52 protein-coding genes and 1 tRNA gene (1 of these 53 running past the window's edge) are annotated in these 57,671 nt (G+C 63.8%); 9 read left to right on the top strand and 44 right to left on the bottom strand.

Annotated elements, in window-relative coordinates; translation table 11 throughout:
• From GXH28_RS00265 to GXH28_RS00210, 12 genes are all read right to left on the bottom strand, one after another.
• On the bottom strand, nt 1-464 hold the 5' end (the start) of the coding sequence (locus GXH28_RS00265) for a bifunctional aldolase/short-chain dehydrogenase (RefSeq protein ID WP_169236996.1). The gene continues 1,513 nt to the left of window position 1, outside the view; only the first 464 of its 1,977 coding nucleotides appear in the window; the start codon lies at nt 462-464; the stop codon falls past the left edge of the window.
• Nucleotides 465-467: 3 nt separating this feature from the next.
• On the bottom strand, nt 468-1,232 hold the full coding sequence (locus tag GXH28_RS00260; protein ID WP_169236995.1) for a triose-phosphate isomerase family protein: 765 nt from the start codon (nt 1,230-1,232) through the stop codon (nt 468-470).
• 33 nt (nt 1,233-1,265) lie between these two features.
• Nucleotides 1,266-1,580 carry a hypothetical protein gene (locus GXH28_RS00255; RefSeq protein WP_169236994.1) on the bottom strand — a complete coding sequence of 105 codons (315 nt, stop codon included), beginning with the start codon at nt 1,578-1,580 and terminating at the stop codon, nt 1,266-1,268.
• A gap of 9 nt (nt 1,581-1,589) precedes the next feature.
• On the bottom strand, nt 1,590-2,657 hold the full coding sequence (locus GXH28_RS00250) for an ATP-binding cassette domain-containing protein (RefSeq protein ID WP_169236993.1): 1,068 nt from the start codon (nt 2,655-2,657) through the stop codon (nt 1,590-1,592).
• Between the two features lie 18 nt (nt 2,658-2,675).
• Nucleotides 2,676-3,767, bottom strand: coding sequence for an ABC transporter ATP-binding protein (locus tag GXH28_RS00245; protein WP_169236992.1), 1,092 nt, complete (start codon nt 3,765-3,767; stop codon nt 2,676-2,678).
• 58 nt (nt 3,768-3,825) lie between these two features.
• Nucleotides 3,826-4,812, bottom strand: a complete 987-nt coding sequence (locus tag GXH28_RS00240; RefSeq protein ID WP_169236991.1) for a carbohydrate ABC transporter permease — start codon at nt 4,810-4,812, stop codon at nt 3,826-3,828.
• Nucleotides 4,813-4,876: 64 nt separating this feature from the next.
• Nucleotides 4,877-5,803: a carbohydrate ABC transporter permease gene (locus GXH28_RS00235; protein WP_169236990.1), complete on the bottom strand. Its 927-nt coding sequence runs from the start codon at nt 5,801-5,803 to the stop codon at nt 4,877-4,879.
• A 74-nt stretch (nt 5,804-5,877) separates the two neighbouring features.
• Complete coding sequence (locus tag GXH28_RS00230; RefSeq protein ID WP_169236989.1) at nt 5,878-7,257, bottom strand: ABC transporter substrate-binding protein; 1,380 nt, start codon at nt 7,255-7,257, stop codon at nt 5,878-5,880.
• Nucleotides 7,258-7,350: 93 nt separating this feature from the next.
• Nucleotides 7,351-8,883 (bottom strand): xylulokinase, encoded by a 1,533-nt coding sequence (gene xylB, locus GXH28_RS00225; RefSeq protein ID WP_169236988.1) that lies wholly within the window; start codon nt 8,881-8,883, stop codon nt 7,351-7,353.
• 158 nt (nt 8,884-9,041) lie between these two features.
• The gene (locus tag GXH28_RS00220; RefSeq protein ID WP_169236987.1) at nt 9,042-10,367 is read right to left on the bottom strand and encodes a dihydrolipoamide acetyltransferase family protein; all 1,326 of its coding nucleotides are present in this window, start codon (nt 10,365-10,367) and stop codon (nt 9,042-9,044) included.
• A gap of 18 nt (nt 10,368-10,385) precedes the next feature.
• Nucleotides 10,386-12,497 (bottom strand): alpha-ketoacid dehydrogenase subunit alpha/beta, encoded by a 2,112-nt coding sequence (locus GXH28_RS00215; protein ID WP_169236986.1) that lies wholly within the window; start codon nt 12,495-12,497, stop codon nt 10,386-10,388.
• A 37-nt stretch (nt 12,498-12,534) separates the two neighbouring features.
• Nucleotides 12,535-13,515, bottom strand: coding sequence for a sugar-binding transcriptional regulator (locus GXH28_RS00210; protein WP_169236985.1), 981 nt, complete (start codon nt 13,513-13,515; stop codon nt 12,535-12,537).
• 139 nt (nt 13,516-13,654) lie between these two features.
• Here GXH28_RS00210 and GXH28_RS00205 point away from each other — a divergent pair, with 139 nt between their 5' ends.
• From GXH28_RS00205 to GXH28_RS00190, 4 genes are all read left to right on the top strand, one after another.
• Entirely contained in the window at nt 13,655-14,821 is a 1,167-nt protein-coding gene (locus tag GXH28_RS00205; RefSeq protein WP_169236984.1) for a mandelate racemase/muconate lactonizing enzyme family protein, read from the top strand.
• A gap of 119 nt (nt 14,822-14,940) precedes the next feature.
• Entirely contained in the window at nt 14,941-15,444 is a 504-nt protein-coding gene (locus GXH28_RS00200; RefSeq protein WP_169236983.1) for a VOC family protein, read from the top strand.
• 27 nt (nt 15,445-15,471) lie between these two features.
• Nucleotides 15,472-16,407, top strand: a complete 936-nt coding sequence (locus tag GXH28_RS00195) for an NAD(P)-dependent oxidoreductase (RefSeq protein ID WP_169236982.1) — start codon at nt 15,472-15,474, stop codon at nt 16,405-16,407.
• Nucleotides 16,408-16,559: 152 nt separating this feature from the next.
• Nucleotides 16,560-17,468, top strand: a complete 909-nt coding sequence (locus GXH28_RS00190) for a sugar phosphate isomerase/epimerase family protein (RefSeq protein ID WP_169236981.1) — start codon at nt 16,560-16,562, stop codon at nt 17,466-17,468.
• 377 nt (nt 17,469-17,845) lie between these two features.
• Here the strand turns inward: GXH28_RS00190 and GXH28_RS00185 are convergent.
• From GXH28_RS00185 to GXH28_RS00135, 11 genes are all read right to left on the bottom strand, one after another.
• Nucleotides 17,846-17,919: transfer RNA gene (locus GXH28_RS00185), tRNA-Arg, on the bottom strand.
• On the bottom strand, nt 17,919-18,335 hold the full coding sequence (locus tag GXH28_RS00180) for a hypothetical protein (RefSeq protein WP_169236980.1): 417 nt from the start codon (nt 18,333-18,335) through the stop codon (nt 17,919-17,921). The genes GXH28_RS00185 and GXH28_RS00180 overlap by 1 nt, the downstream gene beginning before the upstream one ends.
• A 17-nt stretch (nt 18,336-18,352) precedes the next feature.
• On the bottom strand, nt 18,353-19,936 hold the full coding sequence (locus GXH28_RS00175; RefSeq protein WP_169236979.1) for a hypothetical protein: 1,584 nt from the start codon (nt 19,934-19,936) through the stop codon (nt 18,353-18,355).
• Nucleotides 19,937-20,042: 106 nt separating this feature from the next.
• The gene (locus tag GXH28_RS00170) at nt 20,043-20,669 is read right to left on the bottom strand and encodes a CpsD/CapB family tyrosine-protein kinase (protein ID WP_169236978.1); all 627 of its coding nucleotides are present in this window, start codon (nt 20,667-20,669) and stop codon (nt 20,043-20,045) included.
• Between the two features lie 7 nt (nt 20,670-20,676).
• Nucleotides 20,677-21,327, bottom strand: a complete 651-nt coding sequence (locus tag GXH28_RS00165; protein WP_169236977.1) for a YveK family protein — start codon at nt 21,325-21,327, stop codon at nt 20,677-20,679.
• A 16-nt stretch (nt 21,328-21,343) separates the two neighbouring features.
• Nucleotides 21,344-22,042, bottom strand: coding sequence for a hypothetical protein (locus tag GXH28_RS00160; protein ID WP_169236976.1), 699 nt, complete (start codon nt 22,040-22,042; stop codon nt 21,344-21,346).
• Complete coding sequence (locus GXH28_RS00155) at nt 22,029-23,102, bottom strand: mannose-1-phosphate guanylyltransferase (RefSeq protein ID WP_169236975.1); 1,074 nt, start codon at nt 23,100-23,102, stop codon at nt 22,029-22,031. The genes GXH28_RS00160 and GXH28_RS00155 overlap by 14 nt, the downstream gene beginning before the upstream one ends.
• Nucleotides 23,103-23,168: 66 nt before the next feature.
• Nucleotides 23,169-24,296 carry a DNA-processing protein DprA gene (gene dprA / locus GXH28_RS00150; RefSeq protein ID WP_169236974.1) on the bottom strand — a complete coding sequence of 376 codons (1,128 nt, stop codon included), beginning with the start codon at nt 24,294-24,296 and terminating at the stop codon, nt 23,169-23,171.
• Between the two features lie 70 nt (nt 24,297-24,366).
• Nucleotides 24,367-25,758, bottom strand: a complete 1,392-nt coding sequence (locus tag GXH28_RS00145; RefSeq protein WP_320447886.1) for a nucleotide sugar dehydrogenase — start codon at nt 25,756-25,758, stop codon at nt 24,367-24,369.
• A complete protein-coding gene (locus GXH28_RS00140; RefSeq protein ID WP_169236973.1) occupies nt 25,650-26,747 on the bottom strand; it encodes a glycosyltransferase family 4 protein in 1,098 nt (365 codons plus the stop codon). Before GXH28_RS00140 ends, GXH28_RS00145 begins: the two co-directional genes overlap by 109 nt.
• 26 nt (nt 26,748-26,773) lie before the next feature.
• The gene (locus GXH28_RS00135) at nt 26,774-30,343 is read right to left on the bottom strand and encodes an O-antigen ligase family protein (protein WP_206156645.1); all 3,570 of its coding nucleotides are present in this window, start codon (nt 30,341-30,343) and stop codon (nt 26,774-26,776) included.
• A gap of 185 nt (nt 30,344-30,528) precedes the next feature.
• Here GXH28_RS00135 and gcvH point away from each other — a divergent pair, with 185 nt between their 5' ends.
• From gcvH to GXH28_RS00110, 5 genes are all read left to right on the top strand, one after another.
• On the top strand, nt 30,529-30,924 hold the full coding sequence (gene gcvH / locus GXH28_RS00130) for a glycine cleavage system protein GcvH (protein WP_169236971.1): 396 nt from the start codon (nt 30,529-30,531) through the stop codon (nt 30,922-30,924).
• Nucleotides 30,925-30,927: 3 nt separating this feature from the next.
• Nucleotides 30,928-32,250, top strand: coding sequence for an aminomethyl-transferring glycine dehydrogenase subunit GcvPA (gene gcvPA, locus GXH28_RS00125; RefSeq protein ID WP_169236970.1), 1,323 nt, complete (start codon nt 30,928-30,930; stop codon nt 32,248-32,250).
• An 85-nt stretch (nt 32,251-32,335) separates the two neighbouring features.
• A complete protein-coding gene (locus tag GXH28_RS00120; RefSeq protein ID WP_169236969.1) occupies nt 32,336-33,457 on the top strand; it encodes a Gfo/Idh/MocA family protein in 1,122 nt (373 codons plus the stop codon).
• 87 nt (nt 33,458-33,544) lie between these two features.
• Nucleotides 33,545-34,522, top strand: a complete 978-nt coding sequence (locus GXH28_RS00115; protein ID WP_169236968.1) for a cobalamin-binding protein — start codon at nt 33,545-33,547, stop codon at nt 34,520-34,522.
• Nucleotides 34,523-34,577: 55 nt separating this feature from the next.
• Nucleotides 34,578-36,140 carry an NAD-dependent epimerase/dehydratase family protein gene (locus GXH28_RS00110; RefSeq protein ID WP_169236967.1) on the top strand — a complete coding sequence of 521 codons (1,563 nt, stop codon included), beginning with the start codon at nt 34,578-34,580 and terminating at the stop codon, nt 36,138-36,140.
• 143 nt (nt 36,141-36,283) lie between these two features.
• On the opposite strand, the gene GXH28_RS00105 is transcribed toward GXH28_RS00110, so the two are convergent.
• The 21 genes from GXH28_RS00105 to GXH28_RS00005 form a co-directional block, all read right to left on the bottom strand.
• Nucleotides 36,284-37,042, bottom strand: coding sequence for a hypothetical protein (locus tag GXH28_RS00105; protein WP_169236966.1), 759 nt, complete (start codon nt 37,040-37,042; stop codon nt 36,284-36,286).
• A gap of 19 nt (nt 37,043-37,061) precedes the next feature.
• Nucleotides 37,062-38,096 carry a hypothetical protein gene (locus GXH28_RS00100; RefSeq protein ID WP_169236965.1) on the bottom strand — a complete coding sequence of 345 codons (1,035 nt, stop codon included), beginning with the start codon at nt 38,094-38,096 and terminating at the stop codon, nt 37,062-37,064.
• 166 nt (nt 38,097-38,262) lie between these two features.
• Nucleotides 38,263-39,702: an aldehyde dehydrogenase family protein gene (locus tag GXH28_RS00095; RefSeq protein ID WP_169236964.1), complete on the bottom strand. Its 1,440-nt coding sequence runs from the start codon at nt 39,700-39,702 to the stop codon at nt 38,263-38,265.
• A complete protein-coding gene (locus GXH28_RS00090) occupies nt 39,699-40,982 on the bottom strand; it encodes an acyl-CoA dehydrogenase family protein (RefSeq protein ID WP_240550091.1) in 1,284 nt (427 codons plus the stop codon). Before GXH28_RS00090 ends, GXH28_RS00095 begins: the two co-directional genes overlap by 4 nt.
• Before the next feature lie 11 nt (nt 40,983-40,993).
• Nucleotides 40,994-41,698, bottom strand: coding sequence for a hypothetical protein (locus GXH28_RS00085; protein WP_169236963.1), 705 nt, complete (start codon nt 41,696-41,698; stop codon nt 40,994-40,996).
• 13 nt (nt 41,699-41,711) lie between these two features.
• On the bottom strand, nt 41,712-43,199 hold the full coding sequence (locus tag GXH28_RS00080; protein WP_169236962.1) for a dihydroorotase: 1,488 nt from the start codon (nt 43,197-43,199) through the stop codon (nt 41,712-41,714).
• A 10-nt stretch (nt 43,200-43,209) separates the two neighbouring features.
• Nucleotides 43,210-44,394, bottom strand: coding sequence for a CaiB/BaiF CoA transferase family protein (locus GXH28_RS00075; RefSeq protein WP_169236961.1), 1,185 nt, complete (start codon nt 44,392-44,394; stop codon nt 43,210-43,212).
• Between the two features lie 20 nt (nt 44,395-44,414).
• Complete coding sequence (locus GXH28_RS00070; RefSeq protein ID WP_169236960.1) at nt 44,415-44,927, bottom strand: 3-isopropylmalate dehydratase small subunit; 513 nt, start codon at nt 44,925-44,927, stop codon at nt 44,415-44,417.
• Nucleotides 44,924-46,237: a 3-isopropylmalate dehydratase large subunit gene (locus tag GXH28_RS00065; protein ID WP_169236959.1), complete on the bottom strand. Its 1,314-nt coding sequence runs from the start codon at nt 46,235-46,237 to the stop codon at nt 44,924-44,926. The genes GXH28_RS00070 and GXH28_RS00065 overlap by 4 nt, the downstream gene beginning before the upstream one ends.
• A gap of 58 nt (nt 46,238-46,295) precedes the next feature.
• The gene (locus GXH28_RS00060) at nt 46,296-47,225 is read right to left on the bottom strand and encodes a hydroxymethylglutaryl-CoA lyase (protein ID WP_169236958.1); all 930 of its coding nucleotides are present in this window, start codon (nt 47,223-47,225) and stop codon (nt 46,296-46,298) included.
• Nucleotides 47,226-47,229: 4 nt separating this feature from the next.
• Nucleotides 47,230-48,675 (bottom strand): aldehyde dehydrogenase family protein, encoded by a 1,446-nt coding sequence (locus GXH28_RS00055; RefSeq protein WP_169236957.1) that lies wholly within the window; start codon nt 48,673-48,675, stop codon nt 47,230-47,232.
• A gap of 5 nt (nt 48,676-48,680) precedes the next feature.
• Complete coding sequence (locus tag GXH28_RS00050) at nt 48,681-49,634, bottom strand: hypothetical protein (RefSeq protein WP_169236956.1); 954 nt, start codon at nt 49,632-49,634, stop codon at nt 48,681-48,683.
• Nucleotides 49,635-49,651: 17 nt separating this feature from the next.
• The gene (locus GXH28_RS00045; RefSeq protein WP_169236955.1) at nt 49,652-50,401 is read right to left on the bottom strand and encodes a hypothetical protein; all 750 of its coding nucleotides are present in this window, start codon (nt 50,399-50,401) and stop codon (nt 49,652-49,654) included.
• A 36-nt stretch (nt 50,402-50,437) separates the two neighbouring features.
• Entirely contained in the window at nt 50,438-51,499 is a 1,062-nt protein-coding gene (locus GXH28_RS00040) for a Rieske 2Fe-2S domain-containing protein (protein ID WP_169236954.1), read from the bottom strand.
• Between the two features lie 15 nt (nt 51,500-51,514).
• The gene (locus GXH28_RS00035; protein ID WP_169236953.1) at nt 51,515-52,483 is read right to left on the bottom strand and encodes an alpha/beta hydrolase family protein; all 969 of its coding nucleotides are present in this window, start codon (nt 52,481-52,483) and stop codon (nt 51,515-51,517) included.
• Between the two features lie 73 nt (nt 52,484-52,556).
• Nucleotides 52,557-53,603 (bottom strand): aromatic ring-hydroxylating dioxygenase subunit alpha, encoded by a 1,047-nt coding sequence (locus GXH28_RS00030; RefSeq protein WP_169236952.1) that lies wholly within the window; start codon nt 53,601-53,603, stop codon nt 52,557-52,559.
• 1 nt (nt 53,604) lies between these two features.
• Entirely contained in the window at nt 53,605-54,453 is an 849-nt protein-coding gene (locus tag GXH28_RS00025) for a hypothetical protein (protein WP_169236951.1), read from the bottom strand.
• Nucleotides 54,454-54,456: 3 nt separating this feature from the next.
• A complete protein-coding gene (locus GXH28_RS00020) occupies nt 54,457-55,338 on the bottom strand; it encodes a hypothetical protein (protein ID WP_169236950.1) in 882 nt (293 codons plus the stop codon).
• Nucleotides 55,339-55,370: 32 nt separating this feature from the next.
• Entirely contained in the window at nt 55,371-56,183 is an 813-nt protein-coding gene (locus GXH28_RS00015) for a DUF3891 family protein (RefSeq protein WP_169236949.1), read from the bottom strand.
• 23 nt (nt 56,184-56,206) lie between these two features.
• Nucleotides 56,207-56,647 carry a hypothetical protein gene (locus GXH28_RS00010; RefSeq protein WP_169237216.1) on the bottom strand — a complete coding sequence of 147 codons (441 nt, stop codon included), beginning with the start codon at nt 56,645-56,647 and terminating at the stop codon, nt 56,207-56,209.
• Between the two features lie 13 nt (nt 56,648-56,660).
• The gene (locus GXH28_RS00005) at nt 56,661-57,407 is read right to left on the bottom strand and encodes a GntR family transcriptional regulator (RefSeq protein ID WP_169236948.1); all 747 of its coding nucleotides are present in this window, start codon (nt 57,405-57,407) and stop codon (nt 56,661-56,663) included.
• Nucleotides 57,408-57,671: the final 264 nt, after the last annotated feature.

Raw genomic sequence — 57,671 nt, 5'->3', positions numbered from 1 at the left:
TCGCCGTATAGCTCGCGCACGCGGCGTTCGCCGTCGGGAGTGTTGGTGATGGCGAGCAGCGCATCGGCGTGCGTGTGATCAACGAACTTGTAGGGCAAGATCGCGTGCAAGACGGCTTCGACGGAAGGCGCGGGCGCGCCGGGTTCGATGGCGTAGCTGCGCAACAGGCGCATCATCTCGGTGTCGGCGAGCTGGGACAATGCGGCCAGCCGCGCCGTTGGCCGCAGGCGCAACGGCGTGAAGCCGGTCGCTTCAATCGTCGCCAGGTCCCCACCGCTGCCCTTGACGTAGAGGATGTCTTCCTCTTCGCCGAAGACATCCCGCACGCGCGTTTTCACCGAGGTGTTGCCGCCACCGTGTAACACCAGCGTCGGCTCGCGTCCGAGCAAACGCGATGTATAGACGCGCTGGGCCAGGTCGCCAACGAAAGTTGCCGCTTCCGCATCGTTCCAGAGATTTTGCATTGCTTAATCCAGTGCCGCCAGTGCGTTGGTCAACACGGCAACGAAGCTATCTACGTTCCAGCCGGCGCGCCCGACGCCCATCCCACTCGACTGCGGCAGGCGCGCATATCGGGCACAATTCGTCGCGTCCACGCTGCCGCCATAGAGGATGGGGACGTGCTCACCCGCTGCGCCGAAAAGTTCACGCAGCACGCGCCGGATGTTACCGAATGCTACGCTCACGTAGTCCGGGTCAGCCGCCACACCGCCTTCGCCGACCGACCACAGCGGCTCGTAAAGCACCTGTAAATCGCCGGGGGTTGCCAGCCCACAAAGTGCCAGCTTCAATTGCTGCGACACATATTCTGTGCCTGCGCCGGCGGCCTTGACGGCGACCGGTTCGCCTACACACAACATGACGCCCAGGTTGTGACGGACGGCAGCCAGCACCTTCTGGTTCAACACCGCGTCGGTCTCGCCGAATAACGTGCGGCGCTCGGCGTGGCCGAGCATGACGAACTCGGCCCCACAGGCCTTGAGCATGAGCGGCGAAATCTCGCCGGTGAACGCGCCTTCATCCGCCCAGTGCATGTTTTGCGCGCCGATGCGGATGCCGGAGCCGTGCGCGGCTTCCGCTGCCACGGCAGTGGATGTGAACGGGGGAATCACCCACAAGCGTGCACGCTCGATCTTCGGCACGCGCGCGACGCGCTCGCGCAGCATCTGCAAGAACTCCCGCGTCTGCTGCGGCGTTTGGTGCATCTTCAAGTTCACGCCGAAGAGAAACACCGCGCAGGATGCTCGGTCCGCACAAGCGCAGTCTCAACGTTCTGCCGCCTCGCCGCTGTGCGGCTGAAGCACCGGTGCAGGCCAAACGTGGCTCCACAAGATAAACGCCAGCGTCGAGATGAGCAGCAACAGGAAGCCTGGCTCCATAAGGGCCAAGGCGACGGGCTGGAACATCATCACGATGCCGAGCACCATGCCGCTGATGATGACGCTCATCACCCCACTGTAGCGTCGGTTAGGCACCTTGCCTCCCAGCCGCTTCTCGGCAATCTGGATCAGCCGGATGAACAAACCGAGGATGATAAAGAATCCAACAATGAAGATGAGGAATTGCAGCGTGGGGTTCATCAGAACGCCTCAATTGAGCGACAGCCGGCGGCCGGTCTTCCGGTCGAAGAAGTGCAACCGTTCGCGCACGATGCGATAGCGCACCTCGCTACCGATGCTGAAGTCGGCGATGCCGCTCACGGTGCTGAGCAGGCTCTGCCGGCCCGACCGGATATGCACGATGGTCTCTACGCCCAACGGCTCGAGCAGGGTAATCTGTCCGCTCAAGTCTCCGTCGGGGGTGATCTGCACGTCCTCCGGCCGGAAGCCGAGCGTGAAGGATTCCGGCAGCCCGACATGCATCGGCGCCGGCAGTTGAATTGTGCTGTCGGGCACGCGAATCATCCCGTCGGCGCGCGCCGCATTATACAGGTTGATGCGCGGCACACCGACCAGCTTGGCCACGAACGTGGTGGCGGGGAAGTCATAGATCTCGCGCGGTGTGCCCACCTGTACCAGCACGCCCTCGCGCAACACGCCGACGCGGTCGGCCAAGGTCATCGCCTCGATCTGGTCGTGGGTGACGAACAAGGTGGTGCTGTGCGCTTCGCGCTGCAGCCGGTTCAGCTCGATGCGCAGCGCCTCGCGCAGCTTGGCGTCCAGGTTGGACAGCGGCTCGTCCATCAGAAAGATCTTGGGCCGGCGCACCAGCGCGCGGCCTAGCGCCACACGCTGCATCTCGCCGCCGGATAGGTTGCGTGTGGAGCGCTGAAGCAGATGAGTGATGCGCACGCGCTCGGCGGCTTCATGCACGCGCTGTTTGATCTCGGCCTCGCTCAAGTTGCGGCCCGGCGCGCGCAGCGGGAAGGCCAGATTGTCGTACACCGACATCGTCGGATAGAGCGAGTAATACTGGAAGACGAAAGCGGTATCGCGCTCGGCCGGCGTCACGTCATTGACCGGCACGCCGTCGAAAAGCACCTCGCCCGCGTCTTGCTTCTCCAGGCCGGCGATCACGCGCAGCGTGGTGGTCTTGCCTGCGCCGGTCTGACCCAGCAGCACGAAGAACTCGCCGTCCTTCACGGTAAAGCTCACATCGTTCAGCGCGGTGACGGAGCCGAATTTCTTGGTGATATGGCTTAGCTCAACGGTTGCCACGGCTGATCTCGAGAATCATCAATTGCGATTCGTGATTGGAACCGCCCGCTCATTCTTCGGGTCGAAAAAGCGCACCATAGACGGATTGAGGTCGAAGCGCATGGTCTCCCCGACGGTAAAGTGTGCGTCACGGCTGACGCGCGCATGAATCGAATGATCGTCGCCCATCTCCAATACCAGCATCGTATACGCGCCGTGCAAATCCACCGAATATACGGTGGCAGCCAGTTGTCCGTTCGGGTGGATGTGCACCGCTTCCGGCCGAAAGCCGACGATGACGCCGCTGCTGGACAACCCACGGTTGAGCGCCTCTGGCCAGTCGGGCGGCGGCGTATAGCGATTGCCGCCGGGCAACGTCGCGACGCCGTCGGCCCAATGGCCTTTCACCAAGTTCATGCCCGGGCTGCCGATGAATTGCGCCACGAACAGGTTGCTGGGGGTGTGATACACCTCGGCCGGCGTGCCGACTTGTTGCACCACGCCTTGGCTCATCACCACGATGCGGTCAGCCATCGCCATCGCCTCGATCTGGTCGTGTGTGACATAGACGGTGGTCGCGTTTTGCAGAATGTGCAGGCGCTTGATCTCCGAACGCATCGTCTCACGGAAGTCGGCGTCGAGCGCGCCGAGCGGCTCGTCCATCAGGAAGCACGACGGGCGGCGCACCAGCGCGCGCGCCAGCGCGATGCGCTGTTGGTCGCCGCTGCTGAGCGCGCCGGGGCGCGATTTGAGCAGCGGCTCGATTTGCAACAGTTCGGCCACTTCCTTCACGCGCCGCTGGATATTCTCTCGGCGCTCACCTTCGGCTTGTAGGGGGAAGGCGATGTTCTCCCAGGCCGTTAGATGCGGGTAGAGCGCGAAGAACTGGAAGACCATGGCCACGTCGCGCTGGCTCGGCTTCAGCCAGGTGACGTCCTGGCCGTTGAGGATGATCCTGCCACCGCTCACCGTCTCCAGGCCGGCGATCATGCGCAGCGTTGTGGTCTTGCCGCAGCCCGATGGGCCGAGCAGCGCCACGAATTCGCCGTTCTTGATGCAAAGATCGAGCGGCCGGACGGCATACTGCTCCCCGAATCGCTTCTCGACTTGCCGGAGTTCGATGTCTGCCATAAGCTCACTCCCTACTTCCGACTTCCCATTACCGAGCGGGCAGTCGGGAGTCGGTCATTCATTTCCTCAGGGCACCGAACGTCACGCCGCGCAGCAGATAGTCACGCAGGGCAAACGTCACGATGATCACCGGGACGAGGAAGCCGAGCGTGCCGGCGGCGATGGCCGACCACTCGATGCCGCCGGTGCCGAGCACGGTTGGAATGCTGGGCGGCGCAGTGCGGGCGCGCTCGCTCGTCAGCATCAGCGCAAAGGCGTATTCGTTCCAGGCGAAGATCAGGCAAAACACGAAAGTGGCAGCGATGCCGGTGATCGCCTGCGGCAACACCACCTTGCGGAAGGCTTGCAGGCGGCTGTAGCCGTCCACCAGCGCAGCTTCCTCGTATTCCCGTGGGATCTCGTCAATGAAGCCCTTGAGCAGCCACACCGCGAACGACAGGTTGAACACCGTGTAGAGCAGGATCAAACCCAGGTGCGTATCGTAGAGCCTGAGCTGCTGATACATCAAGAAGATCGGGATGGTGACGACCACCGGCGGCAACATGCGTGTGCTGAGGATGAAGAAGAGCAAGTCACCCTTGCCGGGCACGTTGAACCGGCTGAAGGCATACGCTGCCAGCACGCCGAGCAGCACCGAGAGCACCGTCGAAGCACTGGCGACGATGACCGAGTTCAGAAGGCGCTGGCCGTACTGGCTCGGTCCGGTGATGCGCTGGCCGCGCTCGGCCATGATGCGCTCGGCAAAGTTGAGGTCGGTGCGCTGCTTGTATTCCTCCATCATGCCTGGCGGCAACAGCACGCGCTTGGTGAGTAGGCTGATGAAGCCCTCGATCGTCGGTGTGAAGAACACCTTCGGCGGGATTGCCACGACATCAGGGCGCGACTTGAACGCTGCGGTCACCATCCAAAACACCGGGATCAGGCTGATCGTGGCGTAGAGCACAACGACGGCGATGCGCAGCGCACGTGTGAACTGATAGCGCGCGCCTACTTTGTCCACGCGCGTGGCATAGGTGATCGGAGCGCTGGTTGTTGAAACGGCCATAGCGTTGAACCATCCATCGTCAATCCCGACACAGGCGCATCACGATTGACAATTGACCATGAAATCAATGATTCTCTCCACGGATGCGGTTCAGCGAGCGGACGTACAGGTTGCTGACGGCGATGACGATGACCAAGATGATGTAGGCCAGCGCGCTGGACTCGCCGGTGGTGAAGCGCGTGAAGGCGGCGCGATATAGGTGCACGGCGATCAGCTCGGTCGCATCGCCCGGCCCGCCGCCGGTCAGGCCCATCACCAGGTCGAATGTCTTGAACGCCTCGATCGTGCGAAATAGAATCGCGATCAGCAACAGCGGCGCCACTTGCGGCAGCGTGATGCGCCAGAACTGGAACCATGGGCTGGCGCGATCTATCGCCGCCGCTTCGTACAGGTAATCGGGAATCGCTTTCAGACCGGACAGGCACAAGAGCATGACAAACGGGCTCCACATCCACACATCCACAATGATGATGGCCCACAATGCACGGCTGCCCTCGCCCAACCAGTCCGGGCCAGAATTCGGCACGCTGTAGCCGATCAGGTAGTTGAAGATGCCGAAGGCCGGGTTGTAGATCAGCTTCCAGAACAGGCCGATGACGACCGGCGACATCATGATCGGGATCAGGATGAGCGTGGTAATCAGGCCGCTGCCCTTGAAGCGTTCGCGCAGGAACAGCGCCAGGCCGAAGCCGACGATGGCCTGCAGCGCCACCGTGGTCACGACGTAGCGGCCGGTGAGCGTGAAATACTGCCAGATGCGCGGGTCGCTGAGGAGTTTGTTGTAATTTTGCAGCCCGATCCAGGCCGGCGGGACGTCGGGCTTGATCACCGAGAACTCGGTGAAGCTCAGGTACAAGCTATAGAACAGCGGAAAGATGTTCCACAGCACCAGCAGGATGATGGTCGGCGCAATAAACAGCACCTGAATCTGCACATCGGTGAGTGAGCGCCGGCTGTGGACGCGCGCGGTTTGAGTTCGAGTCAGTTGCATCTCGTGGCGAAGAAACCAGGTTTCTTTGCAGAAACCTGGTTTCTTTCATCAGTCGTGCGTTTCGCAAGCACCGGTTACTTCAGATAGCCGGCCTTCTTGAGGATCTCAGTGTGCTCGCGCGCGATGTTGTCGAGCGCTGCTTTGGCCGTGCCTTGGCCCTCGACGATGTACTTGCTCAGCTCGCGCTGCGAGACGACCAGCAGATCGCCGAACTCGGGGATGTTCCAGAAGTCCTTGACGAAGTTCATCGTCTCGGCGAACGCCGGGTTGTAGGGCGTGGCCTGTTTGAACGTGTCGGAGTTCAACACTTCGATGTTGCAGGTGTAGCCGCCGAGGGCCGCCCACTTCTCCTGCACCGGCTTGCTGGCGAACCACTCGATGAAGTCCTTCGCTGCCTGTTGGCGCTCCGGGCTGATGTAGGCGTTCACGCTGATGCCTTGGCCACCCAGCGAGGCGTACTGCGCGCCGCCGGGGCCGGGCGGCGTAGCAAAGAAGCCCACCTTGTCATAGTAATTCGGGTTGGTCTGCGGGTTGACCAGCGCCGGGAAGAAGGCGAAGTAGTTGGTGATCATCGCGACCTGGCCGCTGATGAAGGCATCGTTCATTTCCTGGAAGAAGGCGTTGCTCAAACCCGGCGGCATGAACTTGGTGTATAGCTCGCGATAGAGTTCGAGCGCCTTCGCAGCATCCTCGGTGTTCAGTACACCCTCGACTTCGAACTTGTCGTTCTTCCAGTCCGCGCCGAAGTTGAAGATGAAGTTCTGCGCGCCCATCGTGATCGCGTCGTAATCCTTCTGCGTGTATACCGCGATGCCGTACAGGTTCTTCTCTGGGCGGGTGAAGAACTCGGCGATATCGCGCAACTGTAGCAAGTCCTTCGGCACGTCGAGGTCGTAGCCATACTTGGCTTTGAACGCTTCCTTCTCCGCCGGATCCTCGAACAAGTCTTTGCGATAGGCCCAACCCAGCGCATCGCCCTCGGTCGGGAAGGCCCAGTACTTACCATTGTAGGTGCCATAGTAGAGCAGCGTGGCCGGCGTGACGGTCTTGTCCAGGCCCTTCTCCTTCATGAAGTCGGTGAGGTCGAGATAGTGCCCCTGCGTCGCCGCCTGGCCGAGCCACTGGCTATCGCCGACAACCATGTCGTAGCCGGTACCCTTGGCTGCCCACTCCGCCGTGACCTTGTTGTAGTAGGTGCCCCACGGCTCTTGCACGACGTTGACTTTGATGCCTCGCGCCTTCTCGTAATCGTTGGCCAGCTCTTGCAGATAGTTAGCCGGATCCCATTCCGCCCACCAGATGGTGAGTTCTGTGACCCCGCCGGCCGGAGCTGCCGTTGCCTGTCCGGCAGGTGCCGCGGGCGCTGCGGGAGCCGCCGGCGCCGCAGGCGCCGCACAGCCAGCGGCCAAAGCCGCTGCCAATCCAAGTGTGAGTAACCCTAACTTCTTGGTCATATCTTGTCTCCTTTTAGTGCATGGAACAAGCGGGGCTGGCCCTAGCGGGCCTTATAAAGAACATTTTTAGCACATCAGGCGGAATTGGCAAGTTCACCGCTCGAGCTGGGCGAAGATCGGTTTGAGCGCCGGATAGAGCTCACGAAAATGAGCATAGGCCTCGTCGTACCGGCGCAGCACGGCCGGGTCATCGCTGGGCGACGTGCGCGAAGTCACGCGGATCACGGCATCGCACGCCTCGCGGGTATCGCGCCATAGGCCAATGCCCACGCCGGCCAGCAGCGCCACGCCGAACGCCCCACCTTCCGTCGAATTGACCAGCGTGATGTCGGCCTGGAAGATGTCGGCCAGCATTTGCCGCCAGATTGCGCTGCGCGCCCCGCCGCCGGCAGCGCGCACCTCGTTCACGTGCAGCCCCAGCTCGCGCATTAGCTCGATGGAGTCGCGCAGGCCGAAGCTGATGCCCTCGACCACTGCGCGGGCGAGATGCGCCTGGGTGTGGCGCAGCGTCAGGCCGACGAACGCCCCGCGCGCCAGCGGGTCGCGGTGGGGGGTGCGTTCACCTGTGAGATAGGGCAAAAAAATCAACCCTTCTGCGCCGATCGGGACCTCGGCAGCGCTCTGCAGCAACAGGTCATAGGGGTCGGCTGGGCTGGGTTGTCGCGTGACCAATTGCGGATGGCCGAGTGCGATCACGTCGCGATGCCAGCGCAGGCTGCCGCCGGCGGAGAGCATCACGCCCATGAAGAACCAGGTCTCCGGCACGGCGTGGCAAAACACCTCCACCGCGGTGTCGCGGACAGGAGGGTACCGCTCAACCGAAGCGAACACCACGCCCGAGGTGCCCAGCGTGACGTTAACGATGCCCTCACGCACCGAGCCTAGCCCGACGGCGGCGGCTGGTTGGTCGCCGCTGCCGCCGACGATGGGCGTGCCGGCAGCCAAGCCGGTCTCACGCGCAGCCGTCTCGCTCACCTGTGCCGTCGGCTCGTGCGACTCCAGGCACAACGGCAGCCACTCGCGCGGAATGTCCAACAAAGCTAACATCTCATCCGACCAGCGGCGATGGCGCACGTCCAACAGCCCGGTGCCGGTGGCGTCGCCAACTTCGGTGGCGAATTCGCCGCTGAGCTTGTAGCGGATGTAGTCTTTGGGCAACAGCACGTGCGCCACGCGCGCGTAGACATCCGGCTCGTGCTCGCGCACCCAGAGCAGCTTCGGCGCGGTGTAACTGGTCGCAGGGAGATTGGCGACGAGTTCGCGGGTGCGCATCGGGCCTCCGGCGCGATGCACGATCTCGTCGCATTGCGCCGCGGTGCGCTGATCGTTCCACAAGATGGCCGGCCGCAGCACATTGCCCGCGCGGTCAAGCAGGGTCAGCCCGTGCATCTGGCCGCTCAAGCCAATGCCGCGCACATCGTGCCCCGAAGCGCCGGCCTGTGCGAGCACCTGGCGAATTGCTTCGCTCGTTCCGCGCCACCAGTCGGCGGGGTCTTGTTCACTCCACAGCGGTCGGGGGGTATGAAGTGGATATTCCACCGTCGCGCTGGCCAGCGTCTCGCCGTTTTCGGTGATGAGCAACGCTTTAACGGCAGTTGTGCCGAGGTCAATGCCAAGCAGTGTCATGGTGTGTCACTCCCTGAGCGGGGATTCTAGCCCCGCTTTAACTTGGGCGAGACGCAAAAACAAGAGCGCGCCAGGTTACAGCGGGCAGGCGTTGTGTGCGCACCTTTGGGAGGCGCAACCGTGATTGCGCAACCGCCGGTTTCGGCGCCCCATCGCGCTCACAACAGCAACCCGGGCCGCTCCAGCCCGCGCTGCAAGTCGCTCAGAAAGCGACCGACCTGCGCGCCGTCCACGATGCGATGATCTGCGCTCACGGTCAGCGTGGCGACCGGCGCGACGACCGGGCGATCCTGCTCGTCCACGATCATGCGCTTGCCGGCGCGCCCAACGGCCAGGATGGCCGCCTGGGGGGGATTGACGATCGCCGTGAAGCGATCCACGGCGAACATGCCCAAGTTGGACAGCGTGAACGTGCCGCCCTGCACGTCGGCCAGTTGCAACTGTCCGGCGCGCCCACGCGCCGTCAGCTCGTTCAGTCGCGCGGCGATCTCGATCAGGCTCAGTCGGTCGGCGTGATGGATCACCGGCACGATCAGCCCCTCGTCGAGCGCGACTGCGACGCCGATGTTCACATCGCCCCACTCGACGATGGACTCGTTCTCGAAGCCGGCGTTCAACGCGGGGTTGCGCTGCAACGCCCAGGCGCACACCTTCACCAGCAGCGCCGTCAGAGTGAGCCTGGGCTGACCTTCCGTCTGGGTGGCTCGCCAGTCCTCGACCACAGCCAGCGCGCGGGACATGTTCACGTCGGCGCTGAGGTTGAACTGTGGCGCTTCGCGCGTGCTCTGGCTCATGCGCTGCGCAATGGTGCGGCGCATGCCGGCCAAGGGGACGACGCGGCGCACCGTAGGCGTTGCATTGCGCGCCGGCGCGGGTTGGTTTGTCACCGCTGCGGAGATGCCGGTTTCGCGCTGGGTCGTGGTCGCGCGCGCCACGTCTGATGATTGGATGCGCCCACCCGGTCCGCTGCCGTGCAATTCGGCTAGGTTTACGCCGCGCTCCCGTGCTAGCCGACGTGCCGCCGGTGAAGCGGCAACTCTGTTGGCAGGCGTCGTTTGCATGTTGCGCTGGGCGATAAATGACTCAACATCGTGCCGTGTGATTTGGCCGTCGCGCCCGCTGCCGGTCACCTGACCCAGATCAATGCCGTGCTCGGCAGCCAGCCTTTGGGCGATGGGAGTGGCGCGTGGCGTGGTAGCCGCAGGCGTCACCGGGGGAGAGGCCGGCGATGGCGTGTTGACCTCGCCCGGCACGGCGATGTAGGCAATGGGTTGGCCGATCGGCACGATCGCACCGGCCTCAGCCAGGATAGATTCGAGGATGCCATCGGCCGGCGATTCCACCTCCATGGTGATTTTGTCGGTCTCCACCTCCAACACGGCCTCGCCTTTGGTCACCGGCTCGCCGACCTGTTTCAGCCAGCGGGCGACGGTCCCGCTTTCCTGGGCCATCTCGAACTTGGGCATGATGATGGGCGTGGGCATGGTGATCCTCCGGCGGGGTCAGACTTGGAGGCGCGCCAGCTTGCGGGCGTGCTCGACGATGTGCTCCGTCTGTGGCGTGGCGGCGCGCTCCATGGTGCGGTTGTAGGGCATGGGGGTATCAGCGCCGCCCAGGCGGATGATGGGTGCTTCCAAGTAGGCGAAGGCTTCGCTCTGCGCTACGGCTGCGGCGATCTCGGCGCCATAGCCACCCAACAGCGGCGCTTCATGCGCAATCAACACGCGCCCGGTTTTCTTGACGGATTGCACGATGGTGTGCAGGTCGTATGGCTTGAGCGTGCGCAGGTCAATCACCTCGCAGTCAATGCCTTCGCCGGCCAATTGCTCGGCAGCCTCCAGGGCGCGATGGACGGTCATGCCGGCGCTAACCAGGGTGAGGTGACGCCCGACGCGCCGGACGGCGGCTTTGCCGATAGGCACAAGGTAAGGTCGTTCGGGCACCGGCCCTTTGATCCGATAAGCCAGCTTGGGTTCCACGAAGATGATTGGGTTTTGGTCAGCGATGGACGCCAGCAACAGCCCCTTCATGTCGTAAGGGGTGCTGGGGATCACTACCTTGAGGCCGGGCACGTTGACGAACCATGACTCCAGGCTCTCGCTGTGTTGAGCGGCGGCGCCGGTGCCGCCGCCGGCAGGCAAGCGGATCACCATCTGGCAGATCGTGCGCCCGCCGAACATGTAACGCACCTTGGCCGCTTGCAACACGATCTGCTCCATCGCCAGGGTGACGAAATCCTGGAACTGAAATTCGGCGATGGGGATCAGGCCGGTCATGCCGGCGCCGAAGGAAACACCGGCAATAGCGTTCTCGCTGATGGGCGTGTCGCGCACGCGATCCGGCCCGAAACGGTCGTAGAGGCCGAGCGTGACGCCGAATGCCCCGCCGTACTTGCCGATGTCCTCGCCGATCAGTACCACGTTCGGCGCGGCTTCCATCGCCTGCGCCATGGCCTCGCGCAGGGCTTCGCTGCCGGTCAATTCCCGTGTGCCAGGCGGCGGCTCGCTGCCGGCGTGTTGGGCGAAAGTGCGCGTGAACCAGGTGGGCAGTGGACGGTCGTTGAAAGGTGAGGGCGCTTGCAGTGTCAGACCGCGTAGCGCGTGGTCCATGCGGTTGGCCGGCTCTTCGTAATACACCTCATCCAATAACGCCGCGGGGTCAGGCTCGGGCGAAGCATCGGCGAAGGCCACCGCCTCCTCGATGGCGCGCAGGGCTTCCTGGCGGACGGCATCAGCCTGCTCGCGTCCCAGCAACCCGTTCTCGATCAGCCATGCCTCGAAGCGCGCGATGGGATCGCGTTCCTGCCATTCCTTGACCTCTTGCTTCGTACGATATACCTGCTTGTCGCTGCGCGAGTGGCCCTTGTAGCGATAGGTGAGCACCTCGACGAGCGACGGCCCCTGGCCGGCGCGGGCACGATCTACCGCGCGCTTCGCCTCGGCGTAGACCGCCAGCACATCCATGCCGTCCACGCGCACGCCGGGCATGGCATACGCAGCCGCGCGGTCGGCCACGCGCACCGGAATCGCCTCGCGCGCGGGCATGCTCATGGCATACTGGTTGTTCTCGCACACGAACACCACCGGCAGCTTCCAAATCGAAGCCAGGTTGAGCGTCTCGTGGAAGTTGCCGTTGTTCGCCGCGCCGTCGCCGAAGAAACACATCACCACGCGACCGGTCTTGAGGAGATGCGTGCTGAGCGCCGCGCCCACCGCGCTGCCCATGCCGCCGGAGACAATGCCGTTGGCGCCCAAGTTGCCCAGCTCGACATCGGCCATGTGCATGCTGCCACCCAGCCCACGGCACACGCCGGTGCGCTTGGCCAGCAGTTCGGCCATCATTTCGCGCACGTCCTGACCTTTGGCAATCGCATGGCCATGGCCGCGGTGGGTGCTGGTGATCTGGTCGCGCGGCTCTAGGGCGGCGATACAGCCCACCGCCGCGGCCTCTTCGCCGATATACAGGTGCATCGTGCCATGCACCTTGCCGGCAAAGTATTGCTGTTCAGCAGCTTCCTCAAAAGCGCGGATGAGGTGCATCTGCCGCAGCATGTCCAACAGTTTCTCGCGCGGCAGGTCCGTTGTGGGTGTCTCGAGATGAGTGGTGTGTGCCATAGGAACTCAACGAGGGGGTAAATTTTGCGCGCCCAAGCTAGGAGGCATCGGCGCAGCTCAGGGCGGCCGCGGCGGTGGGCGCATCGGTCACCAAGGCGTTGATCAGTCTACTGCGCAGCGCGCCTAGGATGGGCAGCGTCTTGGGTTCGCCACATGCCACCCCCAGGCGCACAGGGAGGCGCATCAGCGTTGCGGCGTTTACACTCATCACGCGTCGGGTGATCGGTAGATCGAGGATGCGGCCCTGAACGTCGAAGGGGATGGCGCATACGTCACCCACGGCACCAGCGCGTCGTTGCATCTCCAGCGCCTGGCGCGGCTTGAGGAAGCCGGCGCGCACAAGCGCTGAATGTTCCGGTTGTACCGAACCGATCCCGACCAGGGCGAGTTGTGCCCGGCGGACGTAGGCGAACACCTCGCGGATGCGCTTGTCGCGCATCAAGCCATCCCGGGTTTGTTCGTCGCTGGTGAGCAACGGGGCGGGCAGGGTAGCGTAGGTGGCGCTGAAGGCGCGCGCAATCCGTCGCACCAGATCGGCGCCGTCAAGCTCAGGCAGCCGTGTGCCCAGCGAGCCGATCATCTGCACCACATGCACCCGTCGCCGCGGAAGGGGACGCAGGGCGTCGGTCACGGCGAGCAGGGCATTGCCCCATGACACGCCCACCGTCATGTCATCTTGAACAAGCTCAGCCAGGAGGTGAGCGGCCATAGCGCCAATGCGGCGCAATGCTTCTGATTCGGTCAAGCCGGCAGGCGTGTCTATCACGCATACGTGCTTCAGCGTAAAGTGCGCGCGTAGCGCCTGTTCCAGGGCAGCGGCGCGGCGCAAGGGGTGATGGACGCGAATTTCCACCAGCCCGCGCATTTGCGCTTCGGTGAGCAGCCGCGAGATCATCGAGCGCGAGTAGTTGGTTTGCGCGGCGATCTCTGCCTGGTTTAGGCCACGGATGAAATACATCTCGGCGATGTGGGCGAGCATCTCAAGCCGCTCATCGTTGATAGAGGGCAACGTGGCCATGGTGTCCGCCTGCTAGGCTCAGCATACCGAACAAGGAAAGGGTTTGTCAAGCAAATGTGAGAAAAGTTCACAGATGTGAAAACAAGCTGTTGTCGGACCACTTCCCGCAATTTGGGCGGCCGGCTCTATACTTCCTTCCATGCACATCACGGATGTCACTGCGGTTTGGTTGCATTGCCCGATCCCGCCTGAACAACAGCACCTCTCTGATTTCGGACGCATCGCCTCGTTTGACGCTGTGTTGGTGACGGTGACGACAAGCACCGGCCTGGTCGGCTACGGCGAGGCCAAAGCCGGCGTGGGCAGCGCGGCGGTGTGCGCTTCGCTCGTCACGTGCGTTCGCGAAGAGCTGCGCCCACTGCTCATCGGCCAGGACCCGCGCCAGATCAACCGGCTATGGGAGCGCATGTACAACGGGGTGCGCGATCACTACGCGCTGACGCGCGGACGGGCCTTCCCCATCCTCGGCCGGCGTGGGCTGACCATCGCCGCCATGAGCGGCGTGGACATGGCCCTGTGGGACTTGGGCGGGAAGTTGTTGGAGTGTCCGGTGGTTCAATTGCTCGGCGGCACATGCCGCGACGCGATGCCGGCCTATGCCAGCGGCGGCTGGGCGGATGTGGACGGCATCGGTCAACAGTTGCTCGGCTACGTGAATCAGGGCTTCCGCGCGGTGAAGATGCGCGTGGGCGTGATGGACGGCGACGTGGACACCAGCGTCGCGCGGGTGCGGGCCGCGCGTCAGGCGCTCGGCCCCAAGATCAAGCTGATGGCCGACGCGCACGGCACGTATAGCGTGCCGGAAGCAAAACGCTTTTGCGACGGTGTAGCCGATTGCGATTTGTTTTGGTTTGAGGAGCCGGTGAACGCCGACGACCGCGACGGCGCCGCCGAAGTGCGCGCGCATGCGCAGATGCCCATCGCCGCCGGCGAGAGCGAGTTCACCCGCTTCGACTTCCGCGATCTGATCCAGCGCCGCGCCGTGGACGTGCTACAACCGGACCTGGCCATCTGCGGCGGCATCACCGAAGGCCGGCGCATCGCCGCGCTGGCCGAAGCACACCAACTCGCGCTCGCGCCGCACCTGTGGGGATCGGCGCTATCGTTCGCCGCCGGGTTGCACTTGGCATTTGCCAGCCCGAGCGCCATCATTCTTGAATATTCGCTCGGCGCGAATCCGCTCTTGCGCGAGCTGCCGGAAGAACAGATCGAGGTTCACGACGGCATGATCGCTGCACCGGTTCGCCCCGGCCTGGGTGTGACACCGCGCCAAGCGTTCGTAGAGCGATATGCAGTGAAGGCGTAATGGAGATTGGAGATTGGAGATTGGAGATTGGAGATTGCGTTTTACGTCTTACGCATTACAACTGAAAGACCAAAAACTCATGACACGATACCTGACACGCACCACCCGACAGGAGTGATATGAAAGTCGAACAAATCCATCATGTGACGGTCATCGTGGACGACCTGGAGAAGGCCTGCGCCTTCTACGAAGAGGTGCTCGGGCTGGAGCCGGTCAACATGGTGCCGCTCGACTTCCCGGCGCAGTTCTACAAAATCGGCGAACGCCAGCAGTTGCATGTGACCGAATGGGACGACGTGCATTCCTTCCGCGGCCACGTATGCCTGCAGGTGGATGAGTTCATGCCGATCTTCCGCAAAGCGAAAGCACTCGGGGTCATTGATACCGGCCCCTGGGGTAAGACGCGCATGTTACCCGACGGCGCGATGCAGATGTTCCTGCGCGATCCCGCCGGCAACCTGATCGAGATCTCGTGCAAGCCGGGCACGCCGGTGGACGCCGACGTGTTCGCCGATCCGCAGGTCGAGCCGGAGCGCGGCGTGTTCGTCAGCGGGCGCAATGACCCGCGCGGTCGCCGACGCGCCAAGACGTTCGCCGAGGCAGAAGAGGTGAATGCGAACTAGGCGGTCGCCGGCCGTTGATGCACAGGCATGTCCATCCTACTCCTGGAGACGCTCCACCCCGATGCCGAGGCGCTGCTGGCGCAACATGACCGGGTGATCCTGGCCGCCGACGAAGGGCACGCGCTGCAGGTTGCTCAGCAGGATGGGGTGGCAGCCATCCTCACGCGCGGCAAGGGCCGGATCACCCGCGCGCTGATGCGGGCGTGTGGCACGAGCCTGAAAGCCGTCTCGCGCGCCGGCGCCGGCTTGGACACGGTGGACCTCGGCGCGGCGAAGGAGCTGGGCGTCGCCGTGATCTTTGCGCCCGGCTTGAACGCGCAGACCACCGCCGAGCACACCGTCATGCTCATGATGATGGCAGCGCGCAAAGCGGCTTTTCTGGACGCACAGGTCAAGGCCGGCTGCTGGAGCGTGCGCAATGGCTACGAAGGTGTCGAGTTGAACGGCAAAACGCTGGGCGTGATCGGGCTGGGCAGCATCGGCGCGCGCGTGGCGCAAATCGGGCAGGCGTTGGGGATGCAAGTGATCTATTGGAGCCGCCGGACGCGTGACGCGCGCTTCGCCTATCGCGCCTTGGACGATTTGCTGCGCGAAGCCGACGTGATCAGCCTTCACATCGCGCTGAGCGAGGAGACGCAAGGCTTGATCGGGGCGCGGGAGCTGGCGTTGATGAAGCCCGGCGCGATCCTGGTCAACACCGCGCGCGGCGCGTTGATTGACCAACGCGCGCTGACCGAGGCGCTGTGCGTCGGCCGGCTCGGCGCGTTTGCTGCGGATGTGCTGGCGCAGCAACCGCCGTCGCCCGACGACCCGCTGCTGCGCTGTGAACGGGTCACGCTCACGCCACACGTGGCCGGATTGACCGACCGCACCTATCGCGAGGTGTGCCTATTTTGCGCGCGCAATGTGCTGGCCGTGCTGCGGGACGAACCGCCCGATCCACGCAGCCTGTATTCAGGATGAACCGCGTCGCGTCTTGAGTGTTGTCTGCGTTCTGGTGTCGTGTACCAATTGGCGCGTGATGAGCCGCGCAGGGACGCCAGACATCGAGCTCGCGATAACGCCATACGCGATGCGGAAACGCAACAATCTATCAAACCGGAGGATACAAGACCATGCTTATTTCAATGCACAACTGGATGCGGGCGGAGCCCGTGGAACTCACCATTCGCCGGCTGGCCAAGTACGGCTACGATGCCATCGAGATCAGCTACGACAGCGTCGAACTCGCGCCCGGCGCGCCCGGCACGGCTGCCGTGCGCAAGATGCTGAAGGAGACCAAGATCAAGTGCTACGGCTCGATCAGCCTGATGTTCGCGGGCCGCGACTTGATCCACGCCGACCCCGCCGTGCGCGCCAGCTCGGTGGATTACCTGAAGAAATGCGTCACCATGGTGGACGAGCTGGGCGGGCGCGTCATGTCCATCGTGCCCAGCGAGGTCGGCAAGGTGAAGCCCATGGCCTCGCCGGAGGAAGAATGGCAATGGGCCATCGAAGGCTTGAAGGAGGTGTACGCCCACGCCAAAGCACTCGGCGTGAAGATCGCCATCGAGCCGCTCAACCGCTTCGAGACGAACTTCCTCAATCGCCACGATCAGGCATTGCTGCTCGCCAAGGCCGTCGCCCCGGATGTCGGCGTGTGCCTGGACGTGTATCACATGAACCAGGAAGAGGCCGATATGTTCAAGGCCATCGAGAACGCCGGAAAGAAGCTCTACGACCTACACGTGGCCGACAACAACCGCATGGCCTGCGGCATGGGTATGCTGAACTGGCGCAAACTGTTCAAGACGCTGGAGAAGATCGGCTACAAAGGCTCACTCACGGTGGAGTTCGTGCCGCCGATTGACCGCACGCCGGCCAACCCCTACAAGAACGCGCTGGCCGCTGCCGACAAGACACTCACGCCAGAGCAACTCAAGTTCATCGAAGATCACGGCAGCGGTGTGCTCAGCGAAGAGTTCTACTCCTGGTTGGTCGCCGAGTCCATCAAGACGCTGCGCAAGTATATGAAGAAGCAATAGGGCCTTACGCCGGCTCATCGGCACCGCTGCCAGCACAATAGCGGGCGACTTTAACCCGACCTACGACGCAGGACACCGGCGCGCCTCGTTGAGGAAGCGGACGCGCTCCATGCAGGTCAACTGGCGACCGAGCAGCGGGCGCGTCCGCTCGATCCGCACATCCACGCGCAACAAATGCGCGCGCAGCAGGTCGTCGGCGGCGACGGCGGCCTCGACCTCGGCCCAGGCAAGCCCCCTGGCTTAGGGGAAGAGTGGCTGCATCGCTTCGCCGACGCCGCGCACAACTTGGACAGTCCACAGCGGCCCAACGATTTGGTTTTTGGCGATGGGACAGGCAAGACTAAGAAGGGGGAGCGAACCCAGAGGACAGCCCGAAGCGCCCCCGGCGAGATTCGAACTCACAACCTCGGCATTAGAAGTGCCCTGCTCTATCCAATTGAGCTACGGGGGCTAGTTCATAATCGGCCGTACGCCATTATAAACAGTGCGACCGCCAAGCTGAGCAAGGATCTCAGAAGGCTTGCGCCCGATGCGCGCGGCCAGTTCAACCGGCGTCAGCGGCTGATTATCGTTGAGCAAGAAGACGCGGAAGACAGATTCGGCCAAAGGCAAACGGGGGCTGATGAACGTCGCATCGTTGGCGCGCTCGGCGCGAATCATCTGCATTGCGCGCGTCACGCGCCGCACTTCGCCGGTCGCTTCATCCACAAAGTCAAGCGCCTCATCGGTCGGCAAACCAGCCAGCCGTTCCTGTTGCTCAGGCGTCAGACATTTGTAGATCAACACATTGACATCCTGGCCGTTCTTTTCAAACCAGGAATAGTCAATGTGAAACGGCGTGTTTTCGGTTGGTCGCAAAAGCTTCATCGCGTCGCTCGTATGTTTCAACGCTCACCCAGATGCCAGTAGTTGTCTCCCACCGACACATACGCGCCACTTGCCGTCAGTGCGGCAAACACATCGGTGGGCGCGCTGCGCGTGATTGTGTTCACCACCGCGTAAAGCGTCCGGGCGTGAACGTTGCCCTGGGGGCTCAGCTTAGCAATCTCGGGAAAGGCCTCGCGCACCGCTTGCATGGTGTCGCGCCGGCGCTCGGCGCGCAACGCATCCAGCGCGCGCGGATCATCCACGAACACGGACATCAGCTCGTCGACTTCGCATGCTACCGCGCGCTGCGCCGTCTCTAGGCACAGCCGGCCATCGCGCGCGCTGGCCACATGCACCCACTCCCGCTTGGGCCTTCGTCGGCGATAGTCTATCCACACGATGTTTTCGGCGTCGCTGCGCGTCAGTTGGATATAAGCGCCGGCGGGGAGGTCATTGGCCTTGAACCAATCCCCCAGCCCCCAAATGTAGCGCCCTTCGCGCACCAACCAGACGGTCATCTCTTTCTGCGTCACACGGTCTTTGAAGCGCATCGGGATGCGCGGCTTGCGCGATTGGGGCAAAACAGACGCTGCAGCGCGCGACCATCCCAGCGTGCCGGCGCGGCGATGCGGATAGGTTAGGATAAGCGTGGCGCTTTGCGCCGGCGACACCGGGGCCGTTTCGTCGAACTCCAACTCATCGTCCAGCTCATAGGCCAACGCGACCAGCTCAGGACTTAGCGCGACGCGCCCCGACGGTCGTTCGGCGCGCAACACTTCCGGCATCTCTCGCGCCTCCGCCGGCTCCAATCGCCGAAGGAACCAGGCCGGTGTGTCGTTCAAGCTGACTTCGTCGAAGCGCGGATCCGCAGCCAGTGCGTTGTTCAGCGAGACTTCCTGCACGTGTGTGCCCACATCGGGTGGCAACCCCAAATCGCGCAAGATCACGTCCGTCGTCAGCGGGCCACCGTTCGCCATATCGAGCACCGCTTCTGCCAAGTTCAGATGACCGATGTTCACTTCGGTCATCAGGGCGCGCAGGAACCATTCATCACCGATGCGAATGAATTCGCGGTTGCTCTCGAGCGCTTTTTCCAGCACAGCAACCACGTGTTGGCCGTACGCCTCATACAACGCCTCAGGTGATTGAAGCGATGCCGTATCGAATTGCGCCGTCGCGTCTTCATCGTTCAGACGATGCGAGCGATGGTAGTTGGCCGCAAATTCTCGGCGACGTCCATCGTCGAACTGCACGGCGATGACCTCGAATTCACCCAAGTCGGGGTTGTTGCCAGGGCGCACCTCAACCACTTGGCCGGAAGCGAACTTCAGCGCAGGGAAGACTAGCCTGTCCCCAACCGCATAACGCTTCTTCGGTTGGTAGACAGTGTGATCAGACCACTGGCGGCGCAGCGCAGCATTCTCTTGGTTAACGCGATAGCCGATCAGCGCCCGCGCCAAATCAGCAAGGCGCTGAGGCTTGCCGGCCTCGAGGATAAAACCGTAAAGAAAATCGGCATCGTCCGCAGTAATGGTGAGGGCGGACCAGTAATCTGCGGTTTGGGTTGGGCGATGTATCACGCGATCGAGGACCTTCTCCACAAATTAGCGGCGCGATTATACCCGACGCGCAATCACGCATCGCTCGATAGGTTGCGCAGGTCTATCGCCGGCAATGCGCCCAGCACATGCGCTGCGCGCCGCAGCGTCACTTCGCCCCCAGCATGACGGCGCCGATCACCCGTGCATGCGCACGAGCGAGGATATCTTTTGCTTGCTGCGCGCGATCAAGCCGCGTCTTGCCGGCTTCGATGACGAGCAACACGGCATCAACGCGAGAAGCCAGCACAGCGGCATCGCTGACCCGGCCGAACGGCGGCACGTTGAACAAGACCAGGTCGGCCATGGCCGCCAGTCGCTCGATGGCGCAGGTCAAGCGATCCGAGCTAATCAGATCGGCAGGAATAGCCGGCAACGTCCCACTGGTCAACAGGCTGAGGTTGGACAGCGCCGTTGCGCGCAACGGCGGCTCGCCCAGCTCATCCGCGCCGCCTTCGAGCCAATCGGCCAAACCGGTTGTGTTTGGCACACCAAAGGCGAGGTGTAATGCCGGTTCGCGCAGATTGGCATCTACGGCGATGGTGCGCCTTCCGGCTTGCGCTAATGTGACGCTCAGGTTTGCCAGCACCACCGCCGCATCCGGGCCGGAATCCGGTGAGGCGACGAGCAACGTCCGGATAGGCGCATCTAGCATCGCGAAGTACAGATTCGTGCGCAGCGTGCGGTATGCCTCGGCGGCAGGGGATTTCGGTTCGGTGAGCGTAATGAGATTCATAGCGGAATTAATGAGCCGGGATGTCGCCGACGACGGGCAGCGACAGACGGCGTTCGACATCCCTGGGCGCGCGGAGCAGCGCGGACTGTTGCCATTCGAGCAACGCCACGATCCCCGCACCGGCCGCCAGACCCAGGAGCAAGCCCGCTGCAGTATTCACGCCGGTGCGTGGGTAATCCTGCACGTAGCGCGGGTCATCACCCAAGATCGCTTCGACGCGATCTTCGCGCCGCTGCTTGGCGTTGTCGCGGTTGCGAAACTCAACGAACAACTGCGCCCACTCGCGCGCAATGCGATTAGCCGTTTCGCCGTCGTAATCGCGCACTTCGATCTCCACCCCATAGCTGGCAGCATCGTCGGCCATGCGCGTCTGACCGTAGATGTAGGCAGGCGAGTAATCTAACTGCAGGCGCTTGCCGACTTCCGCCGCGTTGCGCTCGGTGCGAATGATGCTAATGTAGGAGGATAGCAACTGCTTGGCGGCCTGGGTTTGGCCGAAATCGGTGCGCGCCGGCTGTATCGTCAGCTTCATGGACGATTTGTAGATGGGCGTCTGCAGCCGGCTGAAGACAAACGCGCCGGCCGCCGCAATCAGCGCCGTCAGCACGACGATCCACCAGCGTCGTTTAACGATTTGAACGTAATCTTGTAGCTCCATCTTTTGCAAGCCAGTTCTAGAACCGCTCAGGGATTTCGCCGATGACGTTCAGACCCATGCGCTCAATTTCGCGGCGCTCCCTGATCACTGGGTCAAAATAATGCCACAATAGAACTAGCGCCATACCGGCGAGCAAGCCGAGCGCGAGGCGCACTGGCAAATCAAAGCGGTCGCGCAGGGGCGCTGCAGTCGGCACAGGGGCGATCGGATCCATCAGCCGCACCGGTGAGGCGCCGGCTCCCTTCAATTGCGGCCAGTAGGCTTCGTAGTTCTCGTCCAGTTCGTCCACCACGGCCTGGGCGATCTGCACCGCCTGCTCAGGATCAGGCCAGGACACGTAGACGACCAGCACGCTGGAGCGATACTCGGAACGAATCGCGCCTGCGAGCGGCGCAGGCAGCGATATGCCGCGGCGCGCTAGCCGTTTGGCGACGTTGTCGGCGAAGGCGCCCTTGCCGATGATCAATGAGAAGCCCTGGGTGACGTATTCCGACGCCAACCAGTTGTAATGGCGGTCGTAGTTGTAGGCCTGTTCGCGCAACGGCTCCGGCGGCAGGCCGACTGCGAAAGACATCGTCACTACGTAGGTCGGCGGCGCCGGCCGCGTCGTCAGCAGGGTGACCGCTGCGATCAGCGCTGCCGGCAAGAGCGCCAACCACCAACGCCGCAACAGGATTCGAGCGTATTCGGCTATCATGAGTTCAAAGCAAATCATCGCGCCGATCCTGGCGCAGCCGCTCTACGATTTGCTTAAGATCGGATACGCGGTCCAGTGAGCATACCAGCAACACATCAGGCGTATCCACGACGACGACGTCCTGGATGCCCATGATGGCGACAAAGCGATCATCGGTGCGCACGAGGGTATTGCGGGTCTCGATCGCCAGAACCTGGTCGCCGAAAAAAGCGTTGCCGTGCGCATCTTTCGGCAGAATGTCCAGCAACGACGCCCAACTGCCGATGTCGCTCCAATCCAGATCTACGGGGATGACGGCGACGCATTCGGCACCTTCCATGATGGCATAGTCGATGGACTTCTTCGGCGCAACATCCCAGGCCGCCCGCAGCGCGTCGTCATAGGCGGGGCTGCCGATCGCTATTCCAAGCTGAGCCAGGGCCGCGGCAAACTCCGGTTGCTGGCGTTGAAACTCGCGCAGACCAATCCGGCACCGCATGATGAACATGCCGCTGTTCCAGAAGTGGCATCCATCGGCTAAATAGGCCTCTGCCACCTCTTGTTTCGGCTTCTCAGTAAAGCGGCGCGCGCGAAAGACGTCGAGGCCGTATCGCGCGCCCAGCGCGTCACCGCGCTCGATGTAACCGAAGCTGGTCGCAGGATACGTCGGCATGATGCCGAGGGTGACGATGTAGTTATCCTGGGCCACCTCATAAGCCGCTTGGAGCGCCCTGTGAAATTCCGCCGTCTTGCCGATATGATGGTCGGCGGTCAGGATTGCGACGGTGGCATCCGGGTCGGCGTGCGCGATGTGTGTGAGCGCCAGACCCACGGCCGGGCCGTTATCCTTTGCGCTGGGCTCAATGATGTAGTTATCATCCGGGATGCCCGGCACTTGCTCCTTGAAGATCGCAGCCATCTGGGCGCTGGTCACGACGTGCACACGCTCCAGCGGGATCAGCGGCTGCAACCGATAGGCAGTCACTTGAAACATCGTCCGTCCTTCGACGAGCGCCAGCGACTGCTTGGGACGATCTTTGCGGCTGAGCGGCCAAAGTCGCGTGCCGCTCCCGCCGGCCATGATCAGTGCGTGGTACATGTCTGGATGGATGATAAACCGGCTGTTGGCATCTGTAGGCGTCTTGCGCACATTCGCGCCCGTCGGCTAATCGTCTCCATCGCCTACCGTTGTATAGGCTGCGGGAGCTTCGTGGACCAGCACATAGCTTGTGCCGGTGGCTTGGCGCACCAGGCCCTTCAGTTCCATGAGCGCCAACGTGGCGGTCACATCAGCAGCGGGCATCGCCAAACTGCGCACAAGCTCATCTACAGATGTCAGCTCATGAGAGAGGCGCGCCACAATCGCTCGTTCCACATCGCTTTCCGGCATCGCCGCCCCGACTTCCACGCGATCCGCCACCATGTTCAGATTCAGCTCCTCCAGAATGCTCTGCGCATCAAGCGCGATATGCGCGCCCTGCTGAATTAAGCGGTTGGTGCCGCGGCTGGTGCGATTGAAAATGTTACCCGGCACCGCGAACACGTCGCGTCCCTGGTCGGCGGCAAACTCCGCAGTGATCAGCGCGCCGCTGTGCTCATCGGCCTCGACCACTACCACGCCCAGGCTCAGCCCGCTGATGATGCGATTGCGCGGCGGGAAGTTCAACGCGTCCGGCGGCGTGCCGAGCGGATAGTCGCTGATCAGGGCGCCGTTCTCGGCGATCTGCTGCGCCAGCTTGCGATGTTCAGGCGGATAAACCACATCCACGCCACAGCCCAGCACGGCGAGCGTGCGGCCGCCTGCCTTCAGCGCTGCTGCATGGGCAACCGCATCAATGCCGCGCGCCATGCCGCTGACGATGGTGATGCTGTTGCGCGCCAATTCGCCGGCCAGCATCTCCGCCACCTCTCGACCATACACCGTCGGACGGCGCGTGCCGACGATGCTCACCGCCCACGCATCCGCCTCGGCCAGTGCGCCCTTCACAAACAACACAGGGGGCGGGTCGGCCACTTCGCGCAGCAACTTAGGATAGCCAGCATCTTCCCAGGTGAGCGCTGTCGCACCGGCGCCTGCTAGGCGTTCGACCTCTTGTTCCGGGACGACGTGCCGGCGCGCCTGCGCCAGCGCTGTGATGGCTCTGACATCGAGGCCGGATGCCGCAAGATCGAATTCGCCGGCAAACCAAGCAGCTTGCAGCGAGCCAAAGTGGGCCTTCAGCTTTCGAATGCGCACCGCACCGATGCCCTTCACTCGGGCGAAGGCCAGGTAATACGGCAGCTCAGCATTCATCCGTCATCACAGGCCCATCGCAACAGGTCAAGCACGTCTGCCATGACGACGCATTCGAACAGCGACGCGATCAGCGCCCCACGCCCAAGCGCACCACGTGGCGCTTATCGCCGTCAACCGCCGCAGTCGCATTGCAGCAGTCCACGACGGCAGGCACGGTGCGCACGACGAAACCATAGTCCACCGCGCGATGGCCGGTGACGATCACAGCGCAGTGCACCCTGTGCAAATTCGATTCGCTGAGTGGCTGAGACAGCAGCTCGACGGGCTTGCGGTAGAAGACGCTGCCGCCGACGTGGAAGCGCGGCACATAGGGATCATGATACGTGACCTTGGCTCCTCGCCGCAGCAACAGCTCAATCACACGCTCGGCCGGAGAGTTACGCGGATCGTCCACGTCGCGCTTAAAGGCCACCCCGAGCACCATCACCGTCGCATCGCACAAGGCGATGTGCACGCGGTCAAGCGCCTGCTCAATCAGGTCGAGGACATGGAACGGCATGCTTTGGTTCATCTCGGCGGCCAGCTCGATGAACCGGGTGTAGAAGTCATATTCGCGCGCCTTCCAGGACAGGTAGTACGGGTCCACACCGATGCAGTGTCCCCCCACCCCCGCGCCCGGTGTAAAGGGCATAAAACCAAAAGGCTTGGTCTTAGCTGCTTCGATCACCTCCCAAATGTCAATGCCCATGCGCTCGCTCAACAGCGCCAATTCGTTGACCAGCGCGATATTGACCGAGCGAAAGATGTTCTCCAACAGCTTTGTCATCTCGGCCACGCGCGGGGAAGATACGCAATGCACCGGTGCCCCCAGCGCGCCTAACACAACGGCCGCGCGCTGCGTGCCCTCCGGCGTCACCCCGCCAACGACCCTCGGCGTGTTTGCCACAGTCCAATCGGTGCGGCCCGGATCAATGCGCTCAGGGCAGAATGCCAGATCAAAGTCCACACCCGCTTTCAGGCCGCTGCGCTCCAGGATGGGCTGGACGATCTCCTGTGTCGTGCCGGGGTAGGTCGTGCTTTGCAGGATGACCAATTGCCCCCGAGACAGGCACGGTTGGATGCCCTCGACCGCGCTGACGACATACGAGAGGTCGGGGGCGCGCATCGCGTCGAAGGGGGTCGGGACGCAAATGAAGATCACGTCACGGTCGCGCAGCGCGTCGTAATTGACCGTGGCCGCGAACGCGCCGGCCTGCACGACCTGCGCCACATCGTCGCTCGGCACATCGGCGATATGGCTGACGCCGGCGTTCAATTGCGCCACCTTGCGCGCGTCTACATCTACGCCAAGGACGTTCCGGCCGGCTTTAGCAAATGCGATCGCCAGCGGCAGACCAACGTAGCCCAGCCCTAGGACTGCGATGCGCTGGTCGGTTCGGTAGGCAACAGCGCGGGTGGGCGCGCGCTGGGCGGCAGGCCCAGACCCGGACTTTCCCAGTCTATCGTTGTCAGCTTCCACGGTCCAAACTCCATGAACCACAACATGTACCCCCCCGCAATCAATAGCGCAACAGCGATGATGAGGCTGGCCCAGAGGTTGGCCATCGAGGCGATGATCGCCACGATGCCCAAGGCGCCACACACCAGATAGAGGATCATCACCGCTTCGCGCGGGCTGAAGCCGTGATTGGCTATGCGATGGGAGGTGTGGTCTTTGCCCGGCGACGTGAGCGGGTTCTTGCCACGTCGCAGCCGAGAAAGCGTCACCAGTGTCATGTCAAAGATCGGCAAGCCCATGAGGATCACCGGCACCATCCATGATACCAGCGGGCTCTGCCCCCAAAAGCGCAGCTTAACGGCGATACACGCCAGCAGAAAGCCGAGGAACATGCTGCCCGAATCGCCCATGAACACGCTCGCCGGATTGAGGTTCCACACCAAAAACCCGATGCACGCGCCCAGCACGGCGGCGCTGAGCAAGCTCACCAGGTACTGCCCATTGATGATGGCCAGCACTAAAAAGAAGGATGAGATGACGGCGCTGACGCCGGCTAGCAGGCCATCCATGTTGTCCAGAAAGTTCATGGCGTTGGTCACGCCGACGATCCAGACCACAGTGAGCAGCGCATCCAGCGCCGGACTGCCGAACAGCGCGACGCGCACATCGAACAGATAGACCATCACTGCAGCGCACAATTGGATGACCAGTTTGATGTAGGCGTTGAGGCTGAAGCGATCATCCACTAATCCCATGAATGACATCAGGGTGGCGGCCACGACGATGGCCGCGAACTGCTGAAATTCCAGCCGGCGGCCCAAGATCAGCGCCACGATCAACACGCTGAGCAGGATGGCCAGCCCGCCCAACTTGGGCACCGGCCGGGCATGAATATCACGCGCGCGGGGATGAGCAACCACGCCGACGCGGGGTGCGAGCCACTTGCTGAGCGGCGTGGCGGCGATCGCAATTGCGAGTGCGCCGAAGAAGAGCAGCACGAGTTCGACCATCTTTTCGTTGACCGCAAGCGGGCCGTCTAAGGCGAGCCAAGTTGTTGGATGAATGTTTCGAGTATTGGCTGCTGGTCTGCCGGCGCCAGCATCAGCGCGCGACGGGCATATTCAACCGCCAGCGTAATCTGGTTCGTGTCTCTGTAGAGCAAAGCGAGATTCCTGAGGGTGTTCCAATCATTCGCGTTGCGGGCCAACAAACTCTGCAGCGCGTTAATCGCCCCAGGCGCGTCGCCCAGGTCCAGCGCAATGCGCGCCAGTTCCTGATACGCCTGGATTAAGCCGGGGTCTACAGCGACTGCCTGAGTCAACTCTTCGCGCGCGCGCTCCAACTGGGCGCGCCATTCGGCCGGGTTCGCCTGCCGATCGAACGCGCGCGCCTTCTCCAGATGCCACGCGGCGCGCAGCAGATAGGTCTGGCCGAATTTCTTATCAAGCGCCAGCGAACGGTCGAGCCGGACTTTTGCTTCCTCTAAATCGCCCAGGCGATAGAGATACAGGCTGGCCCATTCGTTCCACAACTGCGCATTGTTCGGGCTTAGGCGGGTAGCCGTCGCATATTCTCGCGAGGCGTTCTCAAAGCGACGCCGCGCATCGGCCTCCAGCTCGGCGATGCGCGCCGCATCGGCGCTCCCCTGCGCGCGCATGGCATCCAGCTCTGCCCGCGCAATGTCGCCGGATTGCTGCCACATGCGGGCCAGGTTGGCGCTGTGGTCGGTGTTGAACGGGTTGATAACGCGCGCTTCCTCCAGGATGATGCGCGCCGCGGTGAGCAAGTCTTGGCGGCTCAATTTGGCCGAGGGCAAATCGTTCGAGCCATAGGGGCGATTCCAGTTCTGCGGCTCATTCCCGATGATGCGCATGAATGTTGCATCTTCGGGGATAGTTCGGTCAGGCGACTGATTCGGCGTGGCCTTCGCCTTTTCCAACAGCGCCCGACCAAGCCAGAGGTAGTAGAAGTCCTCATTCGGCGCGAGCTGGATCGAACGGCGGTAATGTTCAATGGCCATGTCCCAGCCCTGAACGCCGGTGCCCTGCACCAACTCGCCCGAGCCGCGTTGATCCCATGGGCTAGCTTGCTTGTAGATGATGTCCGCGGCAATCGGCTGTAAATTGCTGTAAGCAACGGCGATCGGCACGGCAATGACGCCGACAAACACTCCGGTCAGGCCGGCGTAGGAGGCGCTCTGCGTCGGCAAAACGGACTCTTCGCCGCGCAACAAGAAGGCGCTGGCGACCATGACTGCGGCGATCAAGAGATAAACGTAGGCCGGGAAGGCGGCTAATTCGTCGGCGATGTTGAGGATGCCGCTGACAGAGTTCTGCTGCGAAGCGGAGAACGCCACTAGGCGACCCGCGATGAATGTGCCGAACGACACCCACACGAACGCTGCAATCGAAGCGAGGAGCGCGCCGGCGGTCGCGGTGTGTTCGTTGTTGCACAGCGCGCCGCTCGACCGCAGCTCAGCCAGGACGACAGCAGCGCCGATGATGAGCGTAATGAGAAACATCGCCAACACGCCGAGGCTGGGTTGACCCTTGACAAAGGTCATCGCGCCGATGAAGACCTGGCCGGCAGTCACGCTGCGCTCAATGTTGTTGGTGAAGTCGAAGGCCATGATGCCCAAGATCAGGCCCAGAAAGGCGCCATAGACGGCGACCGCGGCAAACCATCCCGGCAGTGCAAAGCCACGCCGGACCGGGGCCGCTGCGCGGCGCGCAGCGGCAGCGCGCTGTTGTGCGGCGCGCTGCTGTCGGCGCGTGCCGCCCCCATTCCGACGTCCTCCTCCTACTCCGCCGCCTCCAGGCGAAACTGCTTCCGCCGCGCCAGCTTCGACTTCCGGCTTCCCGCTCTTTGCTTCCGGCGAGTCGCCCTGCAGCCAGCCCATGCCCACCACGACCATCACGCCGATCAAGGCCCAAAAATAGGTCCGGGTCGCTGCGATTGCGATGCCGGTGTGGATCTCCACGAAGTGCGCGATGACGGCGGCGACGATGGCGATGAGCAACAACTGATCGCGCAGCGAAAGCTGAACAAGCAATGATTCGTTATCGCCGCGACGAGCGTTGATAAGCGCGCTGACGAACAGGAATAGGGTCGTGCCGAACACCACGCCGGCGCCTACGCCGATGCCGAACAGCTCCCGACGTCCGAGCGCAATCGCCCCGGCGCCAAACAGCACTGCGCCGGCAATCCACATCGCGATGAACAGCCCAGCTTCAAATCGCGACGCGATCAGCCCAATCCAGCGGAAGCCGTAAAAAAGCACGCTGCCGAAGAGGAACATGTAGGCCAGCAAGCCCAAGAGGCCGGTGATGACCAGCGCATCCCACGTCTCGTTGTGGCTACGATCCGGCGAGGCGTTGCGCGCTTCGAAGTTCGCCAACATCGGCGGGTAGAAGCGGTTGTAGGCAACATACATGGATTCTGGCCCGTAACCGACCAGCGGCCGAATGGCGTTGAAAGCGTCGGGCGTGCCGTCCGGCCCAGTGATTGGGTCGTGCGGTAGGACCAGGTTTGCTGCGCCCTCCCAAATCAACACGCGCACGGCATTGGTGCCCTCTTGCGTCGTAAACACGGTGCTCAAGCGACGCAACAGGGGGAATTGACGCAGCCAGTCATAGTTCGGGTTATTGCGCGTCACGTTGATGAAATACAAGAAGGCCAGCCCAGCAATGCCGAGGCCGATCAACCCTACCGTAAGCTGCAAGCGCGCTTTTCGCCGACGGACGAGCTGGGCCAATAACAGCATGACAAACAGCACGCCGACCAGCCAACCCAGCTGCGGCCCGCGACTGCCCGCCAGAATCAGCACAACAACGGCGTTCAACAGTGCGACGACGATGTAACACGCTGCGCGCACAACATCTGACCATCGAGGCTGGTCGCTCCGCAGGATGGACGCGAAGCTATCGGCGATGCGGAAGACAGTGATGAAGAAGACGATAACCAGATAGGCCGCGATGAAGATCGAGTTGCCCATATTTCCGGCAACGCGCTCCACCGTATCCCCGCCCCAAGGCAGCGGGTCAAGCTGCAAGCGCTGCAGGAGGCCATAGATCGCGATCGGCAGCGAAGTGACGATCATGAGCGTGAGCAGGCGATCAAGTTGCGCGCGCCGACGCATCCCCTGCAGAATCATGAGGAAGATCACGATGTAGGCTAAGGTGGTATAGGTGCCTTGCAGGCGCTGATACGATCCGAGGAGACTGGTGCGCGGCGCAATCGAGAACGCGGTGCTAATCATATAAACCACAACGGTGATCAGCGTCGGCAACACAAGCGGCGTGCGCCAGGTCACGCTGCGATCGCGTCGTGGGTTGCGGAACTCCTCGATCCACTTCACCACCCAAGCCATAGCCATCACCAAGGCGATCGAGCGCAGGGTGGTCAACTTGTCGGGTTCAAACACCCGGCTAGAGTAGATGTTAAAGAACAACGGCACAACAATAATCGCCGCCAACCATCCGGCCTCAATCAGCCGGTCGCACCAGATGCTCAGCCGGCTGGCGAAGGCAACCGGCGCAGCGACTGTGTTCAGCCTATCATCTGTTGTCACCTCAGAGGCTTGCCCCCCCGCAAGTATGTTCGACATGCGATGTCACCTCAGAAACGAAGCAAAGTGATAAACGGCCCCATCACCATAATCAGGGCGGTATAGAACTCTAGCACAGTCATCGGCTTTGGTATTATTTGAGCGCGGCGAGCATCATAGCACGCAGGCTCCCGCATCGCAGCGCCAAGCTAGACACAACTCCTCATGCACTGAGAAAAGACAACATGGCATCCAAAATTGATCCGTCCGCGCGCTATCTAAGAACTCACGAGTGGGCGCGCATCGAGGGCGATGAGATCGTATGCGGCATCAGTGACCATGCGCAATCGGCGATGAACGATTTAGTCTATGTGGAACTGCCGCGCGTCGGCGCAACGTACAAAGCCGGCGAGGCATTCGGCGTGGTGGAATCCGTCAAAGCCGCCTCTGACGTTTATATGCCTGTCAGCGGCACAATTACCGCGGTGAACACCCAGCTCGAAAGCAAGCCGGAGATCATCAACCAAGACCCGTATCAGCGTGGCTGGATGATCCGCATTAAGCCCGACGACATGGCCGAGTTCAACAACCTGCTCGACGCAGACGCTTACGCGCGACTGCTGAACGAGACCGAAAAATAGAACATGCACTACATCCCGCACACCGACGACGAGCGCCGCGAGATGCTCGCGCGCATCGGCGTCGAGCGCATCGAAGACCTGTTCCAGGCGATCCCTGAGAAGTTCCGCTTTCCCCGGCTCGATCTGCCCGAGGCCGTGACTGAGATGGAGGTGATGTGGGAGCTGGGGGCGCTGGCCGACGCGAACGCCGACGTGAACCATCACGCTTGCTTCCTCGGCGCCGGCGCCTACAACCACTACATCCCCAGCCTGGTGGACCACATCATCCGGCGCGGCGAGTTCTTCACCGCCTATACGCCTTATCAGCCGGAAGTCAGCCAGGGCACGCTACAGGCCATCTTCGAGTTCCAAAGCATGATGAGCGCGTTGACCGGCATGGAAATCAGCACGGCCTCCCATTACGACGGCGCGACGGCGTTTGCCGAAGCCGTGTTGATGAGCATGGCCATCACCCAGCGTCGCAAGGTGCTCATCTCGCGCGCCGTTCACCCGCATTACCGCCAGGTGCTCCGAACCTACACCCAGTTTCACCCTAACATCGAGATCATCGAGGGCGACCTGCCAACCCTGACCGACTCGATTGACCTGAACACCGCTTGCGTGTGCATTCAGAATCCGAACTTCTTCGGTCAGTTCGAGCAGGTCACCGGCCTGGCCGACCGCATCCACGCCGCCGGCGCACTATTTGTCGTTGTGACCCATCCGATCTCCCTCGGCTTGTTCAAACCGCCGGCCGAGTATGGCGCAGATGTTGTCACCGGGGAGGGCCAGCCACTCGGCATTCCGCTGAGCTTTGGCGGGCCATATCTCGGCTTCTTCTGCACCCGCCGCGAATTCATGCGCCGCATCCCCGGCCGGATCGTCGGCGAGACGGTAGATCGCGAAGGCCGGCGGGGGTATGTGCTCACGCTCAAGACGCGCGAGCAGGACATTCGCCGGGAGAAAGCCACGAGCAACATTTGCACCAACCAGGGGCTGATGGCGCTGGCCGCCTGCGTCTATATGAGCGCGATGGGCAAGCAAGGCTTGCGCCAAGTCGCGAACCTGTGCTACCAGAAAGCGCACTACGCCGCCGACCAAATCGGCAAGTTGGACGGCTGGCACGTCTGGATGGACAAACCCTTCTTCAACGAGTTCGTCGTGGCCTGCCCCGCGCCGGTGAAGGAGATCAACGACTATCTGCTCGATGAGCATGACATCATCGGCGGCTACGACTTGGGTCAGGACTACCCTGAGCTACAAGATCACATGCTGCTGTGCTGCACCGAGACGAACACGCGCGAGGAGATAGACGCGCTGATAGATGCCATGGCAGCATTGACTTGAGCCTAGACGTATACACCGACTCCCAACTCCCCAGTGCGGAAGTAGGGAGTGGGAAAGTCGGGAGTGGGCTGTAGAACACACGACTATGACGCCTTCATCAAAACTTCGCGCTGCAGTCATCGGCGTGGGCGTGGGTTGGAACCACATCGAGGGCTACCAGACCCACCCGAACTGTGAGCTGGCCGCGATCTGCGACATTAACCCGGCCGTCCTGAAGGAACGCGGCGACCGGTTCAACATCCCGGAGTCGCGCCGCTTCACCGACTATCGCCAGGTATTGAATTCGAGCGAGATAGACGCCATCAGCATCGCCCTGCCCAACTGGCTGCACGAGCCGGTCGCCTTGGAAGCGTTTGCCCACGGCAAGCATGTGCTGTGCGAGAAGCCGCTCGCCGTGTCGGTTGAAGCCGGCCGGCGCATGATCGAGGCCGCGCGCGCTGCGCACAAGACGCTGATGGTGTGTTACAACCATCGCTATCGCCCGGAGATCGTCTGGTTGAAAGGCGAGATCCGCGCCGGCGACTTCGGCCACATCTACGCGGCCAAGGCGGGCTGGCTGCGCGAGGGATGGATCCCGACGCACGGTCAGTGGTTCACACAGAAGGAGCGCGCCGGCGGCGGCGCGTTGATTGACCTGGGCGTGCACGTGCTCGACCTGGCGCTGTGGCTGATGGGCTATCCACGGCCAGTCGCGGTAAGCGGCGCCACGTTTGCCGAGTTCGGCCCGCGCGGGCAGAAGACCAAACCGCGCGATGTCAAGCCAGCCCACTTCGACGTGGACGACATGGGCCTCGGCTTCGTGCGCTTCGCCAACGGCGCCGTGCTGCAGTTCGAGTCGGCATGGGCATCACATCGCGAGCCGCTACAAGACGGCTTTTACGTGAGGCTGTTTGGCAGCGAGGCCGGCGCCAATTTCTACACCGGCGCGCCGAACAACGAGACCGTGGTGATGTATAAACTCGTCAACGATCAGCCGGCAACGATCGTGCCGCGCCTGCCGGTCGGCGTCAGCGGCCATCGCATCGCTGTGCATCACTTCGTGGATTGCGTGCTGAGCGGCGCTGAGCCGGAATCGCCCGGCGAGCACGGCCTGATCGGCCTGCAAATCATAGACGCCATCTATCGCTCATCGCAGGACGGGCGAGAGGTAAGAATTGAGAGTCCAGAGTCCAGAGTCCAGAGTCCAGAATTCCGTGGTGATGACTGACAATCTCTAATCTCCAATCTCCAATCTCCAATCTCCAATCTCCAATCTCTAATCTCTATCTCAGTCCATCAATCGCAAATCCAAAACATGCGCATCGTCTCCCTTTTGCCCAGCGCAACAGAAATTGTATGCCTGCTCGGCCTGCGCGATTCGCTGGTCGGCCGCAGCCACGAGTGCGACTACCCGCCCGAAGTCGCCGATGTGCCGGTGATGACCTACAGCAGCATCGGCGTCACCGGCGACGATGGTACGATCAACCCCGCGCTGACCAGCGCAGAGATAGATGCGCGCGTATCGCAACGCCTGCGCGACGGCCTCAGCCTCTACGGCCTACACACCGATCGGCTCGACGCCGCTAAGCCCGACCTCATCCTGACCCAGGAGTTGTGCGATGTGTGCGCCGTGTCCTACGCCACGGTGCGCGCCGTCGTGCGCGACCTCAGCCACAAGTGGGAAGGCTCGGCGCAAGTCGTCTCGCTGGAGCCAACCGATATCGAGGGGATCTTCCAGACCATCCTCACCGTCGGCGAGCTGACGGGTACAAACGCTGTGGCCAAGGCGCGCGTGCAAGCGTTGCGCGACCGGCTGGAGCGCGTGCGCGAGGCGCTGGCCGGCATCGTCCATCGCCCGACCGTCGCCGCGCTGGAATGGCTCGACCCACCGTTCGCTCCCGGCCACTGGGTGCCGGAGCAGATCGAAATCGCCGGCGGCAATCCAGTGCTCGGCCGCAAAGGCAAGCCCAGCTTCCGCTGCGCTTGGGAGGATGTGGCGCGCACGCAGGCCGAGTGCGTGATCGCCATGCCCTGCGGCTTCGACCTGGCCGGCAGCGTGCGCGAGTTTCAAAACGCTGCTGCGCACGAGATCTGGCGCGACCTACCGGCGACCTACCTGTGGCAGCTCTACGCCGTGGACGCCACGTCATACTTCAGCCGGCCCGGCCCGCGCGTCGTGGACGGCGTGGAAATCCTGGCCGGCCTACTGCATCCCAACCGCTGGCCGGCGCCTGGTCCGGCTCACGCGCTGCGCGTGAACGACTTCATTCCAAGCTGGCATCCGACGCGCTAACGCTTATTCCGCTGCGCTTGCCCTTTCTGGCCGTTCACCTATCATTCCGCATCGGATGAACGACCTGCTTTTGATCACCGGCGCCGACAGCCTCCTGGCGCATCACGCCATCGCAGCCCTGCGCCACACACGACGCATCCGCGCAGTGGACCTACAGCTCGATCGCGCGCTTCCCGAAGGAGTCGAGGGGCGCACCGGCGACCTGCGCGATTTGGCCTTCACGCAGGCCATTTGCGATGGCGTCGCCGACGTGATTCATCTCGCGCCGCTCTACACTCGGCTGGAGCGCGATGAGGCATCGCTCGACCATGCCACGCGCGGCACATTCCAATTGATGGACGCTGCGGCGAAGTCCGGCGCTAGGCGCGTTGTGCTGGGCAGCGCGCTGGCGCTGTTTGCCGATACGCCGGCTCAGTTTCGCGCAGACGAGGGATGGCGGCCGCGCCCTACGCCGCACCTCGACGACCTGTGCGCCTGGTTGGCCGAATTAGGCGTGCGCGAGATGACCCGCTCCACGCGCATCTCAGCCGTCTGCCTGCGCCTCGGTCAGGTGGTGGACGACGCCGCCACCGCCGGCCAACCGTTCGACCCGATGTGGGTACATGCCGACGACGCCGTCGCCGCAATCCAGGCGGCATTAACACACCCCACAGACGGCTGGTTCATCGTCCATGTGCCCTCCGCCGACCCCCGCGCGCGCTTTCAGTTCACGCGGACTCCGGAGGAATTCGCTTTCGCCCCCCGGCGCAACTTCGCCGGACACGCCGCATCGCGCGCCAGCGCGCCGCCCACGCGCCCATCACCGATCTCGCCGCGGCCAGCCATCCGCAAGGTGGCGCTGCTCGGCGCGGGCGGGCCGCTAGCCGCAGCCACAACGCGCGAGCTGGCGCCCGACTACATCCTGCGCCTTGCCGACCTCAAGCCGGTTGAGGAGATTTTGGCAACGGGCCAGCCACAGTCCCCCGGCGCGCCGATGCCGGAAGCCCCTCAGCCTCCCCACACCTGGCGGGTGATGGATATACGCGATCCTGCTCAAGTCATGGCCGCTTGCGAAGGCGTGGATGCGATCATCAACTGCACTGTGCTGCGCAACGATCCGACGGATGCCTTCTTGGTGAACACCATCGGCGCGTACAACGTGATGCGCGCTGCCGTCGCACATGGCATCCCGCGCGTTGTGCACACCGGCCCGTTTATGCTCGGCGCGCACGACCGCACCGGCTACGACTGGGATCACGACATCGTGGACGACGTGCCGCCGCGCCCCGGCAAAGACTGGGTCTACTTGATGAGCAAATACTTCGGCCAGGAGATCTGCCGCATCTTCGCGGAGCACTACGGGCTGGTCGTGCCGACGCTCACCTTCTGCCAGTTCGTTGAACCGACCACGCTCTATGGCTCACGGATTCACCCGTTGACCATTTCGTGGGGAGACGCCGCGCGGGCGATCCGCTGCGCGCTCGAAGTAGGCGAGCTGCCGGCGCCGTTTGAATATTTCCACATCGGCGCCGACCTCCCCCACGGCGTGTTCCGCAACGACAAGGCTAAACGGTTGTTAGGCTGGCGACCGCGCGATACGCTGGAAGCGCACTACGCCGCCGGGCGCAAGATGGCATAACCGCCACAAGTCGGGCTCACTGCCGCAACGATGACCGAGAGGCGCAACAAGCATTATCCAGAGCAACCCGCATCGCCACTCGGCGTGGGCGACTCCGGACGAGGCAGCCGCCTGCGGCTGCACATGTCGCCGGCGCCTCGTCCTTAAACGGCGGACTTTGCCACCCTGGGTCGTGGCTGCGGCGCGCCCATCGTCGCTAGTTGGAAGCCGATGAACAGGAACACCACGCCCAGGAAGATGCCCAGGTATTTCAGCGCCGAGCCGACCTCACTCAGCGCCGGCGTCGTCTCGGCCAATTTGATGATCGCGCCGCCCAGCGCCGGCAGCAACCCTCCCATGGCGATGAAGATATTGCCGATTACCCGATTGGGCAGGATTTGCTTGCGCAGGAAGAGATAGGCCGAATAGACGGCGCCACCCACCAGCAAGATTGTGCCATAGGCGTTCAACACCGGCGGCAAGATGCGCCGCACCGGCGTATCCGGCAAGATGGCGCGATAGCTCTCGGTGAGGAACTTGCCCACGTCGGCCCCCGGTATGAACTTCGACGCATCGAGCGGCAGCGAAAGCATCCACACCAAGCTGACGAACGCGACGATGCCGACGACGATGGAAAGGATGTCGGCGATATACGGCTTTCGCACGAGCAAGTGCAACGTACCCTGCCCCAGCACCGGCGCCACCATCAACGCGCCAGACCAATACCACAGCCGGAAGGCGAGCGCATTCCAGCCAAAGTTCAACCAGGTCTCGGTCAGGCCGCCGATGAAATACAGCCCCAGGCCCAATCCCCACACCAACAGATGCGTCCCGCCGCGCAGGCGGTAACGGTTCAGCACCAGAGCCGCGAAGACGCCGGAAACAACTGCCGTCAAAAAACCGATGATGAAGTTCAAACTCATGGCAACCGAATCCATGCCGCTATCGCAGCGCCGATGCGGCGGCAGCGTAGATCACCAAACCCACGACAGCGATCATCACTACCAGCAAGCCGATGATCGCCGCCGGCACGATAGCGCGGTACTCGAACGTCTGCGGCACGCGCGCCACCGGCGGGCGCTTAGCTGCCGGCGCGCTCGATGGCCGGATCGCGGGCTGGGGCTGTGCAGCAGCGCGCCGCGGGAATCGCCCGGCGACAAGGCCACGACCGAATATCGCGATCAGGAAGAAGCCTATGACCGTGATCGGCGCAAAGCCAAGCATGATCACGAAGCGCTCGTCCGCCGTTGTTGCGCCAAGCGTAAATGGCGCCAGGATGCCCAGCAACACGAACGCCGCGCCGAGGGCGATCCCCCATCCGGCTTTCAGCGGCGTCCGGCGTTTAGCCGACAAGCGAAACCGCGCAACCGTGGCCTCCCCTTTCGTCGCCGGCGATGCAGACAGCCTGGACGCCGGCGCCGCATCCGCAAACGCCGCTTGCCGCCCCTGTCCAGGCAACATCGCCGTGAACAACAACAGTGCGCCCGTCAACCCAAACAGGATGGTCATGATCAACACCTCGCGACGCTGATCGGGCGGGACCACCGCCGGCACCAGCACGGCCAGCGCGAGCAACAATCCACCCATGCCGAGGCTGATCTGCGCGCGATAGCGTTGCATTTGGCCCACGAGCAGCGACGGACTTGAGGCATCGGCACGCGGCGCGCGCGTCGCATCGGCGGTCTCGTTCTGGGAAGCGTTGGCGATGGCAGCGGACGCCGGCGCCTCCGGCAGGGCTTGCGCGGCTAACCCCACGGCGGGCTGCGCCAAGCGGGATGCCGCGTCGCCCGTGGGCGCAATGGTGGAGTCGGTCGGCTGATGCGCTGCAGCCAGCGCGGCGGCAATCACCGCCGATAACTCGGCCGCAGCGCGGCGCGCACGTTCCCCTTCCCCTTGCACCTGCACGTTGACGACCAGCGGTTGATCGTTGACCTCGATGCGAAGTTCTACCTTCAGAACGTCGGGCAGCGGCGACATGCGAAGAATATAGCACCGCCCTGACGCGCGGCGCAGTGTAAGATGATACGGTTCAACGACGCGGAATGACACTGCCGGCCGCCTCGCGGAGGCATTTCTCTGCAGGAACAAGACAGGGGTAGGCGCAGGCTATGTCTGTGCCTACCCCTCGTCAGAAATCCCCCGTTTACCCCTCTGCGCCCACCACGCGCGTGCCGCAGAAGAAGCGGAAAGTCTCGATCGTGCCTTCTTCGGCGAAGCCACTCCAGCCCCAAGCCGGCCGGGGAGCAAACAGGTTTAGACTGAGCATGCTGCTGCCGTTCACCTTCACCCCGCCGGCATGGATGCGCCGCCCCAAGGCCAACCCGCACGCCTCGTCGCGGGTGAACACATAGGCTTCCAGGCCATAGGGCGTACCGTTCGCCAGCCTCAGCGCTTCGTCTTCGGTGGCGAAAGTGTGGACGGTGGCGACCGGCCCAAAGATCTCCTCGGTCGCATCCTCGGCGCGCACACCGGTCACCAGCGTCGGCGCCAGGAAGTGGCCGGAGAGGTCGGGCAGAGGTGTGCTGTGATGGGCCTGCCCACCTCGCTCAATTAGCGCCTGGAGCTGCGCCTCGACCTTCGCCTTGTGCTGCGAGTGAATCAGCGGCCCCATGTCGCTTTCCGGCGAGAGCGAATCGCCCAAGCGGACGCGGCTGAGTCGGTCGAGCGCCCGGGCCAGCAGATCGTTGACGATGCGCTCATGGACAATCAAGCGTCCCAGCGCGCGGCACCACTGGCCATTCAGCGAGATAAGCAGATTCACGACGCCCTGAGCAGCCAAGTCCAAATCGGCGTCTTCCAACACCACCATCGGGTTGTTCCCGCCCAGCTCGAGTTGCGCGGGCTTAAAGTCCTCGGCGCAAGCATGCGCGATCGCTCGACCGCCGGCGACGCCACCGGTGTAGCTCACCGCACGGATGCGTCGGTCCTTGACCAAGGCGCCGCCCACGGCCGGCCCGCCATGCACCACCTGGAATACGCCAGGCGGCAACTTGGCAGCCTGGGCCGCCTCAACGAACACGTCGCAGCCATGCGGCGCCCATTCGCTTGGCTTGAGGATGGTTGGGCATCCGGCGGCAAGCGCATTGGCGACTTTGTGCGCAGCCATCGGCGCAGGCGCGTTCCACGGCACCAACGCCAGCGCCGGCCCCCATGGCAAACGGTGGATCTCGACTGTATGCCCGTTCGGGCCATCCATGAAGCCGGTCGCGCCTGTGGTTTTCATCTGTTCGATGGCCAGCAGCCACGCGCCGGTCGTAATGACACCGAGCATAGTGGTCAGGCGGATCACCGCGCCGGTGGTGAGCGCCTCGAGCTCGGCGATGCGCGCTTTGCGCTTATCCAACTCGGCGCTCATCGCGGCCAGATAACCGGCGCGCTCATCGGCCGGCAAGCGCGCCCAGGTGCCCTGCTCATGCACGCGCCACGCGGCAGCCAGCGCGCGCTCAAGCTGAGCCGCGCTGGTCGCCATCTGCGCTTGCAGGCGTTCGCCGGTGTTGGGATCTTCGAGCCAAGCGCCCAGCGCCACTTCCGGCGCGCTGGTCTGGCCATCAATCAGATCAACCAGAGGTGGAAGTTGTCTCATCGCTTCACGTCCAGTCCATGGTACCCGCTTCCCTCGACGATCATCCGGGCCACTTCCAAGCGCCCGCGCTCGGCGGGAAAGGCCTGCACCAGCCCCATGCTGAGATCGCGCAACGCCCGGGCCACCACGCCGCTGTTGGTGCTGCCGCTGGTGCCGCTCGCTTTGAAGGCGTTGACGGCCACGCGGAAAGCCGCCTCGCACACTTGACCCTTGCACATGCGCCACTGCCTGGCGACTTCGGCTTTCGGCTTGAGCGGCGGTTCGGCGGTCTCCAGCTCCAACTGCCGGCGCAACCATAGGTAGCCGGTCTCGAGGTCCACCGCCATGTGGCCGATCAGTTCCTGGTGCATCGGGCTGGTGGCAATGCTGCGACCGGTATCTTGGAATTTGAAGTCAAGCAACGCCTGGATGGTGTGGTCGTAGCAAGCCTGTGCAACCCCCAGATAGACCGCCGCGATGGCGACTTGGTTGCCCACCCAAGTGCCGCGCGACATCTGCGTAGCGCGGGCAAACGCGCCGGGGATGGTCAACGCCTCATCCGACGGCACGAACACATCCTTGAGGACGATGCCATCGGTGGCGGTGGCGCGCATGCCGATGGGCTGCCACGGCGCGCGCGGCGACACGCCCTCGGCGTCGCGCGGGACGAAGAACAGCGCCAAGCCGTCCACGTCGGCGCTGCCGGCCAACTTTGCCGTGACCAGGTATTCGTCGGCCACGCCGGTGGCGCAACCGAACGACTTGACGCCGTTCAGTCGCCAGCCGCCCGCTACCGGCGTCGCCTCGGTCGAAATGGTGACGTTGGCGCCTTCGGTCTTGCCGCTCTCGCTGGCGAAATTGGCCAGCCACATGCGCCGCTCGCCCATCTTGCGCAGCAGCTTTTCGGCAAACGCGCGCACCACCGGCGCCTCCTCGGTCGTGTACAGGCCGGCTTCGATGGCCTCCAACGGCAGCAGCCCGCGCGAGGCGCTGGTGCAGTGAAAGAAATAGGCCAGCGCGGTCGAGGGGCAGGCCGTGCCCATGGCGAAGGTAGCGGCGCACAGGTCGCGCAGCGTGCCGCCCAACCCGCCGTAACGCTCCGGCACGATCAGGCCGAGCAAGCCGGCGTCGCGAATCGCGCGCAGGTTATCCATTTGGAAGCGCGCGTCGCGGTCGGCCTGCTCGGCATTGGCGCGCAGCACCGGCAACACCTGCTCCACGCGGCGCGCGTGCTCGCGTTCGCGTTCGGTCATGCGCTCGACCAACCGCGCGCCGGTCAAGCGATCCGATGTGTCAGCCATAGGCGGAACGGCTATGCAGTAGCGGCAGTCGAAGCGCGCTGCAACGCGCGCGCGCGGGCCGCCTGGGGAATGCGGCCATCCATAGCGATCAGCGTCGCGACGAGCGCCGCGCTCAAGAACACCTCACCCAGGTTAGCCACCGTGATCGCGCGCGCACCGGCGCCGGCCAAGATGAGCACAGCCAGCGCGCCCGCAAACAGCCAGGGCCAGCGCGCCCGAACCCACACCATCACACCCACCCCCACCAGCACGATCATCGCGGTGAACGACGGCAGGGGCGGGCCTTTCAGCAGCGAGAATTCGTTGGAATAGCGCAGCGTGTCCTGAAAGCGCGCCGGCTCCAGCCGTAGGTTGATCACATCCACATACGCGCTATAGGCCACCAGCGCCGTGGCCAGGATACAAAACGCCGCATGCACCCCCTTGCCCCGCGACCAGCGCAGGTCGGCGCGCCGCGCCACGCCGCAAGCAAAGATGATCAGCAGCGGCGTGAGCAGAGAGTGAAAGATGTAGCGCGGCGTATTGACGGCCTTCAGCGCATCCCCTTCGCCCAGCAAGGCCCCGGCGGCGATGGCGAAGTTGTCATACACCAGCGCGGCGATCACCAAGATGGCAATCAGGCCATACGACGAACGATGGGCCAGCCAATGCCGCGCGCCAACGACGGCCAGCGCAAGTTGCGCCACGCCAAACACGATGTGGATGAGTGTGAACATGCTTTCCTCCTGTTTACATGGGCCGCCGGACATACCGACCAACCGGCTGCCCGACGATCCGACCCTCACTGAACACGTGCTGGCCGCGCACGAAGGTATGCTTCACGCGACCCCGCACCCGAATCCCCTCAAACGGCGTATAACCCTGCGCCGAGAACGAATCGGCGGCGCGAATCGTCCATGCCTCATTCGGGTCGAGCAATGCAATATCCGCGTCGAAGCCCTCGGCGATGTCGCCCTTGCGCGATAGGCCAAAGCGACGCGACGGATTCCAACTCACCAACGCAGCCACGCGGTTCGGCGAGAGGCCGCGCTTCGTGCCCTCGCTGAAGATGCCCGGCAGGAGATATTCCGTGCCGCCGAAACCGGCTTTCGCCTTCCAGACGTCGTCGGGGTCGGCTGGATCCACCTTCATCGCGCGCGGGCAGTTGGCGTGATCGGTCACCAGCCACTCGATGGCGCCGTTCAGCACGTGGGCCCACAGGCACTCGACGTCTTCGCGCGAGCGCAGGGGCGGGTTGACCTTGCCCCACACGCCGCATGGCGCGCAATCGTCTAGGAGCAGATGGCCGGCGGTCGCCTCCAGGCCGAACGTCACCTCGGGATAGCTATCGCGGACGCGCAGCGCGGCCTCCATGGCCTGACGCGACGTGATGTGCAAGATGTTGACCTGGCCCAAGCCGGCAGCGTGGGCCAGGGCGCCCACGATGCCGATGGCGACGGCCTCGCTGTGCGGCGGCCGGGCGGCGCTGTATTGCTGCAGAGGGGGGCGACGCCGCATATCGGCGTCGCGTTGGATGCGGGCCTCATACGCGCGCAGCAGCTCCGGCGTCTCGCAGTGAAAGCTGACCTGGATGTAAGGCGCCCATTGAGGATACGCACGCTGCAACCGCGCCGCCTCGCGACAAATGAAATCAAAATGCGCCAGGTCGTAATGGTCGCCTTCGCCGAGCATGAGCCACTGGGCCTGCGCATCGCTGCGGCCATGTAGGCCATGCAGGCCATAGAACATGAACACCTCGCCGAAGTTGGGCGCGCCGCCCTCGCACAGCATATATTCCATCTCGGCGATCTGCCGCCCCTCGATGGGCGACATGTGATAGCCATAGTCGGTGTAGTAGCGTCCTTCGCTTTGGCGCAGCAGCTCCGGGTAAAACTCGCGCCACGACCCGCGGCGATTCAGGTAGAGGCTGCCGGTGCGCGCATAGGTGATCAACGTGGTCACGCCGCCGCTGACGGCAGCCGCCGATTCGGTGAGCGCGTCCTCGTGGGGCGGGACATAGATGCCGATGTGGGTATGTGCATCAATGGCCCCGGGGAAGGCCAGCAACCCGGTCGCATCGAGGGTCTGCGCAGCCTCTGCAGCCAGGGTCGGCGCTAGCGCGGCGATCCGGCCGTCGGCGATGCCGATGTCCATGGGCCGGATGTCGGTCGCGTTGGGGCGAACCACGCGCGCATTCTTGATGATCAAATCGAGCTGTGCCATGCTGGTTTGCTCCATGCGGCCGTGATCATTCACAACCGCCTATCACGCCCGCGCGTTTCAATTGCGCGATCTCGGCCTCGGTGTATCCCAGCGCGCGCAGCACCTCGGCGCTGTGTTCGCCGACCTTGGGCGGTTGCCGGCGCAGTTCCAACCGGCCACGGCTGAAAGCCAGCGGCAGCGCCGGCAGGTTGCAGCTCACCGCTTCGCCGACCTGCACGCGCCACAGCGCGCCGGCCGCCAACAGATGCGGGTCTTCGAGCAAATCCTCGGGGCGCGCGACCGGCGCGAACGGGATCTCCGCGCGCTCGCAGCCAGCCAGCACCTCGGATGTGCTCATCTGCTTGAACATGGCCGTCAGATCGGCGGTCAAGCGCTCGAAGGCGTGGTAACGCTGGTTGTTGGTAGCCAGCGATTCGTCGGCCAGCAGGTCGGGGCGGTTGAAGACTTCGCAGAAGCGCTGCCAGTGCTTGTCGCTGGTGACGCCGACGAAGACGAGGTCGCCATCGCGCGTCTCGAAGGGCTGGTAGATGGCCCATGAGCGTGGCTTGCCCGGCATGGGTGGGATGGGCTCGCCGAGGAGGGGCTGATACACCATGTGCTGACCGACGAGATAAGCCGCCGACTCGAACAGGCCGCCGCGCACGAGTTGCCCGCGTCCGGTGCGGTCGCGCTCACGCAATGCGGCCAACACCCCTAACGCGCTGAATGCGCCGGCCAGGACATCCACCACCGAGACGCCCGCCCGCAGGGGTTGGCCCACCGGCCCGGTCATGTAGGCGATGCCGCTCTGCATCTGCACCACCTCGTCCAACGCCACGCGCTTCTCGTAGGGGCCGGGCAAGTAGCCCTTGAGCGCGCAGTAAATTAGGCGCGGGTTAAGCTGCGACAGCACCTCGTAGCCCAGCCCCAGGCGGTCCATCGTCCCCGGGGCGTAGTTCTCCAGCAGCACATCGGCTTGCTCGGCCAATTTCAGCACAATCGCCCGGCCGGCGTCGCTCTTCAGGTTCAACGCCAGGCTCTTCTTGTTGCGATTGAACATCGGGAAGTAGCCCACCCCAAAGCCTTTGAGCGCGCGCGTCGGGTCGCCCTCGACCGGCTCGATCTTGAGCACGTCCATGCCGAGGTCGGCCAGGATCAGGCCGCAGGACGGGCCGAGGATGGCATGGCTGAACTCGATGACTTTAAGATCGGCGAAAGATGGGAGAGACATAGTGCGTTTTGGGTCTTCTTTTAAATTTCACGGATCACGTAGTCCCCATGCTGCTTCAGGTAGTTGACCAGACCGCCGGCGCGCAGGATGTCCACCATCACCGCCGGCATGGGCGCGGCGCGGAAGACGCGGCCGGTCGCGCAGTTGATCACTTCTCCGCGTTGCAGCTCGACGCGCACCGTGTGGCCATTGGCGATGTCATGCGCCTCGGCCAGCTCAATCAGCGGCAGGCCGATGTTGATGGCGTTGCGATAGAAGATGCGCGCAAACGAACGGGCAACGACGCAGGCGACGCCGGCTGCCTTGATCGCCGCCGGCGCCTGCTCGCGCGAGGAACCGCAGCCGAAATTGTTGCCGAAAACCAGCACATCGCCAGGGCGCACGCGTCCGGCGAACGTCGGGTCGAGGTCTTCCAAGACGTGTCTGGCCAGTTCGCGCACGTCCAGGGTCTTGGTGTATTTGCCGGGGATGATCCGGTCGGTATCTACGTCGTTCACGTCATAGACGTGGGCCAAGCCGAGTATCACATTCATAGGGTCGGAATTGCGTCAGTCGGCGCCGGAGCCGCCGGCGTCTCCGACATCCGCGGGAGACTGTTTGAGGCGTCGGGAACGACATCGGCGGGTTCGCAGATTTCGCCGGCCAGCACGCTGGCGGCCACTACGGCCGGCGAGGCGAGGTAAATCTGCGCGCGCGGGTTGCCCATGCGCCCCTGAAAGTTGCGGTTGGTCGAGGAGATGACCACCTCGCCGTTGCCCGGCACGCCCTCGTGCGTGCCAACGCACGGGCCGCAGCCGGCGCCGATGAACGTCGCGCCGGCCTCACTCAGCGCAGCGATCGTGCCATCGCGCAGCGCCGCATTGAAGACCGCGCGCGACGCCGGCGCAATCAGCAAACGCACGCCCGGCGCAAGCTTGCGGCCGCGCAGCACAGCCGCGGCCTGTTGGAGATCGTCCAGGCGCGCGTTGGTGCAACTGCCGATGAAGCCGGCGTTGATCTTGACGCCCTTGGCCCGCGCAATCGGCACGACGTTGTCGGGCGAGTGCGGCAGCGCCACGTGCGGCGTCAGGCGCGACACATCGAAGCGCAGCGCGCGCGCGTAGGCCGCGCCGGGGTCGGCGTTGACCGGCGCGAAGTCGTACGGCAAGCGCAAGCCCGCCGGCGCGACGATGCCGGCCTTGGCGCCCATCTCGCTGGTCATGTTCGCCAGCGTCATGCGCTGGCTCAAGCGCAGCGGCTCAATCGCCTCGCCGGTGAACTCGACGCAGTGGTAGTGCGCGCCCTCCAGGCCGACGCGCCCGACCAGGAAGAGCGCCAGGTCTTTGGCGGTCACGCCGAGCGGCCATGCGCCGACCAGCTCGATCCTGATGCTGTGAGGCACCCGGAGCCAGGTCTTGCCGGTGAGCAAGATGCCCGCCAGATCGGTGGAGCCGACGCCGGCGCCGAAAGCATTGAGCGCGCCGCAGGTCGGCGTGTGCGAGTCTGCGCCGAGGAACAGGTCGCCAGGTCGCACATGGCCGCGCTCGACCATGAGTTGATGGCAAATGCCCTCGCCGACATCGTAGAAATGGCAACCTTGGTCGCGCGCGAATTGACGCATCATCGCGTGCAGATTGGCGATGCGCTCATTGGGCGCGGGCGCAGCATGGTCGAGGACGAACGCCACACGACGCGCGTCCCACACGCGCCGCCCGCCCATCTCATGGAAAGCCTGAATGGCCAGCGGGGCGGTCGCGTCGGTCGCCATCGCGCCGTCTACATGCACAATGGCGATCTCGCCGGCGCGCACGCGCTTCCGCGCCGCGCGCGAAAGGATCTTCTCGGCAATCGTCTGTTGGGTCATGGCTCTTGGTCTCACAACATGCGTCCGCGCAGCGAGCGAGACGCGAGCGATGCACGAATCAACACGGCTGACTGACACCGGTGAACAACATGCGGCGCGTGCCGGCAGCCAGGACATGGCTGGGCAGCGGCCGGCCAAGGAACTCCTGCATACGACGCGAGGCCTCGCAGATGATCTCAACATCCACGCCGGTTTCGATGCCCATCTCGTCGCACAGGTTCACCAAGTCCTCGGTGCTGACGTTGCCGGTGGACACCTTAGTCGTCGGGCAACCCCCTAATCCGCCGAGCGACGACTCAAAGGTGGTCACACCGACGTCCATCGCCGCCAGCGCGTTAGCCAACCCCAGGCCGCGCGTATCATGCAGATGTAATGCAAAGGCGCAATCCGGCAGACGCGCGCGCAGCTCGCCCAGCAGTCGGCGGACGGTGCGCGGATTGGCCAAGCCCACCGTGTCGGCAATACAAATGTCGCGCAGGCCCAACGCCGCATACGCCTCGGCCAGGGCGATGACGCGCGCTTCCGGCACTTCGCCCTCAAAGGGGCAACCGAACGCCACGGAGACGGCCGGCTCGACGTGGATGCCGATCGGCGCGCACATCGCAACCACTTCGCGCAGCGCAGCCAGGGATTGGGCCACGCTCATGTTCATGTTCTTTTGGTTGTAGGTCTCGCTGGCACAAACCACGAAGCGCACCGCATCCACGCCGGCAGCGATCGCGCGCTGCGCGCCCTTCACGTTCAGGATCAGCGCGCAGTAGCGCACGCCGGGGCGCCGCCGGATGCGCTGCATCACGGCGTCGCTGTCGGCCATCTGCGGAATGACTTTGGGATTGACGAAGGACGTGGCTTCGATAGCCGGCACACCGGATGACGAGAGCAAATCAATGATCTCCACTTTGAGGTCGGTCGGGATGAACTCCCGCTCCATCTGAAACCCGTCGCGGGGGCCGACTTCCACTAGGGTGACGCGCGTTGGGACGTTCATGGGATTAAAATGGTCGGGGCGTCTCGCCCAGCTCGATGCTCATCCATTTCAGCTCGGTGAAATGCGCGACGGAGTATTTGCCGCCGCTGCGCCCGATGCCGCTCATGCCGTAGCCGCCAATCGGCGCGAGCGCATCGCTCCAAAATGAGTGCGTGCCGACGTGAACCGAACCGGCGCGAATGCGCCGCGCCGCCGTGAGGCCGCGCCGCAGGTCGTTCGTGAGCACGCCGGCGCTCAAGCCGTATGCGCTGTCGTTGGCGAGGGCGATCGCCTCGTCCAGATCGGCAGCGCCGACGACGCTCACCACCGGCCCAAACGTCTCCTCGCACCAGGCCGGGCCAGCGCGTGGCGGCTCGAAGAGCACAGTCGGACGGTAGGTGTTGCCGTGATGGATGCTCCCGCCACACAGCAGCGTCGCGCCGCGCGCCCGGGCGTCTTGCACGTGCGCATGCACCTTTTGAACGGCGCGCGTATGGATCAGCGGGCCGTAGGCCGTGCGCGCGTCGCGTAGGTCGCCCAAGTACAACGTTTCGGCCTTGCGCGCCAATGCCTCGGCGAACGACCGGGCAATGGGTTGCTCGACGATCACGCGCGCGCTGCTCATACAAATCTGGCCGGCGTGATAGAACGCGCCTACGGCGGCGACCTCAGCAGCCTGCGTCACATCCACATCGCGCAGCACAACCAAGGGATTTTTGCCGCCCAGTTCGAGCTGCAGGCGCTTCATGTGCGGCGCTGCCAGCGCGGCGATGCGCGCGCCGACGGCAGTGGAGCCGGTGAAGGCAACGCCGCGCGCGTCGGGGTGTTTCACCAACGGCGCGCCGCATTCTTCGCCATAGCCGGTGATCACGTTGAAGACGCCCGCCGGCAGGCCGGCCTGATGCAACACGCGCGCCAGCGCGATCGCCACCAGCGGCGTCTCCTCGCTGGGCTTGGCGACGACCGTGTTGCCGGCGGCCAGCGGGAAGGCGATCATCTTCACCAGCAGCGCCAACGGCGCGTTGAACGGGGAGATGACGGCCACGACGCCCAGCGGTTCGCGCACCACCAACGACAGACGATGCGGGCGATCGTTGGGGAAGGTGTCGCCGTAGAGGCGGCGCGCTTCGCCGGCCGCGGCGCGCAGCACAGCCGCGCTGTATTGCACTTCGTAACGCGCCTTGGTGATCGTCGAGCCGCTCTCGTCAATCACCAGCTCAAGCAGGCGCGGCGCGGCCGTCTCGACGGCATCGGCGCAGCGCAGCAGGATGCGCTCGCGCTCGCCGGGAGGCAAACCCGCCCAAGCGGCGAACGCCGCGCGCGCGGCCTCAACCGCCGCGTTCACGTCGTCCAAGCCGGCGCGGGCGGCATAGCCCAGCACGTCGCCGCTCTCCGGCGCGACGCTGGGGAATGCCTCGCCCGTCCTCGCGGCGACTTCGCGGCCGCCGATGAACAGCCCGTAGCGACTCATGGGGACTACTGCTCCGTCCAATGCAAGACGCCAAACATGACGTAGGCCAGCCGATTGCTCTGATGCACCATCCACACGTTAGCCAACGTGTAACGCTCATCCAACAGGAACTCGCGCCCCTCAATCCGCAGCGGCGCGCTGGCGAAATGTTGCGAGATGAAAAGCGCGCGCCCGTAAGCCAGCCCGTTGCCGAACACGTCGGGGCCGTGAAAGGTGTGCCGGTTGACCTCGCGGGCGCGATGGAAGGTGTAACGCCGGCTTAGGCCGGTCTCGACCGGCGCTTCGACCTCGACAGTCTGCGCGGCCGTCAGCAGGCTGGTGGGCGCGTATGTGATGCGCACGTGGGCATCGCCGGCGCGCGTCTGATCGGCGCGATAGACGTGCATGTTCCCCTCAAACCTGCCGTGGCGCTTGGCGGGCAGCACATGCGGTTGTGGGCCGTTGACGCGCTCGCGCTCGCAAAATGCGTCTATCTCGGCGCGCGTGGCCGGGTTGGTGTGGTAATCATGCGCCACCCGATACAGCCCGTTGAAGACGTATTTGAGCGTCGGCCCTTCGTAAAGCAACGAGGAATACACCTGCGTCTGCCCATCGTCCAGCACCCAGTTCAGCGTATTCAGGTCGCAGCACCAAAATGGGGAGTAGTAGCGCGAGTTGACCAAGCTGCCATACGGCTGGCCGCTGCCGTAGAAATCCGGCCCCAGGTAAACGCGATCCCGGTCGCCGTCGCTCACGCCGAACTTGAAGCCGTCGGGCGTCGCCAAGCGATGGAAGTCCACCGACGGCAAATCGTGGAAGCGCGTGTGCATGATGTAAGTCGTCGCGCCGGTCGCTGGATCGAAGATGCTTTGGCGATCCACCTTGTTGTAACCCAAATGATTGCCTTCGCGGTCGAACGTGCTCGGATAACCGTGCCATTCACCGCTGATGCGCTTTTGGAACTCGCTGGGCTGAGACATGGGCAGCAATGGTGTCGTCAGGATTCGACTTGTGGGTTGCGCAGCACTTCGATGAGCCGCAGGTTCATCGCTCTGCCGAGCAACCGTTCGATCTGGCTCCATACCGGATCCACTTCGTAGCTGAAGATGGCGCGACGATTTGCGCGGTCACGTTCGGCCAACTGCGCTGGCGTCATGGCGATCGGCGCGCGAATGCCGTTTTCGACCAAGCTAAACCAGTGGCGCAGGTATGCCTCGATGTGCGGCGCGCATTGGGCATAGGCTTCCTCCGTCGCGCGGTAGGCCAACATCCACGGCGACATCAGGGCATACTGCCGCGGCGAGAGGCTGGCCGGCATCAACCCTGCGATTTGCTTCGCCTGCTCGAAGCTTGCCGTCAGCGGCATGAAGACTTCATTCATGTAAGCCAGATTCGCCCCCAAGTCCACGCGGGGGATCAGGTCCAGATGGAAGGCGAAGCTCGGCCCGGCCAGCACGCTATCCAGCGTGAAATGCGGCACGGCGCTCTCCGGCGGCGTGAAGGCGAAGAACATGTGCGAGTCCAGCCCGATAGGCGGCACGGTGATGCCGATGTACACCACCTTGCGCACGCGCTCCGCACCATCGGCGGCGCTCTCCGGCGGCGGGGCGAACAGTCGGCACGCGCCGACCGGCTGCGGCGCCATCAGGCTGGTCAGCGCGATGAACGGATCGCCGATCTCGCGCAAAGCGAACCGCCGGACGATCTTGTCCAGCGTCTCATGGCTTAGTTGTTGGGCGAGTGACATGGGTGTCGGGTGTGCATGGTTGCGCGTTCGTCGGTGTTAGGCGTCGTGCGGCTTGATGGTGGGCGCCTCCTTCATCACCCACGCCGCGGCCAGTTCGGGCACCTCGCGCCGCGCCGGCGAGGGAATGACGACGGCTTTGATGTTGGCGTATTCCGCCTGAATCAGGTGCGCATCTATGCCCCAGCCGCGGGCGATGGCTTCGTCGCACAGGCGGCGGAAGGCACAAAAGAGGAGCGTTTCCGGCGCAGGCTGACCTTCCACCTCAGGGCGCAGCCGCTCCAGTGCCGCCATCACGCGCCGGCGCGCGACTTCAGCGTTGGTCTGACTTGACCGCCGCGCCACCATCCAACGGGTGGTGGTCGTCTCAGGGTTCACCGGAACGTGCGCCATCATCATGTGATCGTCGCCGGCGCGGTAGAGCGTGATGCAGGGCATGTGAAAGGCCACCAAGGCCTCGCAGGATAAGGCGGGCACGCGCCGCCGCGTTAAGCCAAGCCAGCCGCGCACAAGGTAAGGCGGCGGAGTCAACACGGCCGTCAGGCGCGCCCCCCAGGGCGTTTCAGCGGCGTGCAGCGCGCTGAGCTGTGGCGCTTCAGGCGCAAATTCGCCATCCAGCGCCAGCATAGCGATGGGCGGCTGGACTAGGTGAGCGATCACGCGCTCGTAGGGCGCACGCCAGGTGATCGCCCCGCTCAAAATCATCGCCGCGCCGGCATCTTGGAGCGTCGGCATCGGCGGACGCTCGGCGGCGGGGATGTCGCCGAGGAAAGCCCACACCCATCCCATCTGCTCGACCGTCGGATAGGCGTCCACGCGCGCTTTGCGCGGCACAGGGGCACCGGGCGGATTGGCAGGGATGCGCACACAGGCGCCATCGGCGCGAAACTCCCATCCATGATAGGGACACACGATGCGATCCTCCTGCGTCCAGCCGTCGCTCAGCGCACCGCCCCGATGTACGCACAAATCGCTCAGCACATTCGCGCGGCCATCGGGCAAGCGATACAAAACAAACTCTTCCTGAAGCGCCGTCACGCGCATCGGCTTACGGCTGACTTCCTTACTGAAGGCCAGCGGCCACCAAAAGTTCTTGAGCATTTCATCTCACCTCGCTTATTTCGTGCGCCATTCCACGGACGCATCGTTGGATAACGCGCGCAGACGCGCAGACGCAGCAGCATCGCCGCAGGCCGCCGACAGGATGAATGCGCCGATCACCTCGGCCATGCGCGCGCGCATGGCCGACTCATCGCCCTCCGGCGGCCAATCGAGGAAGCTGCGTCCGGCCGTCTCGTCGAGCGGATGTGCCAGGGTGAAATGATTGGCGCCGCGCCAGATCACCAGATGGCGATCGCCGCGCGCGCCGGCGATGCCCTCATCAAACGTGCGGCGCACAGGCGCAACGGGATCACCCGCCTGGCCGTAACGCGCCCCGCTGGCGGCGATCACGCCATCGCGCCCGCCGCCCATCAGCAACAACGGCAGGTCGGACGCGCAGGCCAGCACCGTCCCCGGCGCAAAGCCCAGCATCGTCGCCGCCATGGTGTGGCCGGCGTAGCTGAAGCCGGCGACCACGTGGGGGAAGTAGCGCGGGTTAGCGTTGTGCAGCGCAACCGTGCCGCCGGCCGAATGGCCGCCCAGCACCACGCGATCCAGCGCCAACCCACCCTGCAACGGCCCAGAGCGATCCAGCCGTTCCAACTCGTCCAGCATCGGCGCGATGGCCGGCGCTGTCGGCGCGCTGCCGTAGGTTTGCGGCGTCACCCGCGTCAGGTCTAGCCCGTTGGTCAGGCCGATCACGCCGGGCAGGGTCTCGCCCACCCAGTTGAACAACACGACGACGATGCCTTGCCGCGCCAGCGCGATCGCCAACCAGGCATACGACTCGGCCCCGATGTTGATGCCGTTGAAGAAGATCACCACCGGCATCCGCCCGCGCGCCAGATCGGCCGGGAGGACGCCGGTCATGCGCTCCGCTGCGCCGCCGGTCGGCGCGGCCGGATAGAACACCTTGAGGTGCAAGGTGTCGAACGGCGCCGGCGCGCCTTCAGCTCTGACGGCCGTGTAGAGCGAGCGAATCATCGGCGCAACATTCCTCAAGTGAGCCGGTGGGCGAAGGCGGCGCCCTCGCCCACCCCCTGCCCTGGCCTCCCCCTCAAGCAGCCATGCTTTCCAAACGCGCAGCATCCTGGCGCAACGCCAGCCGATAGGGCGACGGGATTTCGATGTCGTCCTGCGCTTTGCCGCGCGGATACAGCCCCCAGCCTCGGTCGAAGAAGCGCTGCCGGGTCTTGCGGAATGCGATCTGAATCGCATCGCTGCGCACGTGCAATTCGGCGCCCAAGTCATAGGGCAGAATCTCCGGGCGCTGCGCCTCGACCACTTTCTGGTCTTGCTTAAAAATCTTGATCACGCGCTGGTGCATGTTGCCATCGGCCCAACTGCCCTTGAAGAAGGTGCGCAGGCCGATATATTTGCTCACCGTCTTCATATCATCCACCGGCACGTGGGCGTTGTAGATCATCAGGGTGCCCATCGGCAGATGCACTTCCAGGATGGAGATATTCGGCATCCACCAGCCGACGACGGTCCTCACCACCGTATCGCGCTTCTTGCTGGTGTAGATGCGGCTCCACAGACCTTTAGCCGGCGTGGGCTTGAGATGGATCGTCGCCATGGCGCTGGTCTCGGTAGATTCGACTTGGTAATCCTCAATTTCTGGTTCGTCCGGGTTGCCGAACGCGCCGCCGTGCACAAACGGCGTGTGCGCGGCATCCACGCCGTTCTCCAACGCACGAGCGTAATGCACGTTCCACTCGAAGTTGCCATGCACGACCTTGTAAGTGGCGGTGTCCTCGATGTAAGGCAAGTGGGGAATCGGGATGCGTTCAGACTCCGGCAGGTCGCCGAAGAAGACGAAGCACCAGCCGTAGCGGTCCTGCGTCGGATAGGCCAGCGCATACGTTTCGCCCGCCGAACCATCGGATGCGTAGCGCCGGCCGTTTTGGGCGACCAGGTCGTCGCCTTCGACGCGCACCGCGCCCAACGGCCGGCGCGCGGCCATATCCAGGTCGCGCATGATCACCGCTTGACCATTGGTTTGGCGATAGGCCCAGAACGCTTTGCCCATCACGCGCAACGGCTTCGGTTCGCGCGTGATGGCTTCGCTGAATTCGATTGGCCACCAAAAGTTTTTCAGCATGTCACTCTCCCTCCACAACAGCGCTTAGCCGGATCACCGCCACGCGCTGCAAGCGTTCCGCTTCGATCACGCGATGGATGCCCACCAACGTGCGCGTCGCGGCGTCTAACACTTCGAGCATCGAGATATGCGCGCCATCGGCCAGCGCGCCTTCCAACTCGAACGACGGCCCCACCCGCCGGGCCACGGCATCCAGGCCAAACCCGGCGACGCGCAGATCGTCGCCGCAGGCCGTCCACTCCACCGGCCAATCGTCCTCGCGCCAACCGTTCGCGTGATAGCAGCGCGCGAGCGGTTCCTCGCCCAGGCAGTCACCATCGGCATCAAAGCGCGTCCGCGCGCCGCGCCATTCGTGCGCCAACGATTCCGGACGGGCCGCGAGATCGAGCGAGGGATAGCCCGCCGGCTCGTCTATGGGCGTCAGCGCCTGCCCGACGCCGATGATGTGCGCCACGCACGCGCCGGCGCGGAAGAATCGCCCACCGGTCAACTGCCGTCGCGGGGTCACCATCACGGACCACGAAACGAAGTTGTGGCCGAAGCGGGGCCAAACGCCGCGGCCGGTCATCGCGTCGCTGCCCCAGCGCACCGCGGCGCCCACCACGTCCGGCCCCAGATAGCGACGCACCCGGCCTTCGAGCGCGAGATCAAAGACCCATTCGCCGGCGAAGGCCGCCATGGGATGCTGCGCCAACATGGCGTCCGGCCGACAGCGCTGCGTCACGCGGATGCGCGATTCAGCGAGGCGCTCCAGCTCGCGCTGCTGGTAATTCACGCCGACAAGCGCGCCGAGGTCGTCAAAGACATACTCGGTCACCCGCCAGCGGCCCAGAAAAGCGTCGCCCGCCATCGCTCATCCTCCAGGGTTGAACGCGAGCACGCCGAACTCGCTGCCGATGCGCTCCCCGCCGCGATACCAATGCCGCAGCAGCACCTTGCGCGTCCCGTCCAGCGTGACGACTTCGCGGCGCCAGGCGCGCAACTGAACCGGCAGATGATGGAAATAGCCGTGAGAAGCGCGTCCGCCGGCCAGGCCGCAACTGCCGGCGACCTCACCATCAGGCATCGTCCAGGCCTGCCAGCCGTTGGTTTTCAGACAGAACTCACGATGCGCCGGGTCAAAATACCCACCCGTCATCGCGACGCGGCCATCGGCGGAGAATGATTCGCAATAGGCCACCCGGCCGATGAGGCGACGCTGCGCATCCAATGTAACCAGCTCTCCCTGCCAGACGCCTCGGCGATGCAGGAGCATCACCGAACGGCCGGCCGTGGGGTCATCGGCCAGGTCAAGCGACGTGCCGCACACCAGCTCCGGCAATCCCGCCTCGCCGACCACGCGCCGGTTCTGGCCGACCACGACATAGACCAGTTGATCGCCGCGCGACATCAGGGCAAGGGACGCCTGGGTATCGCCGTCGGGCAACACGGCCAGCAGGAAGCGCTGGCTCAGACCCAGCGCCGGCCAGTAGGCATGCGCATCCACCACACCCTCGCACAGCGTCTCGGCATAGCCGACGTTGACCGGCCCCTCGTAAATGCGATGATCGCCGCAATCGCGGATGAAGTAGTGGCCGCTGACTTTGAACGGACCGATGAACGCGACATCAACGCGCGTGCGACAATCGTCCACCCGCTGGACGCGGCGCATATCCATGCCGTTCCCCACGAAGCGGCCGTCGCCGGCGAACACCTCAGCGTTGCCGATCCACTGGCCGAAGAGTGAAAGCGTCATCGGTTCGAGCGTCTCATTTTGCGCTTCCTGCTTCAGTGCGCGATCAATTTCACCGTTTCGCGCTGACATGGCGTCTCGCGCATCACAGCGCCCCAGTCGGTCTCTTCGGCGCGCGGGCTGAGATAGCGCCCCTCGCACCAGAAGGTCATGCCGCTCTCGGCGAACGGAAAGGGCGAGAGCGCGTAGGCGTCGCCGACGGGCGTGATCGTGATGTCTCTGTCTTCATCCGGTCCGGCCGGCACATGCGTCAGCGTCACCGACGACCGCTGGGTCGCATGGGTGGTGTTGAAGTAGAGGGCGAGCATGTCGAAGAACTGCAGCAGCTTGTAGCAACGGAACAGGAAGGCATCGCTCGCCCATTCGGCCGTCTCGGGATTGCTGCGCAGTTGCGCCTTCAGCGACGCTTGGCGCTCCAACTCGCCCTGCAACATGCGCCGCGCGTCCGCTTGGTATTCCGGCGGTATCCGGTTGATGACGATCGTGTCGCTCAGGCCGTATCGGCCGTGATATAGGCCATAGGTGTGCATCGAGGAGAGCAGCCCGCAGAACGGATGGCGACGCTGGTTGAAGTCGGGTGAGCCGGCGCCGGTGCGCAGCAGGTCGGGCATGGGCGTTTGCGTCAGGTGATAAGGCAGACCTGTGCGCGGGTCGTGCTTCGGCGCAGCGTCTACCGCAGCCCACCCCTCGTCGTGATGCGCCGTCACATATGTCATCAGTTCGCGCGGCTGCGGCGCAGCAAACTGCCGATTGCCAAATGCACGCGCAAATTGCCCGCTGAATCGCGCGTGATCGACCTGGGTGATCACGAAGTGCGGCGAACCGGGGGGAGCAGACTGGACGATCATGGCTTGCGTGGACGGACTTTGGCCTAGCCGACTCGGACGAAGTCCTGTATCTGAAAGACGGTTGTCTTGCCGTCGCGCATTTTGTGCGTGATGATCCGACGCGTGTTGGGGTCGAGGAAGTAATGGTTGTTAAAGACGATGGACTGGGTGACGGCGCTGTCAATGATGAAGTTGTAGTTGTAGGGCGTAAGTTCGGTGCCGACGACTTTGATCAGCGCGTTCTCCGCATAGCAGTTCTTGCCCACAACGCGGAAGTCGCTGTCATACACCTGCCGGCCGACGCCGTAGAGGTTCTCAAAATCCTCGTGTAGATGCCATGTGTCCTCGGCTGTCCAGTACACGTCCATGTGTACGGCCGTGGACTCGATGAATACACCGTCTGGGCCGAAGGTCTTGCATAAGCCTTCCCAACGCCCCATAAAGCATTGATAGGGCTTGAGTTGCGGTGTGCCGTAGTCTCGCATAGTCACGTTTAGTTCATGAGCAATTGATTTGGTATTTCATGCGGTCACCGCGATAGCGCGCCCTCAAAAATTCAATCGGCGTGCCGTCGCGCGCCACGATCAGCCGCTCGATGGACAGCATCGGCGTGCCGCGCTTGACGCGCAGCAGCTTGGCCTCTGGCTCGCCAGCCGCGACGGCTTCGATAGAGCGCTCAATGCAGTGATCGCCCATCTGCGGCAGCCGCTTGAGATAGTCGGTCGAGCCGCCCTTGTTCAGCGCGCTGCGGTCAATCGCTTCGGCCAGCACCTCGGGCACATACGAGACTAGGTAACCGATCGGCTCGTCGTTGGCCAAGCGTAAGCGCTGCAAGCAGTACACGCGCGCGTGGCGCGGCAGATGGAGCCGGGCGGCAATCTCAGCCGGCGCAACGATGTGACGTTCGTCAAGCACCTTCCAGCCGGGCATCAGCCCCTGCTCTAGCAAATACTGCCCAATCCCGCGATGACGCAGCGGGTCGTGTTGGAACTTGGGCTGGGCGACGAAGGTGCCTCGCCCACGCTGGCGGGTCAGCCGGCCCTCCATCACCATCTCGGCCAGCGCCTGGCGCACGGTCGTCCGGCTGAGTTTGTAGCTCTGCTGCAGCTCCTGCTCGGTCGGCACACTGTCGCCGGGCTTCCATTCGCCCTTCTCGATCTTCTCCAGCATCTGCTGCTTGAGCTGGTAGTAGAGCGGAACGGGGGAATTGCGATCAATCACCATGCCACTTTGTTGTAATGTCATGACAATACTACAATAGGGCGCCTGCCCTGTCAAGCACTCCGGCGCTGCAGGGTGCATTTCAGTTTTGGGGCAGGAGCGCACTCAAAAAGCGCGCAGATTGACCTCGCCCGCGTGAACATCCGAAGATCACGGACGTCGTCGTGGATTGACAGACCGGCATCTCAGCGAGGGACGACAAGCCGCAGGCCGCTGCGGGCATAATGCGAGGACAGTTATATCCGGGAGGTGTGCCATGAAAGAGACCAGGGCGACGACACAGCGCAA

It is taken from the genome of Candidatus Roseilinea sp. NK_OTU-006, from assembly GCF_012931985.1.
GTDB lineage: Bacteria > Chloroflexota > Anaerolineae > J036 > Brachytrichaceae > JAAFGM01.
This window is presented reverse-complemented; position numbering and strand designations above follow the sequence as displayed.

Excerpts from the sequence above, each read along its gene's own strand:
- GXH28_RS00180 (WP_169236980.1), bottom strand. The coding sequence starts at position 18,335 with ATGAAGCTTTTGCGACCAACCGAAAACACGCCGTTTCACATTGACTAT.
- gcvPA (WP_169236970.1), top strand. The coding sequence starts at position 30,928 with ATGCACTACATCCCGCACACCGACGACGAGCGCCGCGAGATGCTCGCG.
- GXH28_RS00105 (WP_169236966.1), bottom strand. The coding sequence starts at position 37,042 with ATGAGTTTGAACTTCATCATCGGTTTTTTGACGGCAGTTGTTTCCGGC.
- GXH28_RS00015 (WP_169236949.1), bottom strand. The coding sequence starts at position 56,183 with ATGATCGTCCAGTCTGCTCCCCCCGGTTCGCCGCACTTCGTGATCACC.
- gcvH (WP_169236971.1), top strand. The coding sequence starts at position 30,529 with ATGGCATCCAAAATTGATCCGTCCGCGCGCTATCTAAGAACTCACGAG.
- GXH28_RS00235 (WP_169236990.1), bottom strand. The coding sequence starts at position 5,803 with ATGCAACTGACTCGAACTCAAACCGCGCGCGTCCACAGCCGGCGCTCA.
- GXH28_RS00080 (WP_169236962.1), bottom strand. The coding sequence starts at position 43,199 with ATGGAGCAAACCAGCATGGCACAGCTCGATTTGATCATCAAGAATGCG.
- GXH28_RS00200 (WP_169236983.1), top strand. The coding sequence starts at position 14,941 with ATGAAAGTCGAACAAATCCATCATGTGACGGTCATCGTGGACGACCTG.
- GXH28_RS00160 (WP_169236976.1), bottom strand. The coding sequence starts at position 22,042 with ATGATTTGCTTTGAACTCATGATAGCCGAATACGCTCGAATCCTGTTG.
- GXH28_RS00115 (WP_169236968.1), top strand. The coding sequence starts at position 33,545 with ATGCGCATCGTCTCCCTTTTGCCCAGCGCAACAGAAATTGTATGCCTG.
- GXH28_RS00090 (WP_240550091.1), bottom strand. The coding sequence starts at position 40,982 with ATGGCTGACACATCGGATCGCTTGACCGGCGCGCGGTTGGTCGAGCGC.
- GXH28_RS00140 (WP_169236973.1), bottom strand. The coding sequence starts at position 26,747 with ATGGTCGAACTCGTGCTGCTCTTCTTCGGCGCACTCGCAATTGCGATC.
- GXH28_RS00045 (WP_169236955.1), bottom strand. The coding sequence starts at position 50,401 with ATGTCACTCGCCCAACAACTAAGCCATGAGACGCTGGACAAGATCGTC.
- GXH28_RS00170 (WP_169236978.1), bottom strand. The coding sequence starts at position 20,669 with ATGAATCTCATTACGCTCACCGAACCGAAATCCCCTGCCGCCGAGGCA.
- GXH28_RS00035 (WP_169236953.1), bottom strand. The coding sequence starts at position 52,483 with ATGATTCGCTCGCTCTACACGGCCGTCAGAGCTGAAGGCGCGCCGGCG.
- xylB (WP_169236988.1), bottom strand. The coding sequence starts at position 8,883 with ATGACACTGCTTGGCATTGACCTCGGCACAACTGCCGTTAAAGCGTTG.
- GXH28_RS00075 (WP_169236961.1), bottom strand. The coding sequence starts at position 44,394 with ATGTCTCTCCCATCTTTCGCCGATCTTAAAGTCATCGAGTTCAGCCAT.
- GXH28_RS00100 (WP_169236965.1), bottom strand. The coding sequence starts at position 38,096 with ATGTCGCCGCTGCCCGACGTTCTGAAGGTAGAACTTCGCATCGAGGTC.
- GXH28_RS00190 (WP_169236981.1), top strand. The coding sequence starts at position 16,560 with ATGCTTATTTCAATGCACAACTGGATGCGGGCGGAGCCCGTGGAACTC.
- GXH28_RS00205 (WP_169236984.1), top strand. The coding sequence starts at position 13,655 with ATGCACATCACGGATGTCACTGCGGTTTGGTTGCATTGCCCGATCCCG.
- GXH28_RS00240 (WP_169236991.1), bottom strand. The coding sequence starts at position 4,812 with ATGGCCGTTTCAACAACCAGCGCTCCGATCACCTATGCCACGCGCGTG.
- GXH28_RS00055 (WP_169236957.1), bottom strand. The coding sequence starts at position 48,675 with ATGAGTCGCTACGGGCTGTTCATCGGCGGCCGCGAAGTCGCCGCGAGG.
- GXH28_RS00230 (WP_169236989.1), bottom strand. The coding sequence starts at position 7,257 with ATGACCAAGAAGTTAGGGTTACTCACACTTGGATTGGCAGCGGCTTTG.
- GXH28_RS00095 (WP_169236964.1), bottom strand. The coding sequence starts at position 39,702 with ATGAGACAACTTCCACCTCTGGTTGATCTGATTGATGGCCAGACCAGC.
- GXH28_RS00005 (WP_169236948.1), bottom strand. The coding sequence starts at position 57,407 with ATGACATTACAACAAAGTGGCATGGTGATTGATCGCAATTCCCCCGTT.
- GXH28_RS00245 (WP_169236992.1), bottom strand. The coding sequence starts at position 3,767 with ATGGCAGACATCGAACTCCGGCAAGTCGAGAAGCGATTCGGGGAGCAG.
- GXH28_RS00025 (WP_169236951.1), bottom strand. The coding sequence starts at position 54,453 with ATGGCGGGCGACGCTTTTCTGGGCCGCTGGCGGGTGACCGAGTATGTC.
- GXH28_RS00195 (WP_169236982.1), top strand. The coding sequence starts at position 15,472 with ATGTCCATCCTACTCCTGGAGACGCTCCACCCCGATGCCGAGGCGCTG.
- GXH28_RS00085 (WP_169236963.1), bottom strand. The coding sequence starts at position 41,698 with ATGTTCACACTCATCCACATCGTGTTTGGCGTGGCGCAACTTGCGCTG.
- GXH28_RS00050 (WP_169236956.1), bottom strand. The coding sequence starts at position 49,634 with ATGTCTCAGCCCAGCGAGTTCCAAAAGCGCATCAGCGGTGAATGGCAC.
- GXH28_RS00010 (WP_169237216.1), bottom strand. The coding sequence starts at position 56,647 with ATGCGAGACTACGGCACACCGCAACTCAAGCCCTATCAATGCTTTATG.
- GXH28_RS00110 (WP_169236967.1), top strand. The coding sequence starts at position 34,578 with ATGAACGACCTGCTTTTGATCACCGGCGCCGACAGCCTCCTGGCGCAT.
- GXH28_RS00020 (WP_169236950.1), bottom strand. The coding sequence starts at position 55,338 with ATGACGCTTTCACTCTTCGGCCAGTGGATCGGCAACGCTGAGGTGTTC.
- GXH28_RS00215 (WP_169236986.1), bottom strand. The coding sequence starts at position 12,497 with ATGGCACACACCACTCATCTCGAGACACCCACAACGGACCTGCCGCGC.
- GXH28_RS00065 (WP_169236959.1), bottom strand. The coding sequence starts at position 46,237 with ATGACCCAACAGACGATTGCCGAGAAGATCCTTTCGCGCGCGGCGCGG.
- GXH28_RS00030 (WP_169236952.1), bottom strand. The coding sequence starts at position 53,603 with ATGCTGAAAAACTTTTGGTGGCCAATCGAATTCAGCGAAGCCATCACG.
- GXH28_RS00070 (WP_169236960.1), bottom strand. The coding sequence starts at position 44,927 with ATGAATGTGATACTCGGCTTGGCCCACGTCTATGACGTGAACGACGTA.
- GXH28_RS00165 (WP_169236977.1), bottom strand. The coding sequence starts at position 21,327 with ATGGAGCTACAAGATTACGTTCAAATCGTTAAACGACGCTGGTGGATC.
- GXH28_RS00155 (WP_169236975.1), bottom strand. The coding sequence starts at position 23,102 with ATGTACCACGCACTGATCATGGCCGGCGGGAGCGGCACGCGACTTTGG.
- dprA (WP_169236974.1), bottom strand. The coding sequence starts at position 24,296 with ATGAATGCTGAGCTGCCGTATTACCTGGCCTTCGCCCGAGTGAAGGGC.
- GXH28_RS00040 (WP_169236954.1), bottom strand. The coding sequence starts at position 51,499 with ATGCTCAAGAACTTTTGGTGGCCGCTGGCCTTCAGTAAGGAAGTCAGC.
- GXH28_RS00220 (WP_169236987.1), bottom strand. The coding sequence starts at position 10,367 with ATGCCCACGCCCATCATCATGCCCAAGTTCGAGATGGCCCAGGAAAGC.
- GXH28_RS00135 (WP_206156645.1), bottom strand. The coding sequence starts at position 30,343 with ATGTCGAACATACTTGCGGGGGGGCAAGCCTCTGAGGTGACAACAGAT.
- GXH28_RS00060 (WP_169236958.1), bottom strand. The coding sequence starts at position 47,225 with ATGAACGTCCCAACGCGCGTCACCCTAGTGGAAGTCGGCCCCCGCGAC.
- GXH28_RS00255 (WP_169236994.1), bottom strand. The coding sequence starts at position 1,580 with ATGAACCCCACGCTGCAATTCCTCATCTTCATTGTTGGATTCTTTATC.
- GXH28_RS00210 (WP_169236985.1), bottom strand. The coding sequence starts at position 13,515 with ATGGCCACGTTGCCCTCTATCAACGATGAGCGGCTTGAGATGCTCGCC.
- GXH28_RS00120 (WP_169236969.1), top strand. The coding sequence starts at position 32,336 with ATGACGCCTTCATCAAAACTTCGCGCTGCAGTCATCGGCGTGGGCGTG.